This is a genomic window from Bradyrhizobium sp. NBAIM08 (assembly GCF_020193935.1).
Classification (GTDB): Bacteria; Pseudomonadota; Alphaproteobacteria; order Rhizobiales; family Xanthobacteraceae; genus Bradyrhizobium; species Bradyrhizobium yuanmingense.
In genome coordinates, this window is sequence record NZ_JADYVR010000006.1 from 513,949 (window position 1) to 562,227 (window position 48,279).

Here is a 48,279-nt window from a genome sequence, read left to right on the forward strand (position 1 = left end):
GGCCTGAAGACTCTCGGGATCGGCGGATGATTTCGGGACGACAGATGCGGAGAACGGATACGCCATGACGCGCAAGCAGCGACGTATGACCATCATCGGCGGATCGCTCACCGTGCTCGCGCTCGCGGCCGCGCTGGTGCTCAACGCGCTGCGCGACTCCATCGTGTTCTTCTCGACCCCGACCATGGTCGCCGAGAAGCATGTCGAGCCCGGCAAGCGGTTTCGCCTCGGCGGCCTGGTGCAGCCCGGCTCGCTCCAGCGCGGCGACAATCTTGCGGTGACGTTCGAGGTCGCCGACGGCAACGCCAAGCTGCCGGTCGCCTTCAAAGGCATTCTGCCCGATCTGTTCCGCGAAGGGCAGGGCGTCGTCGCGGAAGGCGCACTCGATGCCAACGGCGTGTTCAAGGCCGATACCGTCCTTGCCAAGCACGACGAGACCTACATGCCCAAGGACGTCGCCGATGCCCTGAAGAAGCAGGGGCACTGGAAGGACGATTACGGTACCCAAGGTTCCGGCACCCAAGCTTCTGGCGCTGCCACCCCCGCGGCGACGACCGCGCAGGGCAATCCGCAGGGAGCGGTGCGGTGATCGCGGAATCAGGACATTACGCGCTGGTGCTGGCGCTCGCCCTCGCACTGATCCAGTCCGTCGTGCCGCTGATCGGCGCGCGCCTTGGCGACGCCGCCCTGATGAATGTGGCGCGCTCGACCGCACTGGCGCAGCTGCTGTTCGTCGGCGCCTCGTTCACGGCGCTGGTGATGCTGCACGTGAACTCGGATTTCTCCGTCGCCAACGTCTACGAGAATTCCCACTCGATGAAGCCGCTGCTCTACAAGATTACCGGCGTGTGGGGAAACCATGAAGGCTCGATGCTGCTGTGGGTGTTGATCCTCGCGCTGTTCGGCGGCTTGGTCGCCAGCTTCGGCAATAATCTGCCGCTCTCGCTGCGCGCGCATGTGCTGGCTGTGCAGGCCTGGGTCGCCAGCGCGTTCTACCTCTTCATCCTGATGACATCGAACCCTTTCCTGCGCATCGCCAGCCCGCCGATCGAAGGACGCGATCTCAATCCCGTGCTTCAGGACATCGGTCTCGCCGTGCATCCCCCGATGCTCTATCTCGGCTATGTCGGCTTCTCGATCTCGTTCTCCTTCGCGATCGCGGCGCTGATGGAGGGACGGATCGATGCGGCCTGGGCGCGCTGGGTGCGGCCCTGGACGCTGGTCGCCTGGATCTTCCTGACCCTCGGCATCGCCATGGGCTCGTACTGGGCCTATTACGAGCTCGGTTGGGGCGGCTGGTGGTTCTGGGATCCGGTGGAGAACGCTTCGCTGATGCCCTGGCTCGCCGGCACCGCGCTATTGCATTCGGCGCTGGTGATGGAGAAGCGCAACGCGCTGAAGGTCTGGACCATCCTGCTCTCGATCCTGACCTTCTCGCTGTCGCTGCTCGGCACCTTTCTGGTGCGCTCGGGCGTCATCACCTCGGTGCACGCCTTCGCCACCGATCCGACCCGCGGCGTGTTCATCCTCTTGATCCTGTGCCTGTTCATCGGCGGCAGCCTGTCGCTGTTCGCGGGCCGCGCCACCTCGCTGAAGCAGGGCGGCCTGTTCGCGCCGATCTCGCGCGAGGGCGCGCTAGTGCTGAACAATCTGCTGCTCACCGTGGCCTGCGCGGTGGTGCTGTTCGGCACGCTCTATCCGCTCGCGATGGAGATGCTCGCCGATTTCAAGATGTCGGTCGGCGCACCCTTCTACAATCTGAGCTTCGCGCCGCTGTTCGCGCTGCTGCTGCTCGCGGTGCCGTTCGGGCCGATGCTGGCGTGGAAGCGCGGCGACCTGCTCGGCGTGATGCAACGTCTGCTCGCGGCCGGCGTTGCCGGACTGGTCGTGGTCGCCATCGTCTGGGCCTGGGTGCGGGGCGGCAGCGCGCTGGCGCCGCTCGCGATCGGCCTCGGCGTCTTCGTCATCGCCGGCGCGGTCACCGATCTGGTCGAGCGGACGGGCCTGGTGCGCCTGCCGTTCGCAACGGTGCTGCACCGGGCGCGCGGCCTGCCGCGCTCGGCCTGGGGCACCGCGTTCGCGCATGCCGGCCTCGGCGTTGCGCTGATCGGGATCGTCTGCGAGACCACCTGGAACAGCGAATACATCGCGACCATGAAGCCGAACGAGACTGCCCATGTCGCCGGCTACGATCTGAAGCTCGACGGGCTATTTCAACGCCAGGGCCCGAACTACCGCGAGATGATCGCAGAGTTCAAGATCAGCCGCGATGGCGAGGCGGTCACGGTGATGACGCCGTCCAAGCGCAGCTTCACCACCCGCGGCTCCTCGACGACGGAGGCCGCGCTGTTGACCAGCGGCGCGAGCCAGCTCTACGTCTCGCTCGGCGACGCCACCGCCGAAGGCGCCATCGCCGTGCGCATCTATCACAAGCCGCTGGTTCTCCTGATCTGGTGGGGACCGGTGCTGATGGCGTTCGGCGGCGTGCTCTCACTCTCCGACCGCCGTCTGCGGGTCGGCGCGCCGAAGCCGGCGCGGGCCAAGCAGCGCCTCCAGCCCGCGGAATGACCCGATGCGCCGGATGATGGCCGCGTTCATCGCGTTGGTGTTGCTGGCTTTGCCGGCGGGCCACGCCGTGCAGCCCGACGAGATCATGCCGGATCCGGTGAAGGAATCGCGCGCGCGCGAATTGTCGCGCGAGCTTCGCTGCATGGTTTGCCAGAATCAGTCGATCGACGATTCCGATGCGCCGCTGGCACGCGATCTCAGACTGCTGGTGCGCGAGCGCATCGCGGCCGGCGACAGCAATTCGCAGGTGCTCGATTTCCTGGTGGCGCGGTACGGCGAGTTCGTGCTGCTCAAGCCGCGCTTCGAGCTGCAGACCCTGCTGCTGTGGCTGCTCGGGCCGGTGCTGCTGATCGGCGGCGGCCTGGCGCTGTGGCTGCAAATCCGCCGCCGCTCGCGAACTGGTGTGGACGTACCGGCACCGCCGCTCACGCCCGACGAGAAGGCACGGCTCGCGGCCTTGATGTCGGACGAACCCAAATCGCCCTGAAGCCGTCTACGTCGTGCCACGCAGTGCGCGGCAACGGCTGCGTGGTTCATGCTAAATTGACCTTTGTCTGGAAGCTTGTCGCGAGATTTGATTCCAGCTCCTGAGTCCCCCGATGTTCGCGAACAGCAATCTGACGATCCGCTTCCTGGTCGGCGCCGTCGTCGCTGCGTTATTGTTCCTGCTTGGCATCGGCGGCGGCACCGGCTTCATCGCGGTCCTCTATCTCAACAACGAGATCACCAGCCTGTCCTCGAACTTCGCCGCGCTGAGCGGCCCGGCGCGCGACCATGCCATGCAGATCTACCAGCAGGCGCAGACCGCGTTTTCTTATTTCCTGGTCGCCTGCGGCGTGATCGCCGTCGTCGCTTTCGCGATCTGCTTCACCACCTGGTTCGCCGTGCGCAACGGCATCCTCAATCCCCTCGCGGCCATCGTGCATGCCATGCGCGAGGTTGCCGACCAGAAGTTCGAGACATCAGTTCCGGGGCTCGGCCGCACCAACGAGATCGGTCTGCTCGCCGGTGCGCTGGAGGTGTTCAAGACCAACGGCATCGAGCGGCGCCGCCTCTCCGAGCAGCAGCTGCATGAAGCGCAGCACCAGGCCGAGCGGTCGAAATTCCTCGATAACAGGATCAAGCGCTTCAACGATCTCGTCGCCAGTGTCGTCGCCAGCGTTGCGTCATCGGCCGTGCATCTGAAGACCAACGCGGAGACGCTGTCGCGGACCGCCAACGACACCAGCACCAAGGCCAATGCAGTCGCGAGCGCGGCGAGCCAGGCCAGCGCGAGCGTGCAGACGGTTGCAGGGTCTGCCGAGGCGATGACGAACTCGATCGGCACGATCAGCCGCCGCGTCACGGACGCGACCCAGCGCGCCGAAGGCGCTGCAAGCCAGGCGGAGAAGAGCCGCGATACCATTCACACGCTGTCGGATGCCGCCGAAAAGATCGGCGAGGTCGTCCAGCTCGTCCAGGCGATCGCATCGCAGACCAATCTCCTGGCGCTCAACGCCACCATCGAGGCGGCACGGGCCGGCGAAGCGGGCAAGGGGTTTGCGGTGGTCGCCTCGGAAGTGAAGAACCTGGCGCATCAGACCAGCAAGGCGACGGAGGAGATAACCTCGCAGGTCGCCAGCATTCAGGGCATCACCGCGGAGACCCGCGGCGCGATCGACGGAATTTCCAGGACGCTGTCGGAGATCTCGTCGATCATGTCGGGCATTGAGGTCGACACCGCCCAGCAGCGCAACGCCACACAGGAGATCACGCGCAGCGCCCAGGACGCCGCGCGCGGAACCCTCGACGTCTCCAACCATATCGTCCAGATCACCTCCACCTCGGCCGAGACCGGCCGCATGGCGGCCGAAGCCAGGGATTCGGCCGTCGATCTGTCGCGGCAGGCCGAGACCTTGAAGCGCGAAGTCGACGAGTTCATCGTCAGTGTCAGGGCGAGCTGAGGGCCAGAATTCGCGCCTGCCGCCTTGTCGGGGAACTCGATTAAGTTCCTGTAAGACCACGATTTTTGGCCTGTGCTAAACTGCCGCATCGGCCTCGACCATCATTACGAAAGTTTAACCCCGCCGCCAGCGCGCGGTAAGGCGGGAGTCCCCATCTTCAGGTCCGCAAGGTGCCGGCATCCGGCACCAACAGGAATTCAGGGCTCTGGAGATTTCCGCATGAACGATCGTATCGACCTTTCGAACCTCCCGTCCTACCGGCAGCCGCGCCGGTCGGTGTTTTCCGCGCGCAAGCTCGCGCTGATGGCTTCCGTCGTCGCCGGTCTCGGCGCGGCCGTCTATGGCTTCAGCCCGTCGACCTCGCCGGCCGACCTGTTCTCCAGCCCGGCGCATGCGCAGGTCAACAACGAGGTCCGCAAGGTCGAGCGTCCGGTCGGATTCGCCGACGTCGTCGAGCGCGTGAAGCCTTCGGTGATCTCGGTCAAGGTCAACATGAAGGAGAAGACCGCGAGCAATGACGACGGCGACGATTCCTCCTCGCCGTTCCAGCCGGGCTCGCCGATGGAGCGCTTCTTCCGCCGCTTCGGTGGTCCGGATGGTTTGCCCCCCGGCCTGAAGGGCGGCCGTGGCCGCGTCGTGCAGGGGCAGGGCTCCGGCTTCTTCATCTCGGCTGACGGCTATGCCGTGACCAACAACCACGTGGTCGATGGCGCCGACAAAGTCGAGGTTACCACCGACGACGGCAAGACCTACACCGCCAAGGTGATCGGCACCGACCAGCGCACCGACCTCGCGCTGATCAAGGTCGAAGGCAGCACGAACTTCCCGTTCGCCAAGCTCGCCGACAGCAAACCGCGGATCGGCGACTGGGTGCTCGCGGTCGGCAATCCCTTCGGTCTCGGCGGCACCGTGACCGCGGGCATCGTCTCGGCGAGCGGCCGCGACATCGGCAACGGCCCGTATGACGATTTCATCCAGATCGACGCGCCCGTGAACAAGGGTAATTCCGGCGGTCCGGCCTTCGACACCAACGGCGAGGTGATGGGCGTCAACACCGCGATCTACTCGCCCTCCGGCGGCAGCGTCGGCATCGCGTTCTCGATCCCGGCCAACACCGTCAAGAGCGTGGTTGCGCAGCTCAAGGACAAGGGCTCGGTCAGCCGCGGCTGGATCGGCGTCCAGATCCAGCCCGTCACCTCCGACATCGCCGACAGCCTCGGCATGAAGAAGGCCGAAGGCGCGCTGGTGGCGGAACCGCAGGCCAACGGTCCGGCGGCAAAGGCCGGTATCGAGTCCGGCGACGTGATCACCGCGGTCAACGGCGACCCCGTCAAGGATGCCCGCGAGCTCGCCCGCACGATCGGCGGCATGGCGCCCGGCGCGTCCGTGAAGCTCAATGTGCTGCACAAGGGCCAGGACAAGGTCGTCAACCTCACCCTCGGCCAGTTGCCGAATACGGTCGAAGCCAAGGCCGATACCGACAAGGACAGCGGCAAGGGCGCCAGCAAGGGCACCGACGTGCCGAAGCTCGGCATGACCGTTGCGCCGGCCAATTCCGTGGCCGGTGCCGGCAAGGAAGGCGTCGTGGTCACCGAGGTCGATCCGAAGAGCGCGGCGGCCGAACGCGGCTTCAAGGAAGGCGACGTGATCCTCGAGGTCGGCGGCAAGAGCGTGGCGACCGCCGGCGAAGTCCGCGACGCGATCAACGCGGCGCGGACCGACAACAAGAACAGCGTCCTGATGCGCGTGAAGAGCGGCGGCCAGTCGCGCTTCGTCGCGGTGCCCATCGCCAAGGGCTGAGGCCTTCAGGAGGCCTACGAGATGAAGGGTACCGCCGGCATCAGTCGCCCCCGCCGCCGGTGCCCTTCGGGGAAGCAGCGCAACGCTGGCTTCCCTCATCTACCTTCCGGTGGAATTACGCCCCCCTCCGTCGGAAGGCCTAGGGCGGTGAGGTCCCCCCAGCTTCACCGCCCGCCTTTTTCCCCGCTTCGAGCCTCTCCTGCTCGGCTTGCATGCGGTCGCCGCTCGCGCCATGTTTAGAGAAGGTTGACCTCCTTGACCGCCGCCGAACGCACGATGCGCCTCCTCATCATCGAAGACGACCGTGAATCCGCCGATTACCTCGCCAAGGCGTTTCGCGAAGTCGGACACATCGCCGACCACGCCGCCGACGGCGAGGAAGGCCTCGCCATGGCAGAGAACGGCGAATACGACGTGCTGGTGGTCGACCGCATGCTGCCCAAGCGCGACGGGCTGTCGCTGATCGGCGCATTGCGCGACAAGGGCAATACGACGCCGGTGCTGATTCTCTCCGCGCTCGGGCAGGTCGATGACCGCATCAAGGGTCTGCGCGCGGGCGGCGACGATTATCTGCCGAAGCCCTATTCCTTCGCCGAGCTGCTGGCCCGCGTCGAAGTGCTGTCGCGCCGCCGCGGCGGTCCCGCCGAGGAGACGCTTTATCGCGTCGGCGATCTCGAGCTCGACCGGCTCTCGCATCGCGTCGCCCGCGGCAAGGACGAGCTGACGCTGCAGCCGCGCGAATTTCGCTTGCTCGAATATTTGATGAAGCACGCCGGCCAGGTGGTGACGCGCACCATGCTGCTGGAGAACGTCTGGGACTATCATTTCGATCCGCAGACCAACGTCATCGACGTGCACATCTCGCGGCTGCGCTCCAAGATCGACAAGGGCTTCGAGCGCCCGCTGCTGCACACGATCCGCGGCGCCGGATACATGATCCGTGACGGCATGAGATAGGGCGTTCGGCGTCGATCTACGGCGCGCCTGCAATCATCGGCTGCGTCTTCATTTGCACCGCCGTCCGAGGGTTGCGGGCGATACTGGCCTAACGCCTCGTCCGATGGCAAGAATATCCGACGTGTGGTAGTGGACGTTTCACCGGGGTGAATCCGTCCACGATCAGGAAGGATATTCAAGCTTGCAAGTCGCCGCCTTCCCGTCCGACCGAGCTGAAGAGATCCTCGTGTCGGCTTCCAAGCTGTTTGCCCGCCATAGCTATGCGAATGTGACGATGGAGCAGGTCGCAGCATCGGTTCGATCGGTGCCGGGAGCGCTGTACCACTACTTCCGCGACAAGGAAGACCTGATCTTTCACTGCTACCTGCGCGGTCTTGCGATCTACAGGCACGAAATCGAGACGGCGGCCGAACCCGGGATAGACGGGCTCGAAATCGTCAGGCGCTTCATAAGAGCCCGGCTGCGGCCTGAAGGCCAGCGCATGATCCTGTTCTCCGACATCGATGCACTGGCTGCGTCTTACAGCAAAGACGTGCATGCCAGGCGCTGGCAGAATGCCGCGCTGCTCGCCGACTTTCTGAAGCGTGGCATTGCCGACGGCTCGATTGCCTGCGAGGAGCCGCTCCTTACGGCCGTCGCCCTCATCTCCATCCTGGATTGGGTTCCGTTCTGGTTCTCCGAGCGCGACTATTATTCGCGCCAGCAGGCGATTGATGCCATTGACGACATCATCACGCATGGGGTGTATCGGCGTGAGATTGCCTTACCGGACATGCCTGAAGCGCCGAGCCTGGCACCATTTCTCCAGTCCCGCTCGAAATTGAACAAGCGCGCCGCGAAGCTGGACAGGATGCTCTCGATTGCTTCGGACAGTTTCAATCGAAGGGGCGCGTCCGGTACGTCGCTCGAGAGCATCGCGGCGGAGGCAGGCATGACCCGCGCCGGCATCTATTATCATTTCAGCGAGAAGGAGCGCCTCTTGCTGGCTTGCCTGCGAAGAGGTCTGGGCGGTGAGATCGGGATTCGAGAATATTTGCAGGACCTGAGGCTCGGGGCGTTCGATTACGTCGTCCAGAGAGTCCGCCTGTTGTTGATGCTGCACGATACCCCTTGCGGCCCGAAGGCGACCTACCACAACATCAACTATCTCAACGACGTTGACCGCAAGCACTATGTCAGGCAGGTGCTCGCAACGATCCAGCAGGACCAGAGAAACCACCAGTGTTGGATCGACGAGGGATACTTCCGCAGCGTCGACACTTACTTCGCCGAACGCGTTCTGACTGGAATGGGCCACTGGTACCCGATCTGGTTCAGGGACGAGCGGAGCTGGTCTCCGATGCAGATTGCCGATTATTTTTCGCGGCTGTTCCTTTTGGGGCTCAAGCCCCGTCGGGGAGTGGTATAAAGCAACCAATCTGAGACCCTGATCGCGCTCTTCATCCTTTCCCGTTCGGACTTGATGTCAGCCGCAGATTGAGCGCGGCTTTGATCCCAAAAGTTGCCTGTGAATTCAATATTCCGGACGGCGCGCGGCAATCTTCACGTTGAGGCCGCAATTACTTCTTGCACCAAAACTTTACACAGTATTCAATATTGGAGTAGCGAAGAGTGGGCGCGACCGACGTTGTGAGTCAGCTTCGATCGCCAAGGACAAGAACATACAAAAGGGAGAAGGCCAGGATGCACAAGCTCGCAATTGCTGCGGCGGCAGCGCTGACGATGCTCGGAGGAGCGGCATTCGCGCAGGAAACAATCAAGTTCGGCTACATCGATCCGCTGTCCGGCGGTGGCGCCAGCATCGGTGAAGGCGGCTTGAAGACGTTCCAGTATCTGGCTGACGAGATCAACGCCAAGGGCGGCATATTGGGCCGCAAGATCGAGATTCTGCCTCTCGACAACAAGACCAACCCGCAGGAAAGCCTGGTGCAGGCGCAGAAGGCCATCGATGCCGGCGCCCGCTTCATCACGCAAGGCAACGGCTCGTCGGTCGCCGCAGCGCTGTCCGACTTCGTTACCAAGAACAACACGCGCAATCCCGGCAAGGAAGTGCTCTACTTCAACTATGCCGCCGTAGATCCGAGCCTGACCAACGAAAAGTGCAGCTACTGGCATTTTCGCTGGGATGCGAGCTCCGACATCAAGATGGAAGCGCTCACCAGCTACATGAAGGATGTCCCCGCGATCAAGAAGGTGTACCTGATCAACCAGGACTACTCCTTCGGCCAGTCGGTGCGTGCGGATGCGCGCAAGATGCTGGGCGCCAAGCGGCCCGACATCCAAATCGTCGGTGACGAACTGCATCCGCTGTTGAAGATCACCGACTTCTCGCCTTATATCGCCAAGATCAAGGCTTCGGGCGCCGATAGCGTCGTGACCGGCAACTGGGGCCAGGACATCGCACTGCTGCTCAAAGCCGCGGCGGACGCCGGCCTGAAGGTCAATTGGTACACCTACTATGCCGGCGGCGCTGGTGGTCCGACCGCAATCAAGCAGACCGGTCTCGACCATCAGGTCTTCCAGATCACCGAGGGCTTTGCCAATTCCGGCCACCAGCCGGCGATGGACTTCGAAAAGACCTTCCGTGCCAAGGTCAACATGTCGCTTTGGTATCCGCGCGCCGTCAACGAGATGCGCATGTTCAAGGCCGCGGCCGAGAAGGCCAACTCGCTCGACCCGGTGAAGGTCGCGGCTGCCCTCGAGGATCTCAAGTTCGAGGTGCTGGATGGCGGTGAGGGCGTCATGCGCAAGGACGATCACCAGTTCTTCCAGCCGATCTACATCTCCTCCTTCGGCAAGCTCGCTGCAGACGAGCCGTTCGACGAGGAAGGCACCGGCTGGGGATGGCATCTGGTTTCCAAGATCGACACATCCAAGACGATGGTTCCCACAACCTGCAAGATGACCCGGCCGTAAGCCTGGAATAGCTTTGCCTTCCCGCAGCCGACAGCGGCTCGCGGGAAGGTTGCTGCTCGCATCCGGACCGACTTCGCCGGGGCCGTTTCTGTCCCGGCCAGAGGTGTGATTACTGTGCTTGAACTGATCGTTATATCGACGCTGAACGGTCTGCTGTTCGGCATGCTGCTGTTCCTGCTGTCGAGCGGCCTGACCGTCATCTTCAGCATGATGGGCGTGCTCAACTTCGCCCATGCCAGCTTTTACATGCTCGGCGCCTTCTTCGGTTTCCAGCTCACCAAATGGATTGGCTTCTGGCCGGCCCTGCTGCTGGCTCCGCTGCTGGTCGGCGCGATCGGCATGGCGGTCGAGCGCTACGGCCTGCGCAATACGCACAAGCACGGCCATGTGGCGGAGTTGCTCCTGACCTTCGGTCTTGCGTTCGCGATCGAAGAAATCGTGGCGATGATGTGGGGCAGGAGCCCCGTCGATTACCGCGTGCCGGCGCTGCTCGACTTTCCGGCCTTCACGATCTTCTCGACGAATTATCCCGCCTACAAGATTTTCATGCTGGCTGTGTCGATCCTGATATTCATCGTGTTGCTGATGGTGCTCAAGCGCACCAGGGTGGGCCTGATCGTTCAGGCCGCGCTGACGCATCCCCATATGGTGGGGCATCTCGGTCACAATGTCGGACGCATATTCATGCTGGTGTTCGGCGTCGGCAGCGCGCTGGCGGGAATTGCCGGCGTGATCGCCGGTCCGGCGCTGGTGACGCAGTCCGACATGGCCGCGGCGCTGGGACCGATCCTGTTCGTCGTCATCGTGTTTGGCGGCCTCGGCTCCTTGCCGGGCGCCTTCATCGCCTCGCTGGTGATCGGCCTGATACAGACCTTCGCGGTGGCGCTGAACGGTTCGTTGGCGAGCGCCTTCGGTCCGCTCGATCAGTCGGCAGGGCCGTCCGTGCTCACCGACATCTGGAACGTCACCATTGCCCAGGTGGCGCCGATCGTACCCTACCTGCTGCTGGTGATCATTCTGATCGTACGCCCCATGGGCCTGATGGGGACGCGCGAGACATGAACGCCAAAACGACATCGACGCCGACATCGACAATCGCAGGGAAGCCGGCCGGCGACGGCCTGCGCTTCTACGGCATATGGCTTGCCGGCATCGCCGTGCTGATCGTGCTGCCGCTGATCTTCTCCTCCGGCGGCTCGCTGACGTCCTTCAGCCTGATCGGCATCGCGATCGTGTTCGCGCTGTCCTACAACATCCTGCTCGGCCAGACCGGCCTCTTGTCGTTCGGCCATGCGGTGCATTACGGCCTCGGCGGCTTCGCAGCGTGCCACATGATGAATGCAGTGGTCTCGCACGGCTGGCCAATCCCGCTGCCGTTCATACCGCTGTTCGGTGGACTCGGCGGCCTCGTTTTCGCGATCATCATCGGCTGGCTGATGACCAAGCGGGCTGGTACCGTGTTCTCGATGATCTCGCTCGGCATTGCCGAACTGGTGGCGTCGTCCTCGCTGATCCTGCGTTCGGTGTTCGGCGGCGAGTCCGGAATATCGACCGACCGCACGGCTTTGCCGAAGATCTTCGGCTTGAGTTTCGGCCCGCAGCTTCAGGTCTATTATCTCATCGCGTTCTGGCTGGTGATCTCGGCCGTCGCGATGTATGCGCTGACGCGGACCCCGCTGGGGCGAATCAGCAATGCGGTGCGGGACAACCCCGAGCGCGTCCAGTTCATCGGTTATGATCCGCACGTGGTGCGCTACATCGCCTTCTGTTTTGCCGGCTTCTTCGCTGGCGTGGCAGGGGGCCTGGCCGCGATCAACTTCGAGATCGCCAACGCCGCCTATCTCGGCGCGATCCAATCCGGCCTCGTGCTGTTCTCGACCTTCATTGGCGGCGTCGCGTACTTCTTCGGACCCATCCTGGGTGCAATCCTCGTGACCTATCTTCAGCTCGGGCTGACCAGCGTCACCGGCGTGTGGCAGCTCTATTTCGGCATTATCTTCATCGGCATCGTGATGCTGTCCCCCGGCGGCATCGCCGGGCTGGTCATGATGCACCGGCCGCTGGTTCGCGCCGGAACTCTGCCGACGGTGATCCCTTCCTATCTGATCGCGGCGGTGCCGACCTTGGCACTGGCTTGCGGTGTGATCCTGACGATCGAATCGATCGCGCGCACGCATAGCGGTCAGGGCAATCCGATCAACCTGTTCGGCGTTGCCTTCAGTCCGGCGTCGCCGCTGACGTGGGCGAGCGCGGCGGTCCTCCTCATCGGCGGCTTCTTCGTCGCGCGCCTGAGCTGGCGGCGCGTCGCCGAGGCATGGGACCGCGCGGCGACGGTCGCGCGCGATCGGGGGTACTTGGCATGACGGCAGCGATCGAAGTCCGCGCCGTTGAGAAGCGCTTTGGCAATGTCGGCATCATCCGCGATCTCAATCTCAGCGTCGCGCAAGGTGAGCGTCACGCCATCATCGGTCCGAACGGTGCCGGGAAATCGACGACGTTCAATCTCATCAGTGGCCACATCAAGCCGACCTCGGGCGAGGTGAGACTGAACGGCGATGTGATCTCCGGCCTCAGGCCGTTCGAGATCAACCGGCGCGGCCTGTCGCGGTCGTTCCAGGTCACCAACGTATTCGCGCGCATGTCGGTCTGGGAGAACGTCCGCTGTGCCGTGCTGTGGGCGACGGGGCACCGATACGCCTTCTGGAAGAACGTCGATAGCCTGCCGGAGGTGCGCGAGCGCACGGCGCAAATCCTCGACGACATCCATCTGACGCATCGGCGCGATGTTCCGGCCGGCTTGTTGACCTACGCGGAGCAGCGCGAACTCGAGATCGGCATCACCATCGCCAGCGGCGCGACCGTCGTGCTGCTGGACGAACCGACGGCGGGCATGAGCCACGCCGAGACCGACCGCGCGGTGTCGCTGATCCGGCGCCTGACCGAGGGCAAGACCCTGGTCATCGTCGAACACGACATGAGCGTTGTGTTCGGCCTGGCCGACCGCATTTCCGTGCTGGTCTACGGCCACATCATTGCTTCCGGCACGCCGGAGGAGATCAGGCGGGACCCGAAAGTTAAGGAAGCCTATCTCGGCGAGGAGGCGCACTGATGCTGGAGGTCAGGGACCTGCACGCCTATTACGGCAAGAGCCACATTCTCCAGGGCGTCGATCTCGACGTTGCGGCAGGCGAGGTCGTCAGCCTGCTCGGCCGCAACGGCGTCGGACGTTCGACCACTGTCAAGGCGATCATGGGCGAGGTTGCGCCGCAAGGCACGATCCGCTTCAAAGGCAAGGACATCGCGGGGCTGCCGAGCTACAGGATCGCGCGCCTCGGTCTCGGCTATGTGCCGGAGCATCGGGACATCTTTCCGGGGCTGACGGTCCGCCAGAATCTGCTCCTCGGCATCAAGGATACGCGGCGTCCCGGCAAATGGCAGCTTCAGGACATGCTCGACATGTTTCCGAATCTTGCCGCGCGGGCAGATACGCCTGCGGGGGTGCTGTCAGGCGGCGAGAAGCAGATGCTCACGACGTGCCGGACCCTGATGGGCGACCCCGATCTCATCATGATCGACGAGCCGACCGAAGGTCTTGCGCCCTTGATCGTGCAGCAGGTCGGCGATCTCATCGCCCGCATTGCGCAGGCCGGCGTCGCAATTTTGCTCGTCGAGCAGAAGCTGTCGATTGCGATGAAGATCTCCAACCGCGTCTACGTCATGGGGCACGGTCGTGTGGTCTTCGAAGGTACGCCCGAGCAACTGAAATCAAACAGCGACGTTCGGGCGCAATGGCTGGAAGTGTGAGGGAAGCCGGCGGGTTTGACCGCAATGGCGCGATGCCCTCGACAAGGACGTCCGCCCGTAACGGCTGATGTTCCTCAGCGTGGTCGGAAGGGGAGGCCCACAGCGGATCACTGCTCCCGCAGGCTCCGTCCGGTGTCCGCATGGCCCGAGCTTGCGGGGATTTAACTTGGTTCCGATCGAGTGCCCCTTTAACGTTCCGCGTGCGCCTATCACGTGTGGTCACGAATGCCTTTCGCGTTGCTCGTTCCACAAGGGACCTAGGCGCAGGTGCGACAATCTATAGGCTATGTTATTGTAAACAAAGCGAAATACGTGAGTTTCGATGCTCGTGATGCAGGCGCGTGGCTGAAACTGGGTACATGATCCGTGACGGCATTCGGTAAACTCGTCCGCACCACGGCGTTCCGGCTGACGCTGGTCTATCTGCTGCTGTTCGCGATGTTCGCGGCCTCGCTGCTGGCCTATTTCGCCTGGAATACGCGGCGGCTGATCACCGAGGAGATCACGCAGACCGTCAATGCCGAGACCTCGGAGATCAACGAGATCTACGACCGCCGCGGCCTAGTCGGTCTCGTGCGCACGATCGAGTATCGGGCGCTGCGGCCAGGCGCCAATCTCTATCTCGTGACCACGCCGACGGGCCAGGCGATCGCCGGCAATGTCGGCTCGCTGGCGCCGGGCGTTATGGCGACGCGCGGCTGGTCGGAGACAGCCTACCGGCGGATCGAGGACAGCGATGACCGCGATCATCGCGCGCTCGTTCGCGTCACCGAATTGGAGAACGGCTTCCGGCTTCTGATCGGCCGCGACTTGGCCGAGCGGCGGCGCCTGTTCGGCATCGTCGCCAAGGCGGCGCAGTTTTCGGTCTTGATCGTCGTCGTGCTCGGCCTCGGCGGCGGCATCTTCGTCGCGCGGCGGGTGCTGAGGCGCATCGACGCGATGACCGGCACGGCGCAGCGGATCATGACCGGCGATCTCAGCGAGCGCCTGCCCGTGGGGCGCAGCGGCGACGAGATCGATCGCCTCGCCGAGAACCTGAACGCCATGCTGGAGCGGATCGAGGCGCTGATGGCGGGGCTGAAGGAGGTTTCCGACAACATCGCCCACGACCTCAAGACGCCGCTGACGCGGCTGCGCAATCGCGCCGAGGAGGCGCTGGCGAAATCGGGCTGCGAGGCGGATTATCGCGCCGCGCTGGAGCGGACCATCGAGGAGTCCGACGGGCTGATCCGGACCTTCAATGCGCTTCTGATGATCGCGCGCGCGGAATCCGGACAGGCGCGCGGCAACATGGACGACTTCGATGCCGCGGAGGTCGCGGAGGGCATCCACGAGCTCTACGAGCCGCTCGCCGAGGACGACGGCATGACCCTGAAGGTCAAGTGCGAGCCGACGCCGGTTCATGCCAATCGCGAGCTGATCAGCCAGGCGCTTGCCAATCTTGTCGAGAACGCGATCAAATACGGCCAGCCCGCGGCACAGCCGGCGGGAACCGTGGTCAGCATGGACGCGAGGCAAATCACGATCGAGGCGAGGCGCGAGGGCGACCAGGTGCTGCTCAGCGTCACCGATCGCGGCCCCGGCATCCCCGAAGCCGACCGCAAGCACGTCATCGAGCGATTCGTGCGGCTGGAGGCCAGCCGCACGCTGCCGGGCTCGGGCCTCGGCCTCAGCCTCGCCTCGGCGGTGGCGACGTTGCACGGCGGCGAATTGCGCTTGGGCGATGCCCATCCCGGCCTCGTCGCCACGCTCGTGCTGCCGGCGCGCGCGGGCGCCGGCGACAGGGTTGCTCCGCCAACACCGGATGTGCCACAGAAGGTGGCATGAACCACTCCGCGCCGGGAAACGCGGACAAGCATGGTGAGAGGCTGGCCGCACGCTTCGCGGAGGCTCCCCATATTGCCGCTTCCGCAACCGATGAACCCCGTTTCGAAAGCTGGCTGGCCGAGCTCGAGCCGGCACAATCGGCCCGTCTCGAAACGCATCTCGGCCATCCCTTCGCCCGCGAGATCCTGACCGGGATTGCGGAATTCTCGCCCTATCTGTTCGAACTGGTGCGCGCCGATACCTTGCGCCTGATCCGGCTGCTCGAATGCGATCCGGATGCGCATCTGACGGCGCTGATCGCGGAGGCGCGCAGCGCGGTGCTCGCGGCTTCGGAGGAGGCCGAGGTGATGCGGCTGCTCCGCCGCATGAAGGCTGAGGCTGCGCTCCTGATCGCGCTGTGCGATATCGGCGGTGTCTGGCCGGTGATGCGGGTGACGGCGGCGCTGACCGATGTCGCGGTGTCCTCGGTGCAGGCGGCACTGCAATATCTGCTGCGGCAGGAAGCCGCACGCGGCAAGCTCTCACCGCCCAATCCCGAGGCACCCGAAGAGAGCTGCGGGCTGATCGTGCTCGCGATGGGCAAGATGGGTGCGGGCGAGCTGAACTATTCCAGCGATATCGATCTCATCGTGTTCTTCGATCCCGATGCGACGACCCTCGCGCCCGATATCGAGCCGCAGCCGTTCTTCGTCCGCGTGACGCAAGGCATGGCGCGCATCCTGCAGCAGCGCACCTATGATGGTTACGTCTTCCGCGTCGATTTGCGGCTGCGGCCCGACCCGTCCTCGACGCAGGTGGCGATCTCGCGGGACGCCGCGCTGAACTATTACGAGCGGGAAGGGCGCACCTGGGAGCGCGCCGCGATGATCAAGGCGCGGACCTGTGCCGGCGATTCAAAAGCGGGCGAGGCATTGCTCGCCGAGATCGGGCCGTTCGTCTGGCGCAAGCATCTCGACTTTGCCGCACTTGCCGACGTACACGACATGAAGCGGCAGATGCAGACCTATCGCGGCCAGAGCGAGGTTGCGGTCGAGGGCCACAACGTCAAGGTCGGACGCGGCGGCATTCGCGAGATCGAATTCTTCGCGCAGACCCAGCAATTGATTGCCGGCGGCCGCCATCCGGAATTGCGGGTGCGGCCGACACTGCGGGCGCTTGACGTGCTCGCCGCCAGCAACTGGATCACTGTGGCGGCGCGCGACGAGCTGGCGACCGCCTACGAATTCCTGCGCCGTGTCGAGCATCGCCTGCAGATGATCGCCGACGAGCAAACCCACACGCTGCCGGAGGACAAGCAAGCGGTCGAGCGCTTTGCGTGGTTCTTCGGCTATCGGACTCGGGAGGCCTTTGCGCGCGACCTCTTGCGCCAGCTCCAGATCGTCCAGGGCCATTACGAAAAACTGTTCGAGGGCGATGACCCCACCGGCACGGCGAGGCTGCCGGCGCTCGACTACGGTGCGGGCCCCGATGATCCGCGCCTGCTGCAGCACCTCGCGACGCTCGGCTTCAAGAAGCCCGCCGCGGTCGCGCAGACGGTGCGCGACTGGATCACCGGCGACTATCGCGTCTTCCGCGTTGAGGCGACGCGAAGCGCCTTCGTCGAGTTCGTGCCGGCCTTGATCGACGGCCTTGCCCATGCCGAAGAGCCGGATCGCGCCGTCGTTTCGTTCGATCATTTCCTCGGCGCGCTGCAGCGCGGCGGCCGGCTGATCACGCTGCTCGGCCAGAACCGCGATCTCGTCGCGCTGGTGGCGCTGGTGCTGGGAGCCGCGCCGCGGCTCGGCGACATGCTGGCGCGGCAGCCTCAGCTGATGGATGGCCTGATCGATCCGCGCTTCTTCGGCGCCATGCCCGACAGGCAGGAATTGTCGGGGCGGCTCGCGACCACCGTGCAGGACGCCGGCTCATACGAGGAGTTCCTCGATCGCCTGCGCCTGTTCGGGCAGGAGAGCCTGTTCCTGATCGGCACACGCATCCTCTCCGGCACCGTCTCGGCGCAGCAGGCGAGCACGGCCTTCGCCGACGTCGCGGAGGGAATCGTCCACACCGTGCACGGTCTCGTCGCCGATCGCTTCGCCGCCCAGCACGGCCGCATCAAGGGTCAGGAGACCGCGATCGTCGCGATGGGCCGGCTCGGCAGCCGCGAGATGACGGCCTCGTCCGATCTCGACCTGATCCTGCTCTATGATTTCGACGGCGACCATCCGGACTCCGACGGGGTGAAATCGCTTCACGGCGCACACTATTTCGCCCGTTTCACCCAGCGCCTGATCAGCGCCTTCACGACCCGCACCAATTACGGCGTGCTCTACGAGATCGACATGCGGCTGCGGCCCTCGGGACGCGCAGGTCCGGTGGCTTCGAGCCTCGTCTCGTTCGCGGACTACCAGGCGAACGAAGCCTGGACCTGGGAGCACATGGCATTGACGCGTGCGCGCGTGGTCTCGGCTTCGCCCGAATTCCGGGAACGGATCGAGCGCGTCATCCGCGATGTCCTGACCCGCCGCCGCGATCCCGCCATCACCGCCAACGACGTCGCCGACATGCGGCGTGCGATTGCGCAGGAGAAGGGCGAGGCCGATTGCTGGGATCTCAAGCATGCCGCCGGCGGCATGGTCGACATCGACTTCATCGCGCAGTATCTCCAGCTCGTGCACGCGCACGACAAGCCCGAGATTCTCGACGTCAGCACCATGCAGGTGCTGGAGAATGCCTGCAGGATCGGCGTGCTCGCGCAATCGGAGACGGAGATCCTACGCGCCGCGGCGCGGCTCTATCACGACCTCACGCAGATCCTGCGTCTCTGCGTCAGCGAGCGCTTCAAGCCTGATACCGCCGGCACCGACCTGCAGCGCGTCATGGCGCGCGCCGGCGACGCGCCGGACTTCTCCTCACTGGAGGCGCGGGTGAAGGAGACCCAGAGCGAGGTGCGGCGCGTGTTCAGGGCGCTGCTGGAAGGGTCATAGCCTGCTTCAGCGCGGTGACCGAGCTCATCGCTCGGAAGCTGCGATTGCGGATTCGGACCGATTTGCAACCGCAATCGATCGATACGGATTGGTCATGAAAGTTGGGTCGGCTGCGGGTTTTTGCGTGTTGGTGCAGGCCCGGCGTGCTAGCTTGCGTGCCACGATGGAATCCGAGGGGACGGCCGGTTGATCGACAAGCTTGAACTATTGCTGGCGCTGGCGAAGGAGCGGCATTTCGGACGGGCGGCCGAGGCCTGCGGCGTGACGCAACCGACGATGTCGACCGGGCTCAAGCAGCTCGAGGAAATTCTCGGCGTGATGCTGGTCCAACGCGGCTCGCGCTTTCAGGGATTTACGCCGGAAGGCGAGCGGGCGCTCGACTGGGCGCGGCGGATCGTGGGCGATGCCCGCGCGATGCGCGACGAGATCAACGGGCTGAAGCATCAGCTCTCCGGCGAGATCCGCATCGCGGCGGTCCCGACCGTGCTCGGCATGGTCGCCGCGCTGACGACGCCGTTTCGTGCCAAGCATCCGGAGGTGCGCTTCCGCATCCAGTCCACCACCTCGTCCGAGGTGCTGGGGCTCTTGGAAAATCTCGAGGTCGATGCGGGGCTGACCTATATCGAGAACGAGCCGATCGGCAAGGTGCGCACCATCCCGCTCTACAACGAGAGCTATCGCCTGCTCACCGCGCCGGACGCGATGTTCGGCGATCGCGAGACGGTGACCTGGACCGAGGTCGGGCAGGTGCCGCTGTGCCTCTTGACGCCAGACATGCAGAACCGCCGCATCATCGACCGCGCATTGCGATCGGTCGGCGCGGAGGCGACACCGACGCTGACGTCGAACTCGCTGCTGGTGCTGTTCACGCACGTCAAGACCGGGCGCTGGGCCAGCGTGATGCCGGCCAAGCTCGCCGAGACGCTCGGCCTGTCCGACACCGTCCGCTCGATCCCAATCGTCGACCCCGAGGTCAATTACAGCATCGGCCTGGTGATCCCGCAACGCGATCCCATGACGCCGCTGATTGCAGCGCTGGTCAACGTCGCGCGCGAAGTCGCGCCGACACTGCAATCGTAAGCGGAAGGTCTTTTGGCTGAGCCGAGTGAACCGAGAGCTCTTCTTCCCCTCTCCCCTTGTGGGAGAGGGTGGCTCGCCGCGTAGCGGCGAGACGGGTGAGGGGTATCTCTCCTCCCGAAAGTATTGCGCGTGGATAGACACCCCTCATCCGGCGCTTCGCGCCACCTTCTCCCACAAGGGGAGAAGGGCATCCCAGATCGAAACTGACTCGATCGTTGCTCGCGGTTTTAAGCCGCAGCCGATATCCCCGATCCCGCCTTCACCGCATCCCGCGGCAGGGTCACGCGCACGACGGTGCCGACGTCGATCTTCGAGCGCAGGCGCATCGAGCCGCCGTGGAGCTGCGCCAGTGAGCGGGCGATGGCAAGGCCGAGGCCCGAGCCGTGATAGGTCTTGGTGAGCTGGCTCTCGACCTGCTCGAAGGGACGCCCGAGCCGCGCCAGCGAATGCGGTGCGATGCCGATGCCGGTGTCGGCGATCATCAGCACGATCCTGTCGTCGAGCTGCCGGCTGCGCACCACGACCCGTCCGCCGTCGGGCGTGAACTTCACGGCGTTGGAGAGCAGGTTGACGATGATCTGCTTGGTGGCGCGGCGGTCGGCGACGACCGAGATGGATTTTGCGATGTCGGCATCGAGCGTCAGGTGCTTGTCCTGCGCACGGCCGGTGACGACCCTCAACGATTCGGCAAGCGTCTGCGCGAGGTCGAGCTCTTCCATGTCGAGCTTCATGCGGCCGGCCTCGATCTTGGACATGTCGAGGATGTCGTTGATGACCTCGAGCAGATAATGGCCGCTGGTCAGGATGTCCTGGCAATATTCCTGGTACTTCTCGCTGCCGAGCTCGCCGAACATGCCCGACCCCATGATCTCGGAGAAGCCGATGATGGCATTGAGCGGCGTGCGCAGCTCGTGGCTCATATTGGCGAGGAATTTCGACTTGGTCTGGTTGGCTTCCTCGGCGCGGGTCTTCTCGCGCTGGTACTTCTCGGCGAGGTCGGCGAGCTCGACCGCCTGGCGCTCCAGCGCGGCCTGCGAGCGCTTGAGGTCGATGACGGTGGCGCGCAGGCGTAGATCGTTGTCGACCAGCTTCTGCTCGTGCTCCTTGATGCGGGTGATGTCGGTGCCGACCGAGACGTAGCCGCCGTCCTTGGTGCGGCGCTCGCTGATGTGCAGCCAGCTGCCGTCATCGAGCTGCGCCTCGAAGGTGCGCGCCCCCGGGCCCTGGGCCGCGGTCTCGTTGTGGCGGGTGCGCACCTCCGGCATGCGGCCGACCTCGAGCACGGTCTCGTAGGAGGTGCCGGGGATGACCGCGGTGTCGGGCAGCTTGTGCAGGCGCTGGAAGTGCGAGTTGCAGAGCACCAGGCGGTCGCTCGCATCCCACAGCACGAAGGCCTCCGGAATGGTCTCGATCGCGTCGCGCAGGCGGAGGTCGGCTTCCACGGTCTTTTCGGCGAGGCTCTTCTGCTCGGTGATGTCGACGGCGATCCCGATCAGGTGGACGCTGGAATCGGTCGCCCCGCGCGTCTTCTCGCAGCGGACGCGGAGCCAGATCCAGTGGCCGTCGACATGCTGCATGCGGAAGGTCTGGTCGATATGGTCGATCTTCTCGGAGATGAGCTGGTCGGCGATCGCGAACAGGTCGATGTCGTCGGACTTCACCAGTGCATTGACCTCTCCGAAGGTGAGGAGTTCGTGACGGCCGTCGAGACCGAGGATCGAGAACATCGACTGCGACCAGAAGATCCGGCCGCGCGACAGGTCCCAGTCCCACAGCCCGCAGCGGCCGCGGTTGAGCGCCGTGTCGATGCGGCCGCGCACCGCGTCGTTGATGAGGTCGCCTTCGCGGGCGCGGGTCGACTGCCAGTGGAAGGCGAAGCCCAGGATCAGGACGACGAAGCCCGTGGTCGCCGACAGCGTCACTGAAAGCGCGGCGTCCGAGCCCCAGATCGGCTCGTTGCGCTCCTGGATCACGGTGACGAAGCCGGGCAGTGACTTGATCTGCCGCGAGGTCGCCATCGCCGCGTTGCCGCTCGGTAGCGTCAGGTCGGAGACGTTGGCGTCGCGTGGCGGCGCCGCGACCAGCTGCGCGGTCGTGATCGCATCGAGCAGGCGGTCGTTGCCGATCGGGTCGCTGTCGGCCGGGATGCGCGCGAGGATGCGGCGGTCGATGCCGGCGGAGGTGACGATGACGTGCCGGCCCGAGGCCGTGGCCCAGGACGGAATGAGATCAGGCAGCAGCGTCGGCAGGCCCTCGATGGTCTTGAGCCGCTCCTGGCGAACCGAAGTGAGGCGGTCGATGCGCTCGGCGAGCAGGTCGGCGAGCGCCGAAATGTCGTGTCGGATCACCAGCCGCTTCTGGCGCGTTTGATCGACCACCTGCACGAAGGCACCGAGGCAGATCGTGATCAGGAAGGCGATGATGAGCGTCGGCACGGCGCGACGCAGCGCCGGCTCCGCGATCAACAGCCGATGATAGGCAGGTTTCGCGATCGATTGCGCCAATCCCTTGATCGAATCGGATTGGACGCACGCGTTCGCGGCGTCTGCACGCGACATGCCTTCGGCCCCCTGAAAAACGAGTTCCGGAAGCAGCCCCACGTCACTTCCGAATCACAGCGATTTGAATCCAGTTTTCGCGGGCTGTCGAGAGTCAACGAATCGTTAACGCGAAATTATTCTTATCCAACACGCAGTTTGTGCGTCGCGCGTCCGCAAAGGCACGGGTGCAGCGAGTCCGAAACGAGAACGTGTGACTCGTCGCGCATTCTTCATCACGCCCGCGGCGGCTCGGCGTGGCTGATGACGCGCTTCACGCTCGGGAACGCGCGCCGCAACGCACGCTCGATCGCGTCGACATGCTCGTGCACCTTGATCACGCTCATCGACGGTGTTGCGCGGCAGTGGAAGTTGACGATCTCGCCGGCGTCGGTGTTGCGGACCCGCACATTGTGGATGTCGTGGATCTCGCTGCCGGCGGCATATTCCGTCAGCGCGGCGGCGATGGTCCGCACCCGGTCCGGCGTGGCATCGACCCCGAACGGAAGTTCCGGTTCCAGCGGCTCGATGTGAACGTCGACCTCGACGTCCTCGCCGAACTCCTCCTGGATGTTGCGCTCCAGCGTGTTGGCGATGTCGTGCGCGGCCTCGAGCTGCATGTTGGCATCGACCTCGAGGTCGATGCTGACGATCAGCTTGACGCCGAGATCGTGCACCGTGACGTGGTGGACGGCGAGGGCGGAATTGCGCGCGATCACCATGATGCGGTCGCGCACGGTCTCGTTGTCGCGCGCGACGGGCACTGCGGCGAAGGTAAGGTCGGCATCGCCGAAAGCCTTGGCGACGGCGGCCTGCGCGTTGCGCTTGATGTCCTCGACCCGGTCGATCGGATAGGTCCGCGGCACCTTCGCGATGGTGTCGATGAAGGTGGTCGCCCCGACCATGCGTACGCGCAAGCGTTCGACGTCGATCACGCCGGGCACGCTGCGGATCGCGGCTTTGGCCTTCTCCTGCGCGCCTTCGGGGGCGCGATCGACCAGCGTCTGCACGGTCGAGCCGGCCATGCGCAGGCCGAGCGCTGCGATCATCACGGCAACCGCTGCGGCCGCCGCCGTGTCGCCCCACCAGAAGCCGAGCCCGGCCAGGATCAGGCCCACGATCACGGCGCAGGAGCCCATCACGTCCGAGGCGAAATGCAGCGCGTCGGCCGCCAGGGCCTGGCTCCTGGTCTCCCGCGCGGCACGGTGCAGGGCGCGGGCGCGCCAGAGGTTGACGGCGATATCGATCAACAGCACCACGAACGGCACGGCCGAGATGGTCGGCGGCGGGGTTCCCTCGCGCAGCCGGCTATAGGCCTCGACCAGGATGCCCCCGGCCAGCACGTAGAGCAGGGCGGTGACGCCGAGCGCGGAGATGCTTTCCAGCTTGCCGTGGCCGTAATGGTGCTCCTCGTCGGCGGGCTTGTCGGACACCCGCACCACCGCCCAGGTGATGATGGTCGCAACCAGGTCGATCAGGGAATGCAGGGCTTCCGAGATCAGCGCCAGCGAGCCGATCGCGATCCCGACCGCGAACTTGGCCGCCGCCATGCCGCCGCTGGCGAAGATCGAGATGGCCGCGACCGAGGTTTTGTCATGCTGGGAGGTCATGGGCGGGGATTTAGCAGCCCCGTGTGGGACATCAAGCGATGATCCACAGGATGTAGTCGCTAGTGAGTTGCAGGAGCGGTCTACGCCTTGCTCCGGCCCCGTAGGGTGGGCAAAGGCGCGTTAGCGCCGTGCCCACCATTCGTCCGCGATGGATGCAGATCGTGGGCACGCTTCGCTTTGCCCACCCTACCGGGCCGGCGCCCTACGGCACCGTCGCCACGATCTTCCCCAGATGCCTGTTCGCTTCCATGTGCTCGAACGCCTGGTCGATGTCGTCGAACGCGAACACCTTGTCGATCGGCAGTTGCAGCTTGCGCGATTCCACCGCGCCCCAGATGTCCCTGCGGACCTGGGCAAAGATCTCGCGGACCTCCTCGATGGTACGGGTACGGAAGGTGACGCCGACATAGTCGATGCGGCGGGCCGCGTGCAGGTCGAAATTGAAGTCGGCGTGGGTGCCGCCGAGGCGGCCGACATTGACGATGCGGCCCTTGATCTTCGTCGCGGCGAGGTTCTGGTTGGCGACCTTGCCCGAGACCTGGTCGACGACGAGGTCGACGCCTTCGCCGTTCGTCGCCTTCAGCGCCTCGTCGACCCATTTCGGATCGGAGCTGTCGACGGCGAGGTCGGCGCCATACTCCTTCAGCCGGCCGCGGCGATACGCGTCGGTGGACGAGCCGATCACCAGCTTCGCGCCCTTGAGCCGGGCGATCTGCATTGCCATCAGCCCGACGCCGGAGCTCGCACCCTGGACCAGCACGCTCTGGCCAGCCTGCACCCCGCCGATCGTGACGACGGCGTTGTGCATGGTCGCGAGCGCGACGGGGAGGGTGGCGGCCTCCTCGAAATTCATGTTCGAGGGCGCGTGAAACAGCCGGCCGTGATCGGCCAGCGTATATTCGGCGAACGCCGCGCCGCCCGATCCCATGATGCGGTCGCCGATCTTCACGCCCTTCGCATCGGGCCCGAGCTCGGCGACCTCACCGGCCCATTCCATGCCCAGCACGGTGCCGACGCCGCCGGCCGCGCCATGGGCGTGGCCCTTGCGCATGCCGGTGTCGGCGCGGTTGAGGCCGCAGGCGCGAACGCGGACGAGCACCTGCGTGCCTTTGGGCTTTGGTTGAGCGACGTCGGAAATCCTCGCGCCTTCAGGGCCGTAGACGTAGGCTTTCATGCAATACTCTCACGTCTTGCAGTGATTATTCCGCCGCTTCGCGTTGTGACTGAACGATCATCCCCTCGAGCCGGCTGCGAATGATCGCCTCCGCCTCGCGCACGATGCGGGAGACGAGCTCGGCACAGCTCGGGATGTCCTGGATCAGGCCCTGCACCTGGCCGGCCGACCAGATGCCTTCGTCGGAATTGCCGGTGGCATAGACCATCTTGCCGCGGGCACCGGCGACGAGCTCGCGGATGTCCTCGAACTTGGCGCCTTCCTTCTCCATCGCGACGACCTTGGTCGAGACCGCGTTCTTGGCCACGCGCGAGGTGTTGCGCATGGTGCGGAAGATCAGCTCGGTCTCGCGCTCGTCATTGGCGACGATCTTCTCCTTGATGAGCTGATGGATCGGGCTCTCCTTGGTGGCCATGAAACGGGTGCCCATGTTGATGCCCTCGGCTCCCAGCGCCAGCGCCGCGACCAGGCCGCGGCCATCGGCAAAGCCGCCCGAGGCGATCATCGGAATCTTGATCTTGTCGGCGGCGGCCGGGATCAGGATCAGGCCGGGCGTGTCGTCCTCGCCGGGATGGCCGGCGCATTCGAAGCCGTCGATCGAGATGGCGTCGACGCCCATCCGCTCGGCCGAGAGCGCGTGGCGGACGCTGGTGCATTTGTGCACGACCTTGACGCCGTGCTTTTTGAACTCGTCGACATGCTCCTGCGGCTTGTTGCCGGCGGTCTCGACCACCTTGATGCCGCTCTCGATGATCGCGGCGCGGTACTCGGCATAGGGCGGCGGCTTGATCGCCGGCAGGATGGTGAGGTTGACGCCGAACGGCTTGTCCGTGAGGTCGCGGCAGCGCGCGATCTCCTTGGTCAGGTCCTCCGGCGTCGGCTGGGTCAGCGCGGTGATGAAGCCGAGCGCGCCGGCATTGGCGACGGCTGCGACCAGCTCGGCGCGTCCGACCCATTGCATGCCGCCCTGAACGATCGGGTGCTGGACGCCGACGAGCTTGGTGAACCGTGTCTGCAACATGATCTGTTTCCCCGCGCCCCGCGTGGCGCTTTGTTCTCGGTTGATGGCGGCAGGATGCCGCTGGGGGTGGGAAAAGTCTATTGCGCCGCCCGGCGGGGCGACCATGCGGAAGGCGAGGAGATTCCGCGGGGCGGATAATTGGGGTGCGCTGCTGCCTGATGAGGGCAAGCTCTTTCCTCAAACTCCGCCGTCATACCCCGCGAAAGCGGGGTATCCAGTACGCCGCGACCTCTCGGCTCTACCCGCGCAGTCTCTGGAATACTGGATTGCCCGCCTCCGCGGGCAATGACACCGAGTATGGGGCGAAGAGCTACTTCGCCGACAACCGCACCATCTGCCGCCCGCCGTTGATTTCCTTGAGGCTGTTGACGAAGTTTTCCGGGCGCTGCCAGCGATGGGGGACCTTCAATCCCATGAACTCCGCGATGTCGCCGATGAAGCCGGTACAGTTTATGGTCTCGGCATTCCAGACCGGCGAGCTGGCCTGCAACTCCTTGATGTAGGCGAACACGCGCTTGGCGTCGGCTTCGTTGAGATAGACCCGATAGCTCGCGGTCAGATATTCCGGATCGAGATCGCCATAGCTGGCGCCGGTCTCGGATGGCACAAAGGTGATGTGACCGAGCACGTAAGCGAGCGTATCGCCGGCCGGTGTCAGGCCCGCAACCTCGACGGCCTTCTCACTGGTCTTGCCGTACCAGACGAACGCATGGCCCCAGCTCGCAGCCGTGCGGGCGCGGAAGTCGACGTAATAGGGGCCTTTCTCCGCACGCGCGACGGAGCGCCGCGTCGATTGCGGCTGTGGCCGCGAGGCAGTGTCGGTCGTAGCAAGCGCGTTCGCATCGGCAACGCGCCTGTCGGTCTGCTTGTCGGTCTGCTTGTCGGTCTCATGGGCCGAGGCCGAGGGCGTCGTGCATGAGAGCATAGCTGCAAGAGCGAAGCCCGCGAGGATGCAGGATCCCGATCGACCAGCTTTGTTCGTCACGCTATTCCCCCTCGACCATCGAGCGCAAATGTCTGACGCGTATTTCGCTGCGCGTCAGTAGCGCGCGGCGACCGGGCCCGGCGCCTTGCCGATCGGGGCCTTTCCAATCGGGCTCTTGCCGATCGGCATCTTGCCGATTGGCGCCTGCTCGCCCGGATAGGCTGGCACCGGCTGCCGGCGCGGCAGATCTGCAGCGTTTGCAGCCGTCGCAAAAGCAAGCGTGGCACCCAGAGCAAATACAATCTTCTTCACAGCGATACCCCTAGAAGGTTTGGTCCAAACACGGTCATGCCGTGCCCCCAGACACGCCTCCCAAAAGGGCGGCCGAATGCGTCCAAGTTGCGGCGCGCACGGGACATGTTGGCGGCATTGCTCGGGCGCGCGAAGATGTGATGTGTCTGGATGTTTCGGAGCGCGACCGACCCTTGGTGCCGACAGGGGCCCGCTGGGCTTGCCGGGAGCGCGCAGCACCGGGATTCCGTCGACGCCAGGCGCTGCGGGAAGATGCGAGGTGGCGCCCACGTCCCTGTGCCGGCCCGCTTGCACCCAGGCCAGCCGCCAGCGCTAGGACGAAGCAACGTGCCCTGGGGCTATCGCTTCCCGAGCAAGTTCGACCGAATCCTATCGGCGAACCAGACCACGAAGATCGCGGCGAACGAGAGAGCGAAGTACAGCACGGTCCACAGCAGTGCGTTGCCGGCATTCGACATGTGCGTCCTCCCTTGCATCAGAAATCAATCTTTTGCCGGGGAGGGTAGCCTTGGCCGCGACGGCGGGTTTGCGCCAGATCAATTTTGCTGCTCTGCGGCGGCGAAAAAGTCTACAGCCGAAACTCGTTGGTGAGCTCGCCGATGCCGTCGATCGCGACGGTCACCGTGTTGACGGGCTCCTTCATCACGCCGACGCCGACCGAGGTGCCGACCGCGATGAGGTCGCCGGGCGAGAGGGTCATGTCGTGGGAGATCCTGCTCACCAGCTCCTGCGCGCTGAAGATCATGTCCGAGATCGGGTAGTTCTGCCGCTCCGCGCCGTTGAGGATGGTGCGAACCGTGAGTTTTGCCGGATCGAGACCGGTCGCGATCACGGGACCGAACGGGCCGTAATCGTCGATGCCCTTGGCGCGGGCCCATTGGGCGAAGGTGGGGTCGCGCGTCAGGATGTCGTTGGCGGTAATGTCGTTGACGCAGGTGTAGCCGAAGATGAAGCCGTCGGCCTCATCTGGCGAGACACGGGCGCAGGTCCTGCCGATGACAATGCCGAGCTCGCCCTCATAGGTGGTCTTGCCGTCGTAATAAGAGGGGCGGCGGATCACGGCGCCGGGTGCGGCGATGCTGGTGGTGGCCTTGAGCAGGTACAGCGGCTCCGGCGGTTCAGGCTGGTTCAGCTTGGCCGCGAGCGCGTGGAAATTATTCCAGAGCGCGACGATCTTGCTGGGCACGCAGGGCGCAAGCAGCTCGACCTCCGAGAGCGCCAAAATCTTGCCCGTTGCGGCGTTGCGACCGAACATGTCGCCCTCGTGCACGGTGATGCCGGAGGACGTCAGCGTGCCGAAGCCCGTCGTCCCGGCATGGCGGAAGCGCAGCCATTTGGTCACGCTCGTCATCACGCCACCGCCAGTGCGCGCGGATCAGCCGGTGTCGAGACGCCGTCATAGAGGCCGGCGATGCGGGCGCGCTGCGTCACCATGGCCAGCACCGAATCCAGCGCGGGCGTCGGGATGCCGGTGAGCCGGCCCATCTCCTGCACCACGGTGACGAGCGGATCGATCTCCATCGGGCGACCGCGCTCGAGATCCTGCAGCATCGAGGTCTTGTGCGCACCCACCTTGCGCGCCCCCTCGATGCGGCGCTCGACGTCGACGCGGAACTTGACGCCGAAGGTCTCGGCGATGGTTTGCGTCTCCATCATGATCGCGCGCGACAGTGCGCGCGTGGCGGGATCGGTGCAGATCACGTCGAGCGTGGCGTGGGTCAGCGCACTGATCGGGTTGAAGCAGACATTGCCCCAGAGCTTCAGCCAGATCTCGTCGCGGATGCGGTCGAGCACGGGAGCCTTCAGGCCGGCGGCGACGAAGAGATCGGCGAGATGCTGCACGTCGGAGGTGATTTCGCCCGAGGGCTCGCCGAGCGGAAAGTTGTTGCCGTAGACGTGGCGGATCACGCCGGGCGCCTCGATCTCGGTGGCGGGATAGACGATGCAGCCGATGGCGCGCTCGGCCCCCAGCTCACGCCATTGCCGGCCGCCGGGATCGATGCTCTCCAGCGTCGAGTTCTCGTATTGGCCGCCGTGCTTGTAGAAGTACCAATAGGGAATGCCGTTGACGGCGGTGACGATGCGGGTGTGAGGCCCGAGCAGCGGCTGCATCTTTTCGATTACGCCGGTGATCGAATGGGCCTTCAGCGTGATGATGATGAAGTCCTGCACGCCGAGCTCGGTGGGGTCATCGGTGCAGCGCGGATGAACGGTGTGCTTCTCCTCGCCCGCGAGCAGCGTCAGGCCGCGCTCGCGCATGGCGGCAAGGTGCGCGCCGCGTGCGATCAGGCTGACGTCGGCGCCCGCGCGCCCGAGCTGAACCCCGAGATATCCGCCGATCGCGCCGGCGCCGTAGATGCAGATCTTCATGAAATCCTCGCGAGCAGAGACGGATTTTGGGACGAAAGATCCGGTCCGGCTCGGAAGGATCCGAGCCGGGGCCGGCAGTCGCAGGGGGAAGTTTTGCCGCTCTAAAGCGCGATGCGCTTTAGTTTATTGTTTGAGCATGATCTTGTCGGAAAACCGCTGCGCACTTTTCCGGATCATGCTTTAAGCCGCCGCTTGCGGCGTGCCGTTGAGCGCCTCATCCATCGCCGCGGCGATGTCGCGCATGCTGATGACGGAGACGAGGCTGTAATCGTCGATCACGGGCAGATGGCGGATATGATGACGGTTCATCAGATGCCGGACGTGCTCGATCGTGTCGGTGGAGGTGCAGGACACCAGCTGCTGCACCGAGACCAGCTGGGAGACCTTGACGTTGACGGCGCCCGCGCCGTGCTCCGCGACGGCGCGCACCACGTCGCGCTCGGTGAACATGCCAACCGCGGTGTTGCCCTCGGAGCGGACCACATCCTTGACCACCAGCGCGCTGATATTGTTGGCGCGCATCAGCTTGGCCGCGATCCCCACCGTTTCGTTCATACGTACCGTGACAACGCGCGGCGTCTTCTTGCGCAGAATGTCTCCGACCAGCATTGCAACCTCCCTGGGTGAGTGGTGAGGAAGTGTGGTATACATAATGCCAATCGTCAAGCGCTGGATTTGGCGGATCCGAAAAATCTTGCGACAGGCGTACTGACATTATCGCCGTGCCCAAAAAGAAAGGGGCGCATCGCTGCGCCCCTCTGCAAGCCGGCAAGGTGCGGCGCCTTACGCCGTCTCGGTCTTGGCGGTTCCGCTTGCGGTCTCCGTGCGCTCGGCTTCCTGGCCGAGGATGAAGGCGCGGCGCAGCGGCTTGATCACGAGCAGCGCCATCAGCGCCGCCGTGGCGTTCAGCGCCACCGCCACCACGAATACGGCCTTCCAGCCATAGGCGGTCGAGATCACGCTCGCGAGCGGGACGAGCAGGGAGGCCGTGCCCTTCGCGGTGTAGAGCATGCCGTTGTTGGTGGTTGCGAACTTCGCACCGAAGGTGTCGCCGCAGGTCGCGGGGAACAGCGAATAGATCTCGCCGAACACGCCGAAATAAACCGCGGTGGCCAGCACGAAGACGACAGGCACCTGGCCATAGGCCGAGAGCGTCAGCAGCATCAAGGCCGCGGTGCCGAAGGCGATGAACATGGTGGGCTCGCGGCCGATCGTGTCGGAGACCCAGCCGAAGAAGGGTCGCCCGAATCCGTCGAAGATGCGGTCGAGCGAGATCGCGAAGGTCAGCGCCGCCATCTGGAAGCCGGCGAGCGTCACCGGCTTGTCGGCGATCTTGAAGTCGTGTGCGATCGGGGCGATCTGCGCCGCAGTCATCAGTCCGCCGGAAGCGACCATGACGAAGACGAGATACATCGCCCAGAAAACAGGGCTGCGCAGCACTTGCGGCGGGGTGAAATCGATCCTGGTCTGCGGCAGGTTGATCTGCTTCTTCTTCGGCGGAATGGAGAGGCGCGGCGGCTGGATGAAGAAGGCGAGCACGAACACGACGAGGCCCTGGGCGATGCCGAAGGTGAGGAAGGCGTGCTGATAGCCGCTCGAGGCGATCATGCTCGCGATCGGCACGATGGTGATCGCGGCCCCTGCGCCGAAGCCGGCGGCGGTCGCGCCCGCCGCGAGGCCGCGGCGGTCGGGAAACCATTTCAGCGCGTTGCCGACGCAGGTGCCGTACACGGCACCCGCGCCCATGCCGCCGACGATCGCCGCCGCATAGAGCAGGGTGAGGCTGTCAGCGGAGGCGTTGAGGATCCAGGACAGTGCGATCATCACGCCGCCGAACATGATGACGATGCGCGGGCCGTATTTGTCGACGAACCAGGCCTCGACCGGCACCAGCCAGGTCTCGGTGACGACGAAGATGGTGAAGGCGAGCTGGATCGCGGTGCGCCCCCAGTGGTGGGCGGCATCGATCGGATCGACGAACAGCGTCCAGCCATATTGCAGATTGGCGATCATCGCCATGCAGACGATGCCCATGCCGAGCTGGAGCCAGCGGAAACCGGTGCGAAGCGGCGCGGCGGTGACGGCGCCGTCCGGGCTGGAAATCATCGAGAACCTCCCAGCGCCTGATTGTCCGTGACACAGGATCGCAAGACGACCTGGTGTCGCGAGTATTGTGGCTTATCGTCGCAGGCGCGGCGCGGAGATTGGTATACGATATTCCAGATTGCAAGCCCTAATTTGTCACTTCTTGGTGGCTCCGCCCGCGCCCCGGCGAGGCGATGCGACGATCGCCAAAGAAAAACGCCCGGCCGTGAGGCCGGGCGTCGTGCTTGCTGAATTGTATCGCCAGTCAGATCGTCGATTTCGCGACCACGACCTTGCGCCAGGGCTTGAGCACCGCGATCGCCAGCACCGAAGCCAGGATGTTGGCGCCGGCCGCGATGATGAACACGCTGTCCCAGGTCCCCGATGTCTGCTGCATGTAGTTGGCGATCGGCACCAGCAGCGCGGCGGTGCCCTTCGCGGTGTAGAGCAGGCCGGCATTGGTGGTCGCGAACTTGGTGCCGAACGTGTCGGTGCAGGTCGAGGGGAATAGTGAGTAGATCTCACCCCAGGCGAAGAACACGAAGCCCGAGAGCAGCACGAACCAGACCGGATCGTGACCCCAGAGGTAGAGCATCCAGATGCCGAACCCTTCCATGCCGAAGGCGATGAACATCGTGTTCTCGCGGCCGATCATGTCGGAGATCCAGCCGAAGAACGGACGCGTCAGGCCGTTGAGCACGCGGTCGATCGTGGCCGCGAAGGTCACCGCCGTCATCGTCACCGCCATCAGCGTGACCGGGACGCTGTCGACCTTCCAGTCAACCGCGATCGGCTTCAGGTTCGCGGTGACCATCAGTCCACCCGCGCCGACGATCACGAACATGAAGTACATCAGCCAGAAGATCGGCTGGCGCAGCACTTCGGTCGGCTGATAGTTGCGCCGGGTCTGGATGATATTGGCATTCGCCACCACGTGCGGCACCTGGCCCGCTTTCGGCGCGAGCAGGAAGAAGGCGAGGAGGCAGATGATGATGCCTTGCCCGAGGCCGAAATAGAGGAAGGTGGTCTGGAATCCGCTGTCCTTGATCATGGCCTGGATCGGCGCCACGGTCAGCGCGGAGCCTGCCCCGAAGCCGGCCGCCGTGATGCCGGCCGCAAGACCGCGCTTGTCCGGAAACCATTTCAGCGCGTTGCCGACGCAGGTGCCGTAGACGCCGCCGGCGCCGATGCCTGCGATGATCATGCCGAGATAGTAGCCGTTCAGCGAGGTCGCCTGCGCGTTGATCGCCCAGCCGATAGCGCAGAGCACGCCGCCGACCAGCACCACGATGCGCGGGCCGTATTTGTCGACGAACCATCCTTCAACCGGCACCAGCCAGGTCTCGAACAACACGAAGAGCGTGAAGGCCCATTGGATCGAGGCACGATCCCAGCCGAACGTCTTCTGGATGTCGGGGACGAAGAACGTCCAGCCATATTGGTAGTTGGCGATCATCACCATCGCCGCCACACCGATCGCCAATTGCGCCCAGCGATAGGCATCGCTTACGCGCGCGGCACTCGGGGCCGCTGCTGCCGACTGCACCATGTCCGTCATCAAAAACCCTCCCAAACGCGCCCATCATTTTTATGCATGCGCTGGCGCGCACTCTGGTATGCAATATGCCAAGATTCAAGCGAGGACGGGAGGGTGCGGCGAAATAGCGCGGGCTTGTTCACATGCGCTATGAGCGCGGAAATGTAAAGCCCGATCGCGTCGGCGTGATGGCGGCGATTGCAGTTGATTAAAGCTAAGAGGCTGTTTTTACAGCGCTTTATCTCGGATCGGCGACGTCGCGGGGCGTTGTTGAAAGCCTATGCACTTGGCGTTCTTGCAGGCCTGCATTGGTCGCGTGCGCCGAGGCGCCGTCGGCGGGGGACGGCGCAATCTCTGGAATTCTATATTCCAGAAGTCTGGAGTGCGGCAATTTGGCGTCGGTACCGATGCGGATTGCGCAGATCCCCCTCACGCCATCGACGTGCGCAGCCGGCTGTAGCCTTCCTGGATCGCGGACCAGAACAGGGCGACCAAGCCGAGCGCCATGATGGTGCTGACGAGGCCGTTGGAGAAGAACACCCCGAGCGATCCTTGCGAGCCCAGCAGCGATTGTCGGAAGGCTTCCTCGGCCTTGTCGCCGAGCACGATGGCGAGCACCAGCGGCGCGAGCGGGTAATTGCACTTCTTCAGGAGATAGCCGATCACGCCGAACACCAACATCAGCATCACGTCGAAGGTGCTGTTGTGCACCGAATAGGCGCCGATCGCGCAGAGCACCAGGATCAACGGCGCGATGATGCCGAAGGGTACGCGCAGGATCGCGGCGAAGATCGGCACGCAGGTGAGTACGACGATGAGCCCGACGAGATTGCCGAGATACATCGAGGCGATCAGGCCCCAGACGAATTCCTTCTGCTCGACGAACAGCATCGGGCCAGGCTGCAGGCCCCAGATCAAGAGGCCGCCGAGCAGCACGGCGGCGGTCGGCGAGCCCGGCACGCCGAGCGACAGCATCGGCAGCAGCGCCGCGGTGCCGGCGGCGTGTGCGGCCGTCTCCGGCGCGATCACGCCCTCGATCTCGCCCTTGCCGAAATTGTTGCCGCGTCGCGCCAGCCGCTTGGCGATGCCGTAGCTCATGAAGGACGCAGGCGTCGCGCCGGCCGGGGTGACGCCCATCCAGCAGCCGATCAGGCAGGACCGCAGCGATGTCATCCAATAGGCGGGCAACTCGCGCCAGGTCTGGAGCACGACACGAAGGTTGATGCTGGCTTTGCCGCCGCGGAAGGCGAGCCCTTCCTCCATGGTCAGCAGGATCTCGCCGATGCCGAACAGGCCGATCACGGCGATCAGGAAGTCGAAGCCGTTGAGCAGTTCGGTGATGCCGAAGGTCAGCCGCAATTGTCCGGTGATCGAGTCCAGCCCGACCGCCGCGAGCGCAAAGCCGATCATCATTGCGGCGATGGTCTTGAACGGCGGCTCCTTGCTGAGGCCGACGAAGGAGCAGAAGGCGAGGAAATACACCGCGAACTTCTCCGCCGGCCCAAATCGAAGCGCAAAGCCCGCGACGAGCGGCGCAACCAGCGTGATCATGACGACGGCAAACAGCGCGCCGACGAAGGAGGAGGTAAAGGCCGCCGTCAGGGCCTCGCCGGGCTTGCCCTGCTGGGCCATCGGATAGCCGTCGAAGGTGGTCGCCACCGACCATGGCTCGCCAGGGATGTTGAACAGGATCGAGGTGATGGCTCCCCCGAACAATGCGCCCCAGTAGATGCAGGACAGCATGATGATGGCCGATGTCGGCGGCATGCTGAAGGTCAGCGGAAGCAGGATCGCGACGCCGTTGGCGCCCCCGAGCCCCGGCAGCACGCCGATGAGGACGCCGAGCGTGATGCCGATCACCATCAGCATGATGTTGTAGGGCTGCAGGGCGACCGCGAAGCCGTGAAACAGATTGGCCAACTCTTCCATGTCAAAACGTCCTGCAGCAGCAATTGAATGGGTGGATGGGTCTCACAGGCCGAGCCATTCCTCGAGCGGCCCCTTGGGCAGAGGGACGAGGAACCAGCGCTCGAAAACGAGGTAAGTCACGACCGGCATGCCGACCGCCACCGCTGCGACGGTCAGCCAGCGATAGCCGCCGAGCCAGCGCATGAACCAGGCGATGAAGAGCATCGAGCCGACGTAAAGGCCGATGAACGGCATTGTGCCGACGTAGATGGCGGTCGGCACCACGACGCTCATGACCTGGCGCAGCTGCCCCCATTCGGCGAACAACCGTCCGTCATCGTCGCGCTGCGCGTTCCAGACGTTGATCGCACTCGCCGCGACGATGGCCGCGCCGATATAGAACGGGAAAAATCCGGCGCGCGGCCCCTCCGGGCCCCAATTGATGCCGGCCTTGAGGCTGCCGAAGATCACGATGAGGCCGAACACGCCGATCAGCAGCCCCATGCCGATTTCCAGCGTCTTGTGGGCGGGGCCGGATTCGGCTCGGGATCGTTCAGTCATGAGGCCTCCAGGCGGAAATGCAGTCTTTCGCAGTCGCTGCCGGCGCGAGGACGCGCAGCATCCTCGGCCGTCATCGATGCCAGGCTCAATTCGATGCGAGGAAGCCGGCTTCCTTCATCAGGCTTTCGTGCCGCTTCTCCTCCGCCTCGATCCACTTGGCGTAATCGGCGCCGGTCAGGAAGGTCGTGTTGAAGGCGCCGCTCTTCATGAACTCCTGCCACTCCGGCGTGGCGCGGACCTTCTTGAACAGCTCGACGTAATATTCGACCTGGTCCTTCGTGGCCTTGGGCGACATGAAGATGCCGCGCAGCATGAGATATTCCATCGCAAGGCCCTGCGACTTGCAGGTCGGAATATCCTTCCAGGCCTTGCCCTCGGCGATCGGCTCGTCATAGGCCATCGGCTGGGCGTCGAACACGCAGAGCGGACGGAGCTTGCCGCCGCGCCATTGCGCGACCGCCTCGATCGGGTTGTTGACGGTCGAATCGACGTGGTTGCCGACCAGCTGCACCGCGACTTCGCCGCCGCCCTTGTAGGGAATGTAGGTGAACTTGGCGTCGATGGCCTTCTCGATCCCGACCGTGATGATCTGGTCTTCCTGCTTGGACCCGGTGCCGCCCATCTTGAACGTGCCGCTTGGTGCCTTCTTCGCGGCCTCGACATAGTCCTTGACGGAGCTGTACGGCTTCTCGGCATTCACCCAGAGCACGAACTCGTCGAGCGCGAGCATCGCGACCGGAGTCAAATCCTTCCAGTTGAAGGGGATGCCCGTCGCCAGCGGCGTCGTGAACAGGTTCGACAGCGTGATGATGATCTTGTGCGGATTGTTCGCCGACGTCTTCACATCGAGGAAGCCTTCACCGCCTGCGCCGCCGGCCTTGTTGATGACGACCAGCGGCTGCTTCATCAGATTGTGCTTGGTGACGATGCCCTGGATGGTGCGCGCCATCTGGTCGGCGCCGCCTCCGGTACCCGCGGGCACGATGAACTCGACCGGACGGACCGGCTCCCAGGCGGCACGGCTTGCGGTGCTGCTCGCGCACGACATCACCATTGCCGCCAACGCGACATTCAGAACGAATGGCTTCATCTTGTTCACTCCCTGTCGAACCCTCAACGCAGCCGCTCTTTGTCGGCTTGCGTCAGCCCATCCCGAGTCACATGCCCCGGGATTACCCTTGCGGTCTAGCACCCATGGCAGTCCCGATAGAAACTGTATGAGCAGGGATAACGCGCGGCATCCGCATCTTTCGGCTAAGGCTTCGCCAAGGGCGCGGCAAAACTTGCCACTCGGCCTTCCGTCCTGCGTTACGCTTCCCCGTCCTTACACTTTTGAATCGTGCAACCATTCTTGTTTGAATGGATGGTATGCGAAATGCCAGTAGACAAACAACCGGAATCGTCGGTTGGCCTCGGCGGACTAATCGTCGCAGTTCCGCTCGCCTGCGAGGGAGGGCGCTGCCAAACAGAAATGGCCCCGACAGGCGGGGCCATTTGGTCAAATACCGTGTTTTTGGCTTCTGTGCCGTCGCCCGTTCGGTGAGGCAGCGAAGGCCTTCTTACAGGCCGAAACGCGGCAAGTCCCCGTTGCGATTGGAGATTTCGGCGCTCGCCAGCAGCAAGCCGTCGATCGCGCCCATCAGGCGGGCGAACAGCGAGGAGGAGGGCGCAAGAGCGACGGAAGCGGTCTTGGACATCGGAAATCCCTTTCTTGAGAACAGTCAGTCTTGCTGTCTCATTTCTGGGAACAATCTATGTATGCCAGATGCCAGCGTCCATGCTCTTGTTTGCATAGCAGCATTCTTTCTTCCGCATTGCGGCATAGGCGGTGAATCTTGGGCGGGCCGAGCGCCTTGACAGGGTCAGGTTGAATAGAGAATGTAATGTTATAACATTACATAGTGAGATGCCGTGTCTCGTTGTCCTCGGCCCATCCCCCTCAAGAGGCTGTTCGATCTCCATGCCCAAACTCCCCGTCACCGTCTTGTCCGGCTTCCTCGGGGCTGGAAAGACCACTTTGCTGAATCACGTCCTGAACAATCGGCACGGCTTGAAAGTGGCGGTAATCGTGAACGACATGAGCGAGGTGAACATCGATGCGGACCTGGTCCGCGATGGTGGTGCCAACCTCTCGCGGACTGATGAGAAACTGGTGGAGATGACCAACGGTTGCATCTGCTGCACCCTGCGCGACGATCTCCTGAGGGAAGTACGTGCGCTCGCCGAAAGCGGGCGCTTCGATTATCTGCTGATCGAATCGACGGGCATTTCGGAGCCGCTCCCGGTCGCAGCGACGTTCGATTTCCGCTCGGAAGAGGGCGAAAGCCTCTCCGATATCGCCCACCTGGACACGATGGTGACGGTGGTCGACGCCGCCAACCTGCTGAAGGACTATTCCTCGACCGAGTTCCTCGGCGAGCGCGGCGAGGCGCTGGACGGCGACAAGCGGACGCTGGTCGATCTCCTCGTGGAGCAGATCGAGTTCGCCGACGTGATCGTCCTCAACAAGGTGGACGATGCCTCGCCGCAACAGCGCGAGGCGGCACGGCAGATCATCCGCTCGTTGAATCCCGAAGCCGACATCATCGAAGCCAATCACAGCCGCGTGCCGTTCGACCGCGTGCTCAACACCGGCCGGTTCGACTTCCAGAAGGCCCAGCAGCATCCGCTCTGGTACAAGGAGCTCTATGGTTTCGCCCACCACGTGCCTGAAACGCAGGAATATGGCGTGAAGAACTTCGTCTACCGCGCCCGCCGGCCGTTCGATCCGGCGAAGTTCGACAAGTTCGTCAAGGCATCCTGGCCAGGCGTGATCCGGGCGAAGGGTCATTTCTGGCTGGCGACGAGGCCGCAATGGCTCGGCGAGATCAGCCAGGCGGGAGCGATCGTGAGGACCGAAGCGCTGGGGTTCTGGTGGGCGAGCGTTCCAAAGGAGCGGTGGCCGAACGATGAGGCCTGGCGCAAGCGGCTCGGCCAGTATTGGGACAAGCTGTACGGCGATCGTCGCCAGGAGATCGTGTTCATCGGCACCGGCATGGACGAAGCCGAGATCCGTGGCAGGCTGGACGCATGCCTTGTCCCTGATACGTCCACCATGGACATCGCCGCATGGTCCGCTCTCGCCGATCCGTTTCCGGCCTGGCGTCGAGGCGATCAGTCCAACTGATCGACGTGCCTGCCAGCCACGCGGCGTGAGGTCCGGGCTCGACCATCTCGGACCAGGTCTTGCAAGGGGACGGCAAAGCCGTTAGTGCTCTGCCCCCTTTCCAAGCATCATTCAGAGTGGTTCATGTCGAGCGCCTCGCCCGCCGTCTCGATCGGCATCGATTTTGGCACGAGCAACACGGTCGTTGCGCTGGCGGCGGACGACCGCCGGGTCGAAGCCATTCGCTTCGACCATGGCGGGCAGCGCCACAGCGTCTACGTGTCGGCCCTGTGCTTCTGGGAGGACCGGCCGGGCGCCGGTGCCCAGGCGGAGGGCGGGCCATGGGCGATCGAGCAGTTTCTCGAAGGACGCCACGTCTACCGTTTCCTGCAATCGTTCAAGACCTTCGCAGCGAGCTCGAGCTTCAACACCACGCAAGTCTTCCGGCAGCGCTACAAATTCGAGGACATCCTGGCGGCGTTCCTGCGCACGCTGGCGCGCCATGGCGGGGACAAGTTCGGCTTCGAGGCGGCGAACATCACGGTCGGCCGCCCTGTGCGCTTTGCCGGCGGCAATCCCGACGAGGCGCTGGCGATGCAGCGCTACCGCGCCGCGTTCGAGCGCTTGGGCGCCGGCCACGCGCGCTATGTCTACGAGCCCGTGGGCGCGGCATTCTCGTTTGCCCGCAGGCTGGAGCGCGATGCCACCGTGCTGGTGGCCGATTTCGGCGGCGGCACCAGCGACTTTTCCGTGATGCGTTTCTCGCGTACGGGCGGCGTTCTTCGCGCCGAGCCGCTCGGCCATGCCGGCATCGGCGTTGCCGGCGACACCTTCGACTATCGCATCGTCGACCACATCGTGTCGCCGCGGCTCGGCAAGGGCTCCAGCTTCCGCTCGTTCGACAAGGTGCTGCCGGTCCCGACCGGGCACTACACGAACCTGGCGCGCTGGCATCAGCTCGCGATGATGAAGAGCAACGGCGATCTGCGCGAGCTCCGCGAGCTCGCGCGCACCGCGCTGAAGCCCGAGCTGCTCGAGGACTTCATCACTATCGTCGATCTCGACCTCGGCTTTGCGCTTTACCGCGCGGTGTCCGACGCCAAGGTGGCGCTCTCGGCGCAGGACGAGGTGGACTTCCGCTTTAGGGGCGGCGGCGTCGACATCGGCGCGGCCATCACGCGGAAGAAATTCGAAGCCTGGATTGCCGACGACATCGCCCGGTTAGGTGCCACCGTCGACAAGGTGCTGGCCGAGGCCCGCATCGCCTCGCGCGAGGTGGAGAAGGTGTTTCTGACCGGCGGCACCTCGTTTGTGCCTGCGGTCCGAAAATTGTTCGCCGACCGCTTCGGCAACGAGCGCCTGATGTCCGGCGACCAGTTCGAGTCGATCGCCTATGGCCTGGCGCTGATCGGGCACAGTCCGGATCCCGAGCGCTGGACGGCAGGCGGTGCACCTGCCGCGAAGGCATAGCAGGCGGCGTTCGGCGTCTGTGCGGCGACGCTGTTCGATCGCTATTTCTGCTGAATTCGGTTCAGGTAGTCGATCACGGCGAGAATCCGAGTCCGCACGACGACCTCCGGGTTCTGCTGCGGCCCTGCCTTTTGCCAGTAATAGGAATCCACGGCGTGAGGCAGGTTGACGATGGGGTTGAACCGCTCGCCCCAGATCGGCATTTCACGGGTGCCGTGCGCCGGGACCGATTTCGACCCATACAGGGTTTCGTAGACGGCGTTGGTGGGAAACACCCCGTTGTTGTTCTTGGTCAGCACGGTCAAGTCGGAAGGCCGGGTCTTGAGCTGGCTGCCGACGGGTCCGTTGCCCCTCGCGTCAGTGCCATGACAGCTCGCGCACGAAGACTGAAATTCCGCCTTGCCGATATCGACGTCTTCGCCCTTGGCGGCGGTGGCGAAACCGGCGGCAAGACCGGCAATGATCAACCATTCGACAGCAGATCGCATCATTTCGCCTCCGACGCGCGCAGGGAAGACGTCTGCTCCTAGCCGCTTCGCCGTCTTGACGGCTTGATGCATATCAAGACTGCACACCAGTGCCGCCGCGTGGGCAAAGGCGCGCTCCGCCGTGCGCGCCATCTGGCAAGTGCCGTTGGGTGGGCAAAGGCGCGCTCTTCGCGCGCCGTGCCCACCATCTTTGCGAGGTTGAGAGACCGTTGGTGGTGGGCACGCTTCCGCCTTCGCTCGTCGAGCTACGGCGGACAAGTCGCTTGGCCCACCCTACCATACTGACCGCTATTCATTGATCTCCGGCTCGACGAGCCTGGCCAGATTACGCAGCGATTCCTGCCAGCCGAGATAGCACGCCTCCGGTGGAATGACGTCGGGGATACCGGCCTGCGTGATGTCGATCTCGGTGCCGACCGAGACTTTCTTCAGGATCACGGTCACCTGGATTTCGCCGGGCAGGTTGGGGTCGTCGAATCTGTCGGTGTAGCGGAGACGTTCGCCCGGCACGAGCTCGAGATATTCGCCGCCGAACGAATGGCTGTTGCCCGTCGTGAAGTTCCGGAACGACATCTTGAACGTGCCGCCGACCTTGGGCTCGAAATGTTGCACGGTGCAGGTAAAGCCGTTCGGCGGAAGCCATTTCGCCATCGCGTCGGCTTCCAGGAAGGCGCGATAGACTTTCTCCGGGCTGGTGGCGAGAACGCGGTGCAGGCGGACGGTATTGGGCATGGTTGTTATCCTCAGTGTTGATGGGCCCGAGCTGGCCTCTATGGCCCATTCATGTCACGAGGACGACCGGGACGTCGCTGATCCGACAGGACTTTGCGGATTTTTTGTCGCGGGTGCCGGGACCGCGAACCCCTCATATGCGAGAACCCTGCCTGCGCAGGGACCGCAGAGCGCAGAAGCTCTCTCCTGGTTTAACCGCGCACGTGAGGAACACGGAGCGTATCGGCTTGTTGTTCGCGATCAGAACAGGAGACAGTCAGATGATCAAGAAGCTCATGCTGGGCGCAGTGATCGCCTCGATGATGGGATCCACCGCAATGGCGCAACCCAGTCAGCAACAGGGAGGCGCGCAATCCGGGGTGGGCGGAACAAGCGACACCACGAAGAACAATGACAAAACCAAAGGCGGCATGACGACCGGGACCTCGTCGACCGGCACCACGGACGGCTCGGGCAGCAGCACCCCTGGCGGACAATCCTCCAAGAAGAGCTCGACGCCCAAATGAGTTCAGGAGGCGCTCATTGTCGGTCTACGACCAAACGATGGGCGCAAACTTCAAGCCGCGGCAAGGAAGTTCTTTGCGGAGCAGCGGCGCGCTCTTTGATCGGCTCGGCCTAGGCCCCAACGTCATTCGGTGTCATTGTGAACGCCAATCTGTAACGACCTGGCGTCGGACCATCCTGCGCGCCCGCTCTTTGAAGCGATGGCGGCGAGAGCTGTCCGGCGATGACAGCGTCAACCGCATCGATATCGTAACCTGACACCAGAATGATCCAGTCGGCGGCACCGTCATTGCCGCGGATTTGCTGTTCAGTGGTGGGCGAACTCGTCTTGGGCGTATCGGTCAGGAGGAGGTGGGCGCCCGTCAGCCCCGGCTTGGAGGCGAGAGCGCCAAGCGTATCGAGAAGGTGGGCCTGTAGCTCGGCGGCCCGTCCGTTGAGCGGCGACAGCCTGATGGTGGCGAGCGCGCCTGCGATGCCGCCGCCAAAGCTCGCGGCGATCCGGCACTGGCTGCGCACCATGCCGAGATGATGTGGCATCATCTTCGTCGACCACGGCGTCGGCGCATTGAGCCGGTCGAGATATCCCTTCGACGTGAGAACGCCGTAGTGCTCGAGCTCGTAGAGCACGAAGAAGCCCTCGGCATCCGTCGCGCTGGTCCAGCGCGAACCCCGGCGAAAGCCGGGAATGCTCATCCGCTCGGGAAAGTGCTCGTGCGAATGCCAGTCACCGAACTCGCTGCGCTGCTCCGGGCGGACACTCCACCACATCGCGACGGCGGCCTTGCCGAGCAGTGACATGCTGACCTCCCTGCCTTGCGCGGGGCTATCGCATTTGAAAGCTTCTCCTTGCGGCCATCCTTCGAGATGCCCGCTTTAGGCGGGCTCTCAGGATGAGGGCTGAGTGCGCGCAGGCCGCCACTAGTCATATGCGATAGCCCTGACTTTCTTGCGGACACTTTGCCTCAACACCAACAGCGGCGGCAAGGTGTCTCCGCCTGGCAAGCCGCAGCCACGACACGATCGGAGGCGATCATGGTGCGTGGTGGACGCGAGCCAGCCGAGCGCCGGACTGCGCGTCCGATCACATCGGCTCGCCGACATCGCGGCGATAATGCCTCGGCGAAGTTCCGAAGCGGCGGCGGAAACAGCGGTTGAAGTAGGACACCTCGTTGAATCCGCAGGCATAGGCGATATCGCTGATCTTCGATCGGTTGTAGCGGGAATCGAGCAGCATCTTCCGTGCCTTCTGCAACCGCAGCTCGGTGACACGTTCGGTAAAGCTCGATCCGGTCTCCTGCAGCAGTTCCTGGACGTAACGCGGCGAAAGCCCTAACTTGCGTGCAAGTTCGCTCGGCGAAAACGACGGATCAGCGAAACGCCCCCTGATATCTGCGATCACGTCCTGCAGCCGCGCGGCACGCAACCCGCGCCGCGTCGCAAGCTCGGCTGAATCGCCGCGGGCGCCGAGGGCCAGCGCGACCAGATCGATGAGATGCGTGCCGATGTTCTCCTTCAGCACGAGGTCGGCATCGATGTCGGAGTCGATGACGATGGCGAGATAGCGCTCCAGGTGACGCAAGGCCGGCGATGCAGCCAACGGCGTCAAGGCAAGGTCCTCGAAATTCGGCAGCCGCTCGGCCAGCAGCGCGCGCGGCACCGTGATGCCGCGAAAGGCGATCGGCCCATCAAGTTGCGACGCGATCGGCGCGGCGTTGGTATAGAGCATCGCCTCCCCCGCGCCGCGAATGGCTTCGCGGCCTTCCTGCCTGATCAGCGTACTCACACCGTTGAACGTGGTGCCGATGATGTAGTCGCCGCGGGTATCGGCTTCGACGTGACGCTGGGTACGAACTGCCGTCTGAATATTAGCCTCAAGCTGGGTGACCGCGATATCGCCGAGTTTCAGGAATTCGGACCGCGAGTAAAACGGCGCATCGGGAAAGAACGAAATGTCCGCCGCGCACAAATGGTCGGTGAACAGGTCGAGCCACAGCCGCTGGCGCGCACCTTCGTCAAGATGCGCGGGAAGCTGATCCGAAGCGAATACGACCTTGGACATCGTTGCACGGCAAAGTTCAGGTGTAACTTGATACCGCCGCAGAGTTTATCGCGGCGCAAGCGCTACGTGTGCGGTAAAGCGCCGCATTCTCTGCGAGAACCAATTGGCTGCGCGCGCCAGTCTAAGTCGAGCGCGTCGCTGTCAAACTTCGTCATGCTTTGAACGGGCGAATGTATCCACCGAGCAACATGGATTCCGAAAAGGGCAGACGATGCGGAATCGTTCAACTCGGGTGCAGGCCAGGACAAGAAGCCGATGGCCATGACGTGTCAGTAACTTAGCCATCAAACGACGGCGGCAAGGGCGTGGTGCGCTACGCCTTTTGACGGGGCGCGTTCCTGTGGTTTTGGAGCGCCTGCTTTGGAATTGGAATTGGGGGGTGGAGTGAAAAAGCTGACATCACTGACGGGCGCTTCATTGGCTGGCGCCTCGATCATGGTTTCTGCAGGAGCTCTGGCCGCCGACCTCTCTGTGAAGGCGCCACCCCGACCCGCTTGGGTGGATAGCTGGGCCGGGCCTTATATCGGCGCCTATTTCGGCGCGGGTGCCGGACGTGTGACGGAATCCTCGACGGGCCGTTTCGGTAACAGTTCTGTCTCGACAAACGCCGGTGTTGTGACGTCGAGCTCGACCCTGGCCGGAACGACTGCGAGCAATCTTGCGGGCGATGTGACCGGTTCGATGGTCGACCTGTTCGCGGGGTATAATTGGCAGGCCGGGAGTATCGTGGCGGGCGGACAGGTCGAAGGCACGGTCTTTTCCGATGTCGCGTTGAAGCCGTTCGGCAACGAGACGCTCAACAGCGTCAGCACCAACGTGCTGCTCGGGGCGGTGACCTCGACGGGTGCCCGCACTGCGATCGTGCAGAGCAACCAGCAGCTGCGCTCGCGGGTCGGGCTGATCGGCCGGGTCGGTTTTCTCGCGCGTCCGGATCTGCTGCTGTATGGCCTCGGCGGCCTCGAGCTCGGTCACTTTACCTTTGCCGACGGCGCCGATCCTTTCGGCGGTGACAACAACAAATGGGTGGCCGGCTACACGGTCGGCGCCGGCGGCGAGCTGAAGCTGACCGGCAATTGGTCGCTGCGCGGCGAGTATCGGTATCTGAACTTTGGCTTCAACCGGAGCGCAGCCGCCAGCTCAACGGCCAACTCGGCGACGGGCGCAACCACGTCCGTCTCGACTAGCAGTCAATCCTTTTCGTCACGCATAAATGCTGATTTCCACCTGGCCAAGATCGGTCTGGTCTACCAATTCGGTGATTCCGGGCCGCTGTCCGCAATGGCGGCGATACCTTCGGCAGCACGCGGGTCTTCATTCGCAGGCGCCTGGGGTGACAGCTGGGCCGGCCCCTATATCGGTGCTTACGTCAGCGCCGGCGCCGGACGGGCAAGGCAGACCTCCACGAGAATCGACGACGAAGGCAATGCCAGCAGTCTCGGCGGGTCGTCGGCGTTCACGCGATCAGGATTCGGCAATCTCGCCGGCGACATGACCGGTTCGATGGTCGATCTGTTCGCGGGCTACAATTGGCGAACCGGCAATGTCGTGGTCGGCGGGCAGATCGAAGGCACCCTGTTCAGCGACGTCACCACAAGGATGGTCGGCAACGAGGCATACAGCTCGGTGTCGAGCGACAACGGCGTCGTCACCTCGACAGAATCGGGGACGAACAGCATCGAGGACCGGCAGCAATTGCGCTCGAACGTCGGCGTGATCGGCCGGGCCGGTTATCTGGTGACACCGAATGTGCTGCTGTACGGCCTCGGAGGCCTGGCGCTGGGGCACCTGACCTATCCCGACAATTATCCCGACCCGGAAGCGCAGGTCAGCGACAAGAACGGCAAATGGGTGGCCGGTTATGTCGCGGGCGCGGGCGGCGAGGTCAAGCTGACGGACAGCTGGTCGCTGCGCGGCGAATACCGCTACATGCATTTCGGATATGACCGTAACGAGCCGTCAGGCAACTCGTCGACGTCCGTATCGGGCGGCGGCACCAACACGTCCACCAACAGCACCGTCCACCGGCGGCATATCGATGCCGATTTCCACGTCGGCAAGGTTGGACTGGTTTACCAATTCGGCGCGTCAGGCGCGCGGTCGGCGATGGCGGCACCGCCGGGCCCGGCCTGGAGCGACGGCTGGGCGGGACCCTATATCGGTGCCTATTTTGGTGCCGGTGCCGGACGTGCGGCGGAAACCATCGCAACGAACAACAGCAGGACCAGCACGACCACCAGCGTCGGGACCACGACCTCCACCAGCACTGAATCGGCGCGCGGCCGTCCCGTCGGGGACGTGACGGGCTCGATGGTCGATCTTTTCGCGGGCTACAATTGGCGCGCCGGCAATGTCGTGGCCGGCGGGCAGATCGAAGGCTCGGTGTTCTCCGACGTTACGTTCAACACCATCGGTCCTCAGACATTCACCTCAGTCGACACCTCGAACGGAGCTGTCACCTCGCGGTTCTCGGGCTCGCAAACCGCCGCGAGCCAGGCTCCGCAGCAGCTGCGTTCGAATGTCGGCGTGATCGGCCGGGCCGGTTATCTGGTGACACCGAACGTGCTGCTCTACGGCCTCGGGGGTCTGGCGCTGGGGCATTTCACTAACGCAGACGGGGACTTCAGCCGCGGCGATTCCAGCGGCAAGTGGGTGGCCGGCTACACATTGGGCGCCGGCGGCGAAGTGAAGCTGACAGGCAATTGGTCGCTGCGTGGCGAGTATCGCTATGCGCATTACGGCTTCGACCGCGACGAATCCAGCAAATTCGCATCGAACTCGCAATCGACCGGATCCTCCAGGACCTCTGTGTCCACCGACAGCACCCATCGTCAGATCAATGCCGATTTCCACACCGGGAAGATCGGCATGGTCTACCGGTTCGGTGAAGGCGGACCGCGTTCGGCCATGGCCGCGATGCCTGGCGCGCCCAGCGACCACTGGGCGGGCCCCTATCTCGGCGCCTATTTCGCTGCCGGCGCAGGCCGCGCCCGACAGAACCTCGCCTCGACGGCCGACTCCGCGCAGCAGAATTTCAATGGCGCCGTGCTAACGACGAATGGCGTCGTCAGCACGACGACCCGCGGCAATGCCGTCGGCGACACGATGGGCTCGATGGTCGACCTGTTCGCAGGCTACAATTGGCGAGCCGGCAATGTCGTGGCCGGCGGTCAGATCGAAGGCACGCTGTTCTCCGATGTCGCGTTCAAGACGGTCGGCGAGCAAACGAGGAATACCCGGCAAGTTTCCAACGGTGTCGTGACGACAGGTGTCAATCAGGTGGCGATGCAGGCCAGCGAGCAATTGCGCTCGAACGTCGGCGTGATCGGCCGGGCCGGCTATCTCGTGACCCCGAACTTGATGCTTTACGGTCTCGGCGGCCTGGCGCTGGGCCATTTCACTTTTCCCGATCCCGGCAATTTCGAAGGGCCCAACGGCAAGTGGGTGGCGGGTTATACGGCCGGCGCGGGCGGCGAGTTCAAGCTGACGCAGCGATGGTCATTGCGCGGCGAATATCGCTACATGCACTTCGACATCGACCGCAACGAGACACGGACCAGCTCGAGCACGCAGACCCTGGGCACCACGACCATTTTCAGGTCGAACGCAGACACCACGTCGCGAAAGACCAGTGCGGATATTCACATTGCGAAGATCGGTGCCGTCTATGGCTTCTGCTATTGCGACTAGGTGCACGGTGGCAAACGCGCATGCAGATGGTGGTTGCGATCACCTCTGTGAAATAGGCAGGCGAAAAGCCGCTACTGAATCGTTCCATGGGTGCGCCGCCTCTCGGCGCAATTTGAGGGAAGTCATGAAATCCATCGTCTCTGCTGCCCTTCTGGCCTCGGCTGTGTGTCTCTCCCACGCCGCCTCCGCGGCCGATCTTGCCAGGGCCTACACCAAGGCGCCGCCCGCGCCGGTCGCATTCAGCTGGACCGGTTTTTACGCCGGCGTGCATGGCGGTTATGGCTGGAGCGATC

At 64.2% G+C, this 48,279-nt stretch carries 39 protein-coding genes (1 of these 39 only partly in view); 20 read left to right on the plus strand and 19 right to left on the minus strand.

The genetic code is table 11. From position 1 onward, the window contains the following. From ccmI to I6F37_RS23370, 16 genes are all read left to right on the plus strand, one after another. Positions 1 to 30, plus strand: the final stretch of a protein-coding gene (gene ccmI, locus I6F37_RS23295; protein WP_036005789.1) for a c-type cytochrome biogenesis protein CcmI. The gene continues 1,077 nt to the left of window position 1, outside the view; only the last 30 of its 1,107 coding nucleotides appear in the window; its start codon lies beyond the left edge, outside the window; it ends in the stop codon at positions 28 to 30. Positions 31 to 64: 34 nt separating this feature from the next. Beyond that, a complete protein-coding gene (ccmE, locus tag I6F37_RS23300) occupies positions 65 to 589 on the plus strand; it encodes a cytochrome c maturation protein CcmE (protein ID WP_225152790.1) in 525 nt (174 codons plus the stop codon). Next, positions 586 to 2,568, plus strand: a complete 1,983-nt coding sequence (locus tag I6F37_RS23305) for a heme lyase CcmF/NrfE family subunit (protein WP_225152792.1) — start codon at positions 586 to 588, stop codon at positions 2,566 to 2,568. The genes ccmE and I6F37_RS23305 overlap by 4 nt, the downstream gene beginning before the upstream one ends. A 4-nt stretch (positions 2,569 to 2,572) precedes the next feature. Next, a complete protein-coding gene (locus tag I6F37_RS23310) occupies positions 2,573 to 3,055 on the plus strand; it encodes a cytochrome c-type biogenesis protein (RefSeq protein WP_225152794.1) in 483 nt (160 codons plus the stop codon). A 112-nt stretch (positions 3,056 to 3,167) separates the two neighbouring features. After that, positions 3,168 to 4,511 carry a methyl-accepting chemotaxis protein gene (locus tag I6F37_RS23315; RefSeq protein WP_036005777.1) on the plus strand — a complete coding sequence of 448 codons (1,344 nt, stop codon included), beginning with the start codon at positions 3,168 to 3,170 and terminating at the stop codon, positions 4,509 to 4,511. 219 nt (positions 4,512 to 4,730) lie between these two features. After that, the gene (locus tag I6F37_RS23320; RefSeq protein WP_036005773.1) at positions 4,731 to 6,311 is read left to right on the plus strand and encodes a Do family serine endopeptidase; all 1,581 of its coding nucleotides are present in this window, start codon (positions 4,731 to 4,733) and stop codon (positions 6,309 to 6,311) included. Between the two features lie 276 nt (positions 6,312 to 6,587). Further along, positions 6,588 to 7,268, plus strand: coding sequence for a response regulator transcription factor (locus I6F37_RS23325; RefSeq protein WP_036023302.1), 681 nt, complete (start codon positions 6,588 to 6,590; stop codon positions 7,266 to 7,268). A gap of 181 nt (positions 7,269 to 7,449) precedes the next feature. After that, a complete protein-coding gene (locus I6F37_RS23330) occupies positions 7,450 to 8,676 on the plus strand; it encodes a TetR family transcriptional regulator (protein WP_162131158.1) in 1,227 nt (408 codons plus the stop codon). A 275-nt stretch (positions 8,677 to 8,951) separates the two neighbouring features. Next, complete coding sequence (locus tag I6F37_RS23335; RefSeq protein ID WP_036005770.1) at positions 8,952 to 10,184, plus strand: branched-chain amino acid ABC transporter substrate-binding protein; 1,233 nt, start codon at positions 8,952 to 8,954, stop codon at positions 10,182 to 10,184. Between the two features lie 114 nt (positions 10,185 to 10,298). Further along, positions 10,299 to 11,246: a branched-chain amino acid ABC transporter permease gene (locus I6F37_RS23340; protein WP_225152796.1), complete on the plus strand. Its 948-nt coding sequence runs from the start codon at positions 10,299 to 10,301 to the stop codon at positions 11,244 to 11,246. Further along, the gene (locus tag I6F37_RS23345; RefSeq protein WP_225111756.1) at positions 11,243 to 12,547 is read left to right on the plus strand and encodes a branched-chain amino acid ABC transporter permease; all 1,305 of its coding nucleotides are present in this window, start codon (positions 11,243 to 11,245) and stop codon (positions 12,545 to 12,547) included. Before I6F37_RS23340 ends, I6F37_RS23345 begins: the two co-directional genes overlap by 4 nt. Next, positions 12,544 to 13,293, plus strand: a complete 750-nt coding sequence (locus I6F37_RS23350) for an ABC transporter ATP-binding protein (protein WP_036005761.1) — start codon at positions 12,544 to 12,546, stop codon at positions 13,291 to 13,293. The genes I6F37_RS23345 and I6F37_RS23350 overlap by 4 nt, the downstream gene beginning before the upstream one ends. Then, entirely contained in the window at positions 13,293 to 13,988 is a 696-nt protein-coding gene (locus tag I6F37_RS23355; RefSeq protein ID WP_036005758.1) for an ABC transporter ATP-binding protein, read from the plus strand. Before I6F37_RS23350 ends, I6F37_RS23355 begins: the two co-directional genes overlap by 1 nt. A 366-nt stretch (positions 13,989 to 14,354) precedes the next feature. Next, positions 14,355 to 15,815 carry an ATP-binding protein gene (locus I6F37_RS23360; protein WP_036005755.1) on the plus strand — a complete coding sequence of 487 codons (1,461 nt, stop codon included), beginning with the start codon at positions 14,355 to 14,357 and terminating at the stop codon, positions 15,813 to 15,815. After that, the gene (locus I6F37_RS23365) at positions 15,812 to 18,781 is read left to right on the plus strand and encodes a bifunctional [glutamine synthetase] adenylyltransferase/[glutamine synthetase]-adenylyl-L-tyrosine phosphorylase (protein ID WP_036005752.1); all 2,970 of its coding nucleotides are present in this window, start codon (positions 15,812 to 15,814) and stop codon (positions 18,779 to 18,781) included. Before I6F37_RS23360 ends, I6F37_RS23365 begins: the two co-directional genes overlap by 4 nt. A gap of 186 nt (positions 18,782 to 18,967) precedes the next feature. Next, a complete protein-coding gene (locus I6F37_RS23370) occupies positions 18,968 to 19,861 on the plus strand; it encodes a LysR family transcriptional regulator (protein WP_036005748.1) in 894 nt (297 codons plus the stop codon). Positions 19,862 to 20,088: 227 nt separating this feature from the next. On the opposite strand, the gene I6F37_RS23375 is transcribed toward I6F37_RS23370, so the two are convergent. The 15 genes from I6F37_RS23375 to I6F37_RS23445 form a co-directional block, all read right to left on the minus strand. Further along, entirely contained in the window at positions 20,089 to 22,419 is a 2,331-nt protein-coding gene (locus tag I6F37_RS23375; protein WP_036005929.1) for a PAS domain-containing sensor histidine kinase, read from the minus strand. A 215-nt stretch (positions 22,420 to 22,634) separates the two neighbouring features. Next, positions 22,635 to 24,008 (minus strand): cation-efflux pump, encoded by a 1,374-nt coding sequence (locus I6F37_RS23380; protein ID WP_225152798.1) that lies wholly within the window; start codon positions 24,006 to 24,008, stop codon positions 22,635 to 22,637. Positions 24,009 to 24,210: 202 nt separating this feature from the next. Continuing rightward, a complete protein-coding gene (locus I6F37_RS23385; RefSeq protein WP_225152800.1) occupies positions 24,211 to 25,182 on the minus strand; it encodes a zinc-binding dehydrogenase in 972 nt (323 codons plus the stop codon). A gap of 25 nt (positions 25,183 to 25,207) precedes the next feature. Further along, a complete protein-coding gene (locus I6F37_RS23390; protein ID WP_225111760.1) occupies positions 25,208 to 26,203 on the minus strand; it encodes a nitronate monooxygenase family protein in 996 nt (331 codons plus the stop codon). A gap of 310 nt (positions 26,204 to 26,513) precedes the next feature. Further along, on the minus strand, positions 26,514 to 27,188 hold the full coding sequence (locus I6F37_RS23395; protein ID WP_036005736.1) for a hypothetical protein: 675 nt from the start codon (positions 27,186 to 27,188) through the stop codon (positions 26,514 to 26,516). Positions 27,189 to 27,242: 54 nt separating this feature from the next. Then, entirely contained in the window at positions 27,243 to 27,446 is a 204-nt protein-coding gene (locus I6F37_RS23400; RefSeq protein ID WP_036005927.1) for a hypothetical protein, read from the minus strand. 562 nt (positions 27,447 to 28,008) lie between these two features. Beyond that, a complete protein-coding gene (locus tag I6F37_RS23405) occupies positions 28,009 to 28,791 on the minus strand; it encodes a fumarylacetoacetate hydrolase family protein (RefSeq protein WP_081494522.1) in 783 nt (260 codons plus the stop codon). Beyond that, positions 28,791 to 29,810, minus strand: a complete 1,020-nt coding sequence (locus I6F37_RS23410) for a 2-dehydropantoate 2-reductase (RefSeq protein ID WP_036005733.1) — start codon at positions 29,808 to 29,810, stop codon at positions 28,791 to 28,793. Before I6F37_RS23410 ends, I6F37_RS23405 begins: the two co-directional genes overlap by 1 nt. Positions 29,811 to 29,990: 180 nt before the next feature. Next, positions 29,991 to 30,419, minus strand: a complete 429-nt coding sequence (locus I6F37_RS23415; RefSeq protein WP_036005729.1) for a CBS domain-containing protein — start codon at positions 30,417 to 30,419, stop codon at positions 29,991 to 29,993. A gap of 174 nt (positions 30,420 to 30,593) precedes the next feature. Then, positions 30,594 to 31,916, minus strand: a complete 1,323-nt coding sequence (gene oxlT, locus I6F37_RS23420; protein WP_036005726.1) for an oxalate/formate MFS antiporter — start codon at positions 31,914 to 31,916, stop codon at positions 30,594 to 30,596. A 244-nt stretch (positions 31,917 to 32,160) separates the two neighbouring features. Beyond that, complete coding sequence (oxlT, locus tag I6F37_RS23425) at positions 32,161 to 33,453, minus strand: oxalate/formate MFS antiporter (protein ID WP_036005723.1); 1,293 nt, start codon at positions 33,451 to 33,453, stop codon at positions 32,161 to 32,163. A gap of 408 nt (positions 33,454 to 33,861) precedes the next feature. After that, on the minus strand, positions 33,862 to 35,361 hold the full coding sequence (locus tag I6F37_RS23430) for a tripartite tricarboxylate transporter permease (RefSeq protein ID WP_036005721.1): 1,500 nt from the start codon (positions 35,359 to 35,361) through the stop codon (positions 33,862 to 33,864). A 42-nt stretch (positions 35,362 to 35,403) separates the two neighbouring features. Next, positions 35,404 to 35,901, minus strand: a complete 498-nt coding sequence (locus I6F37_RS23435) for a tripartite tricarboxylate transporter TctB family protein (protein WP_036005718.1) — start codon at positions 35,899 to 35,901, stop codon at positions 35,404 to 35,406. 85 nt (positions 35,902 to 35,986) lie between these two features. After that, entirely contained in the window at positions 35,987 to 36,991 is a 1,005-nt protein-coding gene (locus I6F37_RS23440; RefSeq protein WP_036005923.1) for a tripartite tricarboxylate transporter substrate binding protein, read from the minus strand. A 469-nt stretch (positions 36,992 to 37,460) separates the two neighbouring features. Further along, entirely contained in the window at positions 37,461 to 37,598 is a 138-nt protein-coding gene (locus I6F37_RS23445) for a hypothetical protein (protein ID WP_193374960.1), read from the minus strand. Between the two features lie 263 nt (positions 37,599 to 37,861). Between I6F37_RS23445 and zigA the strand changes: the two genes are divergently transcribed. Then, positions 37,862 to 39,067, plus strand: coding sequence for a zinc metallochaperone GTPase ZigA (gene zigA / locus I6F37_RS23450; protein WP_225152802.1), 1,206 nt, complete (start codon positions 37,862 to 37,864; stop codon positions 39,065 to 39,067). A 123-nt stretch (positions 39,068 to 39,190) separates the two neighbouring features. Further along, positions 39,191 to 40,516, plus strand: coding sequence for an Hsp70 family protein (locus tag I6F37_RS23455; RefSeq protein WP_225111765.1), 1,326 nt, complete (start codon positions 39,191 to 39,193; stop codon positions 40,514 to 40,516). Between the two features lie 41 nt (positions 40,517 to 40,557). On the opposite strand, the gene I6F37_RS23460 is transcribed toward I6F37_RS23455, so the two are convergent. Next, entirely contained in the window at positions 40,558 to 41,136 is a 579-nt protein-coding gene (locus I6F37_RS23460; RefSeq protein ID WP_225111766.1) for a c-type cytochrome, read from the minus strand. A gap of 156 nt (positions 41,137 to 41,292) precedes the next feature. Continuing rightward, positions 41,293 to 41,736 (minus strand): SRPBCC family protein, encoded by a 444-nt coding sequence (locus tag I6F37_RS23465; RefSeq protein WP_225111767.1) that lies wholly within the window; start codon positions 41,734 to 41,736, stop codon positions 41,293 to 41,295. Between the two features lie 260 nt (positions 41,737 to 41,996). On the opposite strand from I6F37_RS23465, the gene I6F37_RS23470 reads away from it, so the two are divergent. Continuing rightward, positions 41,997 to 42,242: a hypothetical protein gene (locus I6F37_RS23470; protein WP_036005707.1), complete on the plus strand. Its 246-nt coding sequence runs from the start codon at positions 41,997 to 41,999 to the stop codon at positions 42,240 to 42,242. A 109-nt stretch (positions 42,243 to 42,351) separates the two neighbouring features. Here I6F37_RS23470 and I6F37_RS23475 read toward each other — a convergent pair whose 3' ends face one another. Continuing rightward, entirely contained in the window at positions 42,352 to 43,038 is a 687-nt protein-coding gene (locus tag I6F37_RS23475) for a hypothetical protein (protein ID WP_225111768.1), read from the minus strand. A 283-nt stretch (positions 43,039 to 43,321) separates the two neighbouring features. Next, positions 43,322 to 44,299, minus strand: coding sequence for an AraC family transcriptional regulator (locus I6F37_RS23480; protein WP_109144350.1), 978 nt, complete (start codon positions 44,297 to 44,299; stop codon positions 43,322 to 43,324). A gap of 384 nt (positions 44,300 to 44,683) precedes the next feature. Between I6F37_RS23480 and I6F37_RS23485 the strand changes: the two genes are divergently transcribed. Continuing rightward, a complete protein-coding gene (locus I6F37_RS23485) occupies positions 44,684 to 47,986 on the plus strand; it encodes an outer membrane protein (protein ID WP_225152804.1) in 3,303 nt (1,100 codons plus the stop codon). Positions 47,987 to 48,279 lie beyond the last annotated feature (293 nt).

Coding starts and splice junctions, on each gene's coding strand:
- ccmE (WP_225152790.1), top strand. CDS start 65: ATGACGCGCAAGCAGCGACGTATGACCATCATCGGCGGATCGCTCACC.
- I6F37_RS23310 (WP_225152794.1), top strand. CDS start 2,573: ATGCGCCGGATGATGGCCGCGTTCATCGCGTTGGTGTTGCTGGCTTTG.
- I6F37_RS23315 (WP_036005777.1), top strand. CDS start 3,168: ATGTTCGCGAACAGCAATCTGACGATCCGCTTCCTGGTCGGCGCCGTC.
- I6F37_RS23320 (WP_036005773.1), top strand. CDS start 4,731: ATGAACGATCGTATCGACCTTTCGAACCTCCCGTCCTACCGGCAGCCG.
- I6F37_RS23325 (WP_036023302.1), top strand. CDS start 6,588: ATGCGCCTCCTCATCATCGAAGACGACCGTGAATCCGCCGATTACCTC.
- I6F37_RS23335 (WP_036005770.1), top strand. CDS start 8,952: ATGCACAAGCTCGCAATTGCTGCGGCGGCAGCGCTGACGATGCTCGGA.
- I6F37_RS23345 (WP_225111756.1), top strand. CDS start 11,243: ATGAACGCCAAAACGACATCGACGCCGACATCGACAATCGCAGGGAAG.
- I6F37_RS23350 (WP_036005761.1), top strand. CDS start 12,544: ATGACGGCAGCGATCGAAGTCCGCGCCGTTGAGAAGCGCTTTGGCAAT.
- I6F37_RS23355 (WP_036005758.1), top strand. CDS start 13,293: ATGCTGGAGGTCAGGGACCTGCACGCCTATTACGGCAAGAGCCACATT.
- I6F37_RS23365 (WP_036005752.1), top strand. CDS start 15,812: ATGAACCACTCCGCGCCGGGAAACGCGGACAAGCATGGTGAGAGGCTG.
- I6F37_RS23375 (WP_036005929.1), bottom strand. CDS start 22,419: ATGTCGCGTGCAGACGCCGCGAACGCGTGCGTCCAATCCGATTCGATC.
- I6F37_RS23380 (WP_225152798.1), bottom strand. CDS start 24,008: ATGACCTCCCAGCATGACAAAACCTCGGTCGCGGCCATCTCGATCTTC.
- I6F37_RS23385 (WP_225152800.1), bottom strand. CDS start 25,182: ATGAAAGCCTACGTCTACGGCCCTGAAGGCGCGAGGATTTCCGACGTC.
- I6F37_RS23390 (WP_225111760.1), bottom strand. CDS start 26,203: ATGTTGCAGACACGGTTCACCAAGCTCGTCGGCGTCCAGCACCCGATC.
- I6F37_RS23405 (WP_081494522.1), bottom strand. CDS start 28,791: ATGACGAGCGTGACCAAATGGCTGCGCTTCCGCCATGCCGGGACGACG.
- I6F37_RS23410 (WP_036005733.1), bottom strand. CDS start 29,810: ATGAAGATCTGCATCTACGGCGCCGGCGCGATCGGCGGATATCTCGGG.
- I6F37_RS23415 (WP_036005729.1), bottom strand. CDS start 30,419: ATGCTGGTCGGAGACATTCTGCGCAAGAAGACGCCGCGCGTTGTCACG.
- oxlT (WP_036005726.1), bottom strand. CDS start 31,916: ATGATTTCCAGCCCGGACGGCGCCGTCACCGCCGCGCCGCTTCGCACC.
- oxlT (WP_036005723.1), bottom strand. CDS start 33,453: ATGACGGACATGGTGCAGTCGGCAGCAGCGGCCCCGAGTGCCGCGCGC.
- I6F37_RS23430 (WP_036005721.1), bottom strand. CDS start 35,361: ATGGAAGAGTTGGCCAATCTGTTTCACGGCTTCGCGGTCGCCCTGCAG.
- I6F37_RS23435 (WP_036005718.1), bottom strand. CDS start 35,901: ATGACTGAACGATCCCGAGCCGAATCCGGCCCCGCCCACAAGACGCTG.
- I6F37_RS23440 (WP_036005923.1), bottom strand. CDS start 36,991: ATGAAGCCATTCGTTCTGAATGTCGCGTTGGCGGCAATGGTGATGTCG.
- I6F37_RS23445 (WP_193374960.1), bottom strand. CDS start 37,598: ATGTCCAAGACCGCTTCCGTCGCTCTTGCGCCCTCCTCCTCGCTGTTC.
- zigA (WP_225152802.1), top strand. CDS start 37,862: ATGCCCAAACTCCCCGTCACCGTCTTGTCCGGCTTCCTCGGGGCTGGA.
- I6F37_RS23455 (WP_225111765.1), top strand. CDS start 39,191: ATGTCGAGCGCCTCGCCCGCCGTCTCGATCGGCATCGATTTTGGCACG.
- I6F37_RS23460 (WP_225111766.1), bottom strand. CDS start 41,136: ATGGCGCGCACGGCGGAGCGCGCCTTTGCCCACGCGGCGGCACTGGTG.
- I6F37_RS23465 (WP_225111767.1), bottom strand. CDS start 41,736: ATGCCCAATACCGTCCGCCTGCACCGCGTTCTCGCCACCAGCCCGGAG.
- I6F37_RS23470 (WP_036005707.1), top strand. CDS start 41,997: ATGATCAAGAAGCTCATGCTGGGCGCAGTGATCGCCTCGATGATGGGA.
- I6F37_RS23475 (WP_225111768.1), bottom strand. CDS start 43,038: ATGTCACTGCTCGGCAAGGCCGCCGTCGCGATGTGGTGGAGTGTCCGC.
- I6F37_RS23480 (WP_109144350.1), bottom strand. CDS start 44,299: ATGTCCAAGGTCGTATTCGCTTCGGATCAGCTTCCCGCGCATCTTGAC.